56 protein-coding genes and 1 pseudogene (1 of these 57 running past the window's edge) are annotated in these 56,420 nt (G+C 68.6%); 40 read left to right on the top strand and 17 right to left on the bottom strand.

Annotation, left to right across the window (positions count from 1 at the left end; all coding sequences use genetic code 11):
• On the bottom strand, window positions 1-882 hold the 5' portion of the coding sequence (locus Q7W02_11750; GenBank protein ID MDO8476838.1) for a hypothetical protein. Its footprint begins 309 nt before the window's first position; the window shows 882 of its 1,191 coding nt (coding positions 1-882); it begins with the start codon at window positions 880-882; its stop codon lies off the left edge, out of view.
• A 396-nt stretch (window positions 883-1,278) separates the two neighbouring features.
• Here Q7W02_11750 and Q7W02_11745 point away from each other — a divergent pair, with 396 nt between their 5' ends.
• Complete coding sequence (locus tag Q7W02_11745; protein MDO8476837.1) at window positions 1,279-1,512, top strand: hypothetical protein; 234 nt, start codon at window positions 1,279-1,281, stop codon at window positions 1,510-1,512.
• A gap of 25 nt (window positions 1,513-1,537) precedes the next feature.
• Here the strand turns inward: Q7W02_11745 and Q7W02_11740 are convergent, their stop codons facing one another.
• The gene (locus Q7W02_11740) at window positions 1,538-1,786 is read right to left on the bottom strand and encodes a hypothetical protein (GenBank protein ID MDO8476836.1); all 249 of its coding nucleotides are present in this window, start codon (window positions 1,784-1,786) and stop codon (window positions 1,538-1,540) included.
• Between the two features lie 270 nt (window positions 1,787-2,056).
• On the opposite strand from Q7W02_11740, the pseudogene Q7W02_11735 reads away from it, so the two are divergent.
• The 5 genes and pseudogenes from Q7W02_11735 to Q7W02_11715 all read left to right on the top strand — a co-directional run bounded on the left by Q7W02_11735 (window position 2,057) and on the right by Q7W02_11715 (window position 4,939).
• Window positions 2,057-2,545: pseudogene (locus Q7W02_11735) on the top strand (tyrosine-type recombinase/integrase).
• A gap of 215 nt (window positions 2,546-2,760) precedes the next feature.
• Window positions 2,761-3,561 (top strand): hypothetical protein, encoded by an 801-nt coding sequence (locus tag Q7W02_11730; GenBank protein MDO8476835.1) that lies wholly within the window; start codon window positions 2,761-2,763, stop codon window positions 3,559-3,561.
• Window positions 3,562-3,650: 89 nt separating this feature from the next.
• A complete protein-coding gene (locus Q7W02_11725) occupies window positions 3,651-4,295 on the top strand; it encodes a hypothetical protein (protein MDO8476834.1) in 645 nt (214 codons plus the stop codon).
• A 151-nt stretch (window positions 4,296-4,446) separates the two neighbouring features.
• A complete protein-coding gene (locus Q7W02_11720) occupies window positions 4,447-4,680 on the top strand; it encodes a hypothetical protein (GenBank protein ID MDO8476833.1) in 234 nt (77 codons plus the stop codon).
• A complete protein-coding gene (locus Q7W02_11715) occupies window positions 4,670-4,939 on the top strand; it encodes a hypothetical protein (GenBank protein ID MDO8476832.1) in 270 nt (89 codons plus the stop codon). The genes Q7W02_11720 and Q7W02_11715 overlap by 11 nt, the downstream gene beginning before the upstream one ends.
• A gap of 62 nt (window positions 4,940-5,001) precedes the next feature.
• On the opposite strand, the gene Q7W02_11710 is transcribed toward Q7W02_11715, so the two are convergent.
• Entirely contained in the window at window positions 5,002-5,385 is a 384-nt protein-coding gene (locus Q7W02_11710; protein ID MDO8476831.1) for a hypothetical protein, read from the bottom strand.
• Between the two features lie 369 nt (window positions 5,386-5,754).
• On the bottom strand, window positions 5,755-7,014 hold the full coding sequence (locus tag Q7W02_11705; protein ID MDO8476830.1) for a glycosyltransferase: 1,260 nt from the start codon (window positions 7,012-7,014) through the stop codon (window positions 5,755-5,757).
• Window positions 7,015-7,129: 115 nt separating this feature from the next.
• Here Q7W02_11705 and Q7W02_11700 point away from each other — a divergent pair, with 115 nt between their 5' ends.
• On the top strand, window positions 7,130-7,768 hold the full coding sequence (locus Q7W02_11700) for a post-COAP-1 domain-containing protein (GenBank protein ID MDO8476829.1): 639 nt from the start codon (window positions 7,130-7,132) through the stop codon (window positions 7,766-7,768).
• 286 nt (window positions 7,769-8,054) lie between these two features.
• Window positions 8,055-8,237 (top strand): SDR family NAD(P)-dependent oxidoreductase, encoded by a 183-nt coding sequence (locus Q7W02_11695; protein ID MDO8476828.1) that lies wholly within the window; start codon window positions 8,055-8,057, stop codon window positions 8,235-8,237.
• Between the two features lie 141 nt (window positions 8,238-8,378).
• Here Q7W02_11695 and Q7W02_11690 read toward each other — a convergent pair whose 3' ends face one another.
• From Q7W02_11690 to phnD, 5 genes are read right to left on the bottom strand one after another with little or no spacing between them, the layout of a single operon-like run.
• Complete coding sequence (locus Q7W02_11690) at window positions 8,379-9,044, bottom strand: hypothetical protein (protein MDO8476827.1); 666 nt, start codon at window positions 9,042-9,044, stop codon at window positions 8,379-8,381.
• Entirely contained in the window at window positions 9,041-9,850 is an 810-nt protein-coding gene (gene phnE / locus Q7W02_11685; GenBank protein ID MDO8476826.1) for a phosphonate ABC transporter, permease protein PhnE, read from the bottom strand. Before phnE (Q7W02_11685) ends, Q7W02_11690 begins: the two co-directional genes overlap by 4 nt.
• Window positions 9,850-10,641: a phosphonate ABC transporter, permease protein PhnE gene (gene phnE / locus Q7W02_11680; protein MDO8476825.1), complete on the bottom strand. Its 792-nt coding sequence runs from the start codon at window positions 10,639-10,641 to the stop codon at window positions 9,850-9,852. The genes phnE (Q7W02_11685) and phnE (Q7W02_11680) overlap by 1 nt, the downstream gene beginning before the upstream one ends.
• Window positions 10,638-11,402, bottom strand: a complete 765-nt coding sequence (gene phnC / locus Q7W02_11675) for a phosphonate ABC transporter ATP-binding protein (GenBank protein ID MDO8476824.1) — start codon at window positions 11,400-11,402, stop codon at window positions 10,638-10,640. Before phnC ends, phnE (Q7W02_11680) begins: the two co-directional genes overlap by 4 nt.
• A 15-nt stretch (window positions 11,403-11,417) precedes the next feature.
• A complete protein-coding gene (gene phnD, locus Q7W02_11670) occupies window positions 11,418-12,443 on the bottom strand; it encodes a phosphate/phosphite/phosphonate ABC transporter substrate-binding protein (protein ID MDO8476823.1) in 1,026 nt (341 codons plus the stop codon).
• A gap of 132 nt (window positions 12,444-12,575) precedes the next feature.
• Between phnD and Q7W02_11665 the strand changes: the two genes are divergently transcribed.
• From Q7W02_11665 to Q7W02_11655, 3 genes are read left to right on the top strand one after another with little or no spacing between them, the layout of a single operon-like run.
• Window positions 12,576-14,099, top strand: a complete 1,524-nt coding sequence (locus Q7W02_11665) for a class I adenylate-forming enzyme family protein (GenBank protein MDO8476822.1) — start codon at window positions 12,576-12,578, stop codon at window positions 14,097-14,099.
• Window positions 14,096-15,106 (top strand): zinc-binding dehydrogenase, encoded by a 1,011-nt coding sequence (locus Q7W02_11660; protein ID MDO8476821.1) that lies wholly within the window; start codon window positions 14,096-14,098, stop codon window positions 15,104-15,106. Before Q7W02_11665 ends, Q7W02_11660 begins: the two co-directional genes overlap by 4 nt.
• Window positions 15,103-15,525, top strand: coding sequence for a PaaI family thioesterase (locus Q7W02_11655; protein MDO8476820.1), 423 nt, complete (start codon window positions 15,103-15,105; stop codon window positions 15,523-15,525). Before Q7W02_11660 ends, Q7W02_11655 begins: the two co-directional genes overlap by 4 nt.
• Window positions 15,526-15,548: 23 nt before the next feature.
• Here the strand turns inward: Q7W02_11655 and Q7W02_11650 are convergent, their stop codons facing one another.
• Genes Q7W02_11650 through Q7W02_11635 form a run of 4 tightly spaced genes read right to left on the bottom strand, consistent with a single transcriptional unit; the run spans window position 15,549 to window position 20,877 of the window.
• On the bottom strand, window positions 15,549-16,889 hold the full coding sequence (locus Q7W02_11650; GenBank protein MDO8476819.1) for an amidase: 1,341 nt from the start codon (window positions 16,887-16,889) through the stop codon (window positions 15,549-15,551).
• A gap of 33 nt (window positions 16,890-16,922) precedes the next feature.
• Window positions 16,923-18,965 (bottom strand): TRAP transporter large permease subunit, encoded by a 2,043-nt coding sequence (locus Q7W02_11645; protein MDO8476818.1) that lies wholly within the window; start codon window positions 18,963-18,965, stop codon window positions 16,923-16,925.
• Complete coding sequence (locus tag Q7W02_11640) at window positions 18,962-19,663, bottom strand: TRAP transporter small permease subunit (GenBank protein MDO8476817.1); 702 nt, start codon at window positions 19,661-19,663, stop codon at window positions 18,962-18,964. The genes Q7W02_11645 and Q7W02_11640 overlap by 4 nt, the downstream gene beginning before the upstream one ends.
• Before the next feature lie 47 nt (window positions 19,664-19,710).
• Window positions 19,711-20,877, bottom strand: a complete 1,167-nt coding sequence (locus Q7W02_11635; GenBank protein MDO8476816.1) for a C4-dicarboxylate ABC transporter — start codon at window positions 20,875-20,877, stop codon at window positions 19,711-19,713.
• 257 nt (window positions 20,878-21,134) lie between these two features.
• On the opposite strand from Q7W02_11635, the gene Q7W02_11630 reads away from it, so the two are divergent.
• Window positions 21,135-24,617, top strand: coding sequence for an indolepyruvate ferredoxin oxidoreductase family protein (locus Q7W02_11630; GenBank protein ID MDO8476815.1), 3,483 nt, complete (start codon window positions 21,135-21,137; stop codon window positions 24,615-24,617).
• Between the two features lie 90 nt (window positions 24,618-24,707).
• Entirely contained in the window at window positions 24,708-25,454 is a 747-nt protein-coding gene (locus tag Q7W02_11625; protein MDO8476814.1) for an NlpC/P60 family protein, read from the top strand.
• 238 nt (window positions 25,455-25,692) lie between these two features.
• On the opposite strand, the gene Q7W02_11620 is transcribed toward Q7W02_11625, so the two are convergent.
• Both Q7W02_11620 and Q7W02_11615 read right to left on the bottom strand, forming a co-directional pair.
• Window positions 25,693-27,159 (bottom strand): trypsin-like peptidase domain-containing protein, encoded by a 1,467-nt coding sequence (locus Q7W02_11620; GenBank protein MDO8476813.1) that lies wholly within the window; start codon window positions 27,157-27,159, stop codon window positions 25,693-25,695.
• A gap of 3 nt (window positions 27,160-27,162) precedes the next feature.
• Entirely contained in the window at window positions 27,163-28,536 is a 1,374-nt protein-coding gene (locus Q7W02_11615) for an alkyl sulfatase dimerization domain-containing protein (GenBank protein ID MDO8476812.1), read from the bottom strand.
• Window positions 28,537-28,656: 120 nt separating this feature from the next.
• On the opposite strand from Q7W02_11615, the gene Q7W02_11610 reads away from it, so the two are divergent.
• From Q7W02_11610 to Q7W02_11570, 9 genes are all read left to right on the top strand, one after another.
• The gene (locus Q7W02_11610) at window positions 28,657-30,210 is read left to right on the top strand and encodes an ABC transporter substrate-binding protein (protein MDO8476811.1); all 1,554 of its coding nucleotides are present in this window, start codon (window positions 28,657-28,659) and stop codon (window positions 30,208-30,210) included.
• A 9-nt stretch (window positions 30,211-30,219) separates the two neighbouring features.
• A complete protein-coding gene (locus Q7W02_11605; protein MDO8476810.1) occupies window positions 30,220-31,758 on the top strand; it encodes an ABC transporter substrate-binding protein in 1,539 nt (512 codons plus the stop codon).
• Window positions 31,755-32,675, top strand: a complete 921-nt coding sequence (locus Q7W02_11600; protein MDO8476809.1) for an ABC transporter permease — start codon at window positions 31,755-31,757, stop codon at window positions 32,673-32,675. Before Q7W02_11605 ends, Q7W02_11600 begins: the two co-directional genes overlap by 4 nt.
• A gap of 6 nt (window positions 32,676-32,681) precedes the next feature.
• A complete protein-coding gene (locus Q7W02_11595) occupies window positions 32,682-33,566 on the top strand; it encodes an ABC transporter permease (GenBank protein ID MDO8476808.1) in 885 nt (294 codons plus the stop codon).
• Window positions 33,563-34,558: an ABC transporter ATP-binding protein gene (locus Q7W02_11590; GenBank protein MDO8476807.1), complete on the top strand. Its 996-nt coding sequence runs from the start codon at window positions 33,563-33,565 to the stop codon at window positions 34,556-34,558. Before Q7W02_11595 ends, Q7W02_11590 begins: the two co-directional genes overlap by 4 nt.
• Window positions 34,555-35,517, top strand: a complete 963-nt coding sequence (locus Q7W02_11585; protein MDO8476806.1) for a dipeptide ABC transporter ATP-binding protein — start codon at window positions 34,555-34,557, stop codon at window positions 35,515-35,517. The genes Q7W02_11590 and Q7W02_11585 overlap by 4 nt, the downstream gene beginning before the upstream one ends.
• A gap of 76 nt (window positions 35,518-35,593) precedes the next feature.
• The gene (locus Q7W02_11580; GenBank protein MDO8476805.1) at window positions 35,594-36,280 is read left to right on the top strand and encodes an iron-containing redox enzyme family protein; all 687 of its coding nucleotides are present in this window, start codon (window positions 35,594-35,596) and stop codon (window positions 36,278-36,280) included.
• Window positions 36,281-36,321: 41 nt separating this feature from the next.
• Complete coding sequence (locus Q7W02_11575) at window positions 36,322-36,627, top strand: Rieske (2Fe-2S) protein (GenBank protein ID MDO8476804.1); 306 nt, start codon at window positions 36,322-36,324, stop codon at window positions 36,625-36,627.
• Window positions 36,628-36,652: 25 nt separating this feature from the next.
• Window positions 36,653-37,093, top strand: coding sequence for a heme-binding protein (locus tag Q7W02_11570; protein MDO8476803.1), 441 nt, complete (start codon window positions 36,653-36,655; stop codon window positions 37,091-37,093).
• Here Q7W02_11570 and Q7W02_11565 read toward each other — a convergent pair.
• Window positions 37,090-38,535: a type II CAAX endopeptidase family protein gene (locus Q7W02_11565; protein ID MDO8476802.1), complete on the bottom strand. Its 1,446-nt coding sequence runs from the start codon at window positions 38,533-38,535 to the stop codon at window positions 37,090-37,092. The genes Q7W02_11570 and Q7W02_11565 overlap by 4 nt on opposite strands.
• 37 nt (window positions 38,536-38,572) lie before the next feature.
• Window positions 38,573-38,926, bottom strand: a complete 354-nt coding sequence (locus Q7W02_11560; GenBank protein ID MDO8476801.1) for a hypothetical protein — start codon at window positions 38,924-38,926, stop codon at window positions 38,573-38,575.
• A 249-nt stretch (window positions 38,927-39,175) separates the two neighbouring features.
• Between Q7W02_11560 and Q7W02_11555 the strand changes: the two genes are divergently transcribed.
• From Q7W02_11555 to mraY, 18 genes are all read left to right on the top strand, one after another.
• Complete coding sequence (locus tag Q7W02_11555; protein MDO8476800.1) at window positions 39,176-39,727, top strand: hypothetical protein; 552 nt, start codon at window positions 39,176-39,178, stop codon at window positions 39,725-39,727.
• 75 nt (window positions 39,728-39,802) lie between these two features.
• Window positions 39,803-40,036, top strand: a complete 234-nt coding sequence (locus tag Q7W02_11550; GenBank protein ID MDO8476799.1) for a hypothetical protein — start codon at window positions 39,803-39,805, stop codon at window positions 40,034-40,036.
• Window positions 40,036-40,470 carry a MucR family transcriptional regulator gene (locus Q7W02_11545; protein ID MDO8476798.1) on the top strand — a complete coding sequence of 145 codons (435 nt, stop codon included), beginning with the start codon at window positions 40,036-40,038 and terminating at the stop codon, window positions 40,468-40,470. The genes Q7W02_11550 and Q7W02_11545 overlap by 1 nt, the downstream gene beginning before the upstream one ends.
• Entirely contained in the window at window positions 40,467-40,808 is a 342-nt protein-coding gene (locus Q7W02_11540; protein MDO8476797.1) for a hypothetical protein, read from the top strand. Before Q7W02_11545 ends, Q7W02_11540 begins: the two co-directional genes overlap by 4 nt.
• Before the next feature lie 201 nt (window positions 40,809-41,009).
• The gene (locus Q7W02_11535; protein MDO8476796.1) at window positions 41,010-42,620 is read left to right on the top strand and encodes an ABC transporter substrate-binding protein; all 1,611 of its coding nucleotides are present in this window, start codon (window positions 41,010-41,012) and stop codon (window positions 42,618-42,620) included.
• Between the two features lie 10 nt (window positions 42,621-42,630).
• A complete protein-coding gene (locus Q7W02_11530; protein ID MDO8476795.1) occupies window positions 42,631-43,584 on the top strand; it encodes an ABC transporter permease in 954 nt (317 codons plus the stop codon).
• A gap of 61 nt (window positions 43,585-43,645) precedes the next feature.
• Window positions 43,646-44,476 carry an ABC transporter permease gene (locus tag Q7W02_11525; protein ID MDO8476794.1) on the top strand — a complete coding sequence of 277 codons (831 nt, stop codon included), beginning with the start codon at window positions 43,646-43,648 and terminating at the stop codon, window positions 44,474-44,476.
• Between the two features lie 27 nt (window positions 44,477-44,503).
• The gene (locus tag Q7W02_11520; protein ID MDO8476793.1) at window positions 44,504-45,919 is read left to right on the top strand and encodes an amidase; all 1,416 of its coding nucleotides are present in this window, start codon (window positions 44,504-44,506) and stop codon (window positions 45,917-45,919) included.
• A 69-nt stretch (window positions 45,920-45,988) separates the two neighbouring features.
• Complete coding sequence (locus tag Q7W02_11515; GenBank protein ID MDO8476792.1) at window positions 45,989-46,882, top strand: 3-hydroxyacyl-CoA dehydrogenase family protein; 894 nt, start codon at window positions 45,989-45,991, stop codon at window positions 46,880-46,882.
• Between the two features lie 74 nt (window positions 46,883-46,956).
• Window positions 46,957-47,508, top strand: coding sequence for a hypothetical protein (locus Q7W02_11510; GenBank protein MDO8476791.1), 552 nt, complete (start codon window positions 46,957-46,959; stop codon window positions 47,506-47,508).
• 9 nt (window positions 47,509-47,517) lie between these two features.
• Window positions 47,518-48,306, top strand: coding sequence for a M48 family metallopeptidase (locus Q7W02_11505; GenBank protein MDO8476790.1), 789 nt, complete (start codon window positions 47,518-47,520; stop codon window positions 48,304-48,306).
• Window positions 48,307-48,518: 212 nt separating this feature from the next.
• Complete coding sequence (gene mraZ / locus Q7W02_11500; GenBank protein ID MDO8476789.1) at window positions 48,519-48,959, top strand: division/cell wall cluster transcriptional repressor MraZ; 441 nt, start codon at window positions 48,519-48,521, stop codon at window positions 48,957-48,959.
• A gap of 2 nt (window positions 48,960-48,961) precedes the next feature.
• Entirely contained in the window at window positions 48,962-49,867 is a 906-nt protein-coding gene (rsmH, locus tag Q7W02_11495; protein ID MDO8476788.1) for a 16S rRNA (cytosine(1402)-N(4))-methyltransferase RsmH, read from the top strand.
• Between the two features lie 157 nt (window positions 49,868-50,024).
• Window positions 50,025-50,483: a cell division protein FtsL gene (locus Q7W02_11490; GenBank protein MDO8476787.1), complete on the top strand. Its 459-nt coding sequence runs from the start codon at window positions 50,025-50,027 to the stop codon at window positions 50,481-50,483.
• Between the two features lie 30 nt (window positions 50,484-50,513).
• Window positions 50,514-52,535, top strand: a complete 2,022-nt coding sequence (locus tag Q7W02_11485) for a penicillin-binding transpeptidase domain-containing protein (GenBank protein ID MDO8476786.1) — start codon at window positions 50,514-50,516, stop codon at window positions 52,533-52,535.
• An 11-nt stretch (window positions 52,536-52,546) separates the two neighbouring features.
• On the top strand, window positions 52,547-54,058 hold the full coding sequence (locus Q7W02_11480) for a UDP-N-acetylmuramoyl-L-alanyl-D-glutamate--2,6-diaminopimelate ligase (protein MDO8476785.1): 1,512 nt from the start codon (window positions 52,547-52,549) through the stop codon (window positions 54,056-54,058).
• Window positions 54,059-54,066: 8 nt separating this feature from the next.
• The gene (gene murF, locus Q7W02_11475) at window positions 54,067-55,458 is read left to right on the top strand and encodes a UDP-N-acetylmuramoyl-tripeptide--D-alanyl-D-alanine ligase (protein ID MDO8476784.1); all 1,392 of its coding nucleotides are present in this window, start codon (window positions 54,067-54,069) and stop codon (window positions 55,456-55,458) included.
• Window positions 55,458-56,420: phospho-N-acetylmuramoyl-pentapeptide-transferase (gene mraY, locus Q7W02_11470; GenBank protein MDO8476783.1), on the top strand; the 963-nt coding region annotated here is incomplete at its 3' end. The genes murF and mraY, both read left to right, overlap by 1 nt.

Genomic DNA, 56,420 nt, shown 5'->3' with positions numbered 1-56,420 from the left:
CGTCGACAGCGCGGGATCCGAGTCGATCTGATAGACCGCCGTGCTGTTGTCCTGGACGTTGCCGGGTGCGACCCCGATGTTCCCTCCCGTGACACCGACCGTGAAGAGGAAGTTGCCCCACGCGGCGAACGAGGTCGCGAACGCGGGCCGGGGGCCGCCGGAGATGTTCTGCGTCACCCCGCGCAGCTTCTGGCCCTGGAGGTTGAGCACGAAGGGGTACGGGGAGCCGAGCGCGGTCTTGACGACCGGAACTACCGCCGTCTGATAGTTGGTGGGGAACGGGAACTGCGCCTGCACGCCCGCCAGCGCCTCGGCGACGAGGTTGAAGTCGAGGAAATAGTCGAACAGCTCATTGTCCCCCATCACGCCGCACATCGGGAGCGCTCCGACGTAGGCGTGGGGGTACTGCTCGATGGCGACCCCTGTGATATGCCCGCCCATCGAGTGCCCGGTGATGTACGCCCGCGCGGGGTTGCCGACCAGGCCGTTGAAGAGCTCACCGAGCGCGTGCGTGTCCTTCACGCCCTGCTTGACGTCGTAGCCGTTCTTGCTGTAGCTCGACGCCGCCCACGCATAGCCGTGCGTCACCAGCCACTGGCGAATGCGGGGGTTGTCGATGGTGAGCTCGAGCCCGGTCCCCCGGAAGCCGTGCCCGTACAGCACGAGTTCGCCGTTCCAGTTGGCCGGGACCTCGATGCGGTAGCCGGCGCCGCCGTGCACACCCCAGTAGCGCGCAGTGGTGGTGTTCGGGAGCGCGTCGAACGGCAGCTTCGACTGGTCCACGAAGTAGGCAGGAGGTGGTCCGGCCGCCGCGACCCCGCTGACCACCACGACTGCCACGAGCAGTGCTGTGATGCCTGCCACGAACCCCCGCTTGGTCATGGATTGCCTCCTCTTACCCTCGGCAGGACGCCGCGCCGCCAGGGGCGCCGGCCGCTGTCCGAGACTGGTGGAAAGGATGGGGTAGGACAACTTGCTTCCGCTCATTCCTGCGCATGCCGGCTTGCTTGAGCCTCTGCTGATGGTGGGCGCTGAGCTTCTTAGAGGTATTCCAAAGCATCAGGAATAGAGACCCTTCGCGCGCGCTGTGAGCTGCGCGGCGGCATGCGCCCCTGTCGAAAGTGCGCCCGTGGGCTTCATTGCCGATCCGAATACACCGCGGATGCAGACAGAGTCAAGCGCGAAGTTGGGGCCGCCCCGCGGGTCGGGGCAGGCCCGGACGGCGAGGTCGGGCACGCGCGCATCAGCGCCGCCCAAGTCCAGGCGCGCGGTGTACCGGTGGCGGAGATGGACGTGCCGCCCAACTACGGCGCGCGATACGCGGCGGATTTCCGCCGCCTCTACGCCGGCGTCGCGCGCACGCACAAGGCAGCGTTCATGCCCTTTCTCCTCGACGAGGTCGCCGGCAACCCTCGGCTCAACCAGCCTGACGGTATCCACCCGACGGCGGAAGGCTACCGCATCGTCGTGGACCACCTCTGGCCCCACCTCAAACCCATGCTCACGCGGTAGGGGAGGATCCCGCGGCGGGTGGGGCTCATGCGAGACGGCGCCGGATCCAGGCCGAGGCCACCTCGGACAGGGCGACGACGCCCAGGATCACCAATAAGATAAGGCTGACCCGCGCCCACTCGAGCCCCAGGATGGCTTCGTTCAGCACGAAGCCGATGCCGCCCGCCCCCACAATGCCGAGCACCGTCGACTCGCGGATATTGATGTCCCAGCGGAACACGCAGACGCCGGCGAACACCGGCCGGATCTGGGGCACGATGCCGTAGAGGAGCACGTGGAAGCGGCCGGCCCCGGTGGCCGAGCCCCGCCGGGCGCGATGTATCTGATTGCGCGCAATCCTCCCGTCCGCACGATGGTGGCTGGATTTCTCTTGTACGCTCCCCGGCGGTCGACTATCTTCGAAGCCCACGAATAAGAAGGAGTGGCGGGTATGAGCACGGTCGCCCTTCGGTCGAGCAGCGGGTGGTCCTACCCCGTCTTGTCGGCAGGTGCTCTCGCGGGGGCCCTCGCCGTCCACCGTCCGCCGAACCGGGGTAACTTCACGGGCCACAAGGACCGGGTGACGATGCTGCCGGCCGCGGTCAAGGCCGCCCTGACCACCCACCTGGAAGGCGCTCGCGAGCAACACCAGGCCGACCTCCGCCCCGGCGCCGGCTGGGTCGAACTGCCCGGCGCGCTCCTGCGCAAGTACCCGAACGCCGGCCGCGAATGGGGCTGGCAATGGGTCTTCCCGGCCAGGCGTCTCTACGTAGAGCCCGTGACCGGCCAGCGGCGCCGCCACCACCTCCACGAATCCGTGCTCCAGCGGGCGGTGAAGGATGCGGTCCGTGCCGCCAGGATCGCCAAGCCGGCGACGTGCCACACCTTCCGTCACTCGTTTGCCACCCACCTGCTGGAGGAGAGCCACGACATCCGCACCGTCCAGGAGCTTCTTGGCCACCAGGACGTGAGCACGACGATGATCTACACCCACGTCCTCAACCGGGGCCCGGCCGGGGTCCAGAGCCCCGCCGACCGGATGTTCCTGTGCTGAGCCTCGCTCTTCAGCAGCGATATCAGATATCCGAGCGGGATATCCTGCAGCGCCTCGCGGTCTATCAGGGGACGCGGGGCGGGGGGCCTACGCAAGGGGGCGGGAATTCACGCGTCCCCTTGCCGCGTCGGGCTCATCGGCCGTGATATACAGAACTACGCAGTCAGGTAACGCTGTTCAGGCGACTTCGCGTTAGCTTCAAAGGGAGCGCACGAGTGCCCGACAAAACATTCCTCGAGCAGTATCCGCTATACCGGAGGTTCCGCGTAGAAAGGATGCCGAACAACGCCGACGATCTGCCGAAGCCGGCGATCAACATGGCCTGTCCAAAATGCGCTTCCCACCAGACGTTCCTGATGACCAACGAGAGCCATGAACTGCTTCAGTACACGAATTTCCCCGTCGCAGGTATCACGTTCCGCGCGGTTTACGTGTTCACTCACTGCCAGGACTTCCAGCGCGTTTTCTACGTCAAGGTGGACGAGAAGAAACAGTGGTTCATGAAGGTCGGCCAGTTCCCATCGTGGGAGGCCGAGGGAGAACCTAACCTAGAGAAGCTGTTAGGGGAACATGCCGAATATTTCCGCAAGGGCTTGGTGTGCGAGTCTCAGGGATATGGCATTGGCGCGTTCGGCTACTACCGCAGAATCGTCGAGGAGGTAATCGACGGGCTTCTCGGCGAGATCTCGGGGTTGATGAGTGGTGACGATCTCAAGCAGTTCAGTGTAGCCCTAGAGAAGACCAAGAAGACGATCGTCACGCAAGAAAAGATTGAACTGGTCAAGGATTTATTGCCTCTAATCCTCCGACCGGATGGCATGAATCCGCTGTCCGTACTGCACACTGCACTGAGTGAGGGTTTGCACGCTGAGTCGGACGAGACCTGTCTAGAACACGCCGGCGTGGTCAGGGAGGTTCTAGTATTCCTAGTCAACCAAGTGGCGGCGAGCCAAGCTGCGTCGAAGAGCTTTAGTGACAGCATGCGTCGGCTCTTGGACAGGAAGCGGTCAAAATGAAGCTAACTTTTGGCTGGAGCGGGCGGGCGAAGCCCGCCGCTCAGCCATGGCGTTAGCTGGCAGAATGGGCATGTTGAGGAGCCACTGAGGTGTCGTTTCTGATCGTGCCGGGCGCTGGCGACTTTCGCGACCTCTTGCGCGAGCTTCGGCCGTCCCCAGGTTATTGCGTCTTCGGGGACATCGTCGGCTCCACTTCATTGAAAGAGCGTGGTCTGTCGGATTGGGTTCGCTTGATTTACAACGCTTTCGCAACCGTTCAGGGGTGGCTGGCGGAGATCGGCGCACCGCTGAAAGGACTCGGAGACTCTTTGATGTTCTTCGCGGAGCGAGATGACTTTCGGAATCGTGGAATGACGCCACTCGGTCTCTTTGCTCGCCTCGCGAGTATCGCCGCCGAGGGAACTGGAGAACCGATCCTGCCGGTGAGGATCGGCGCCTGCTATTGCGAGGAGTCCTACGATATCTCTTTCCTACCGAACGCGCGCGACGTCTACGGACGTGACATCGACCTTGCAGCGAGGCTGGTCGCGATTGCGGAGGAGGGTGAGGTAGTCATCAACGCGCCGTTCGCTCACCAGATTCAGGCAGACTATGGCAACGTCGGCAACCAAGACGACTTCACCGAAATTACCCGTCTCGTAGGCCCCTGGCCCGTTCGACCAAAGGGGTTCACCACGGCCGTGAGCGTTTACAAGCTTCCTGCCTCGACATCGGGGCGCGCGCGTGCCAGCTAACCTCACGTTCGACCGGACCGCTGGCTCGCATTTGCTCGCCGCGGCCGGTCAACGTGCGCGTTACGCGACAGCGGTGTTGCCGGGAAAGACGCGGACTCAAGAAAAGCTCAAGGGTGGCGCATGGCTGACGGACCAGCCATAATGGAGGCCGATGCCCTTCGAGATCGTTCGCGACATTTCACAGATCGAGACGATCGCGGTAGGGAGACGCATCCGGGACCTCCCGAGGCTGCGCAGGCTCTATGGCACGGGTCGGTGGCGGAAACTCAAGGGGGTGGCCCTGGTCCGATTGCGAAGCGGAACGGTACGCCGCGCGGAGGTGCACTGGTATGAGGCGCATGGTTTCGGCAGGAAGGAAGTCAAGCGGAAACGATATGTCGACTAGACCACGGAAGGCACGTCGTCGTCAGGCGGTTACGTTCGTGGTCTGCGTCGAGAACTCGGGGTACCCCGCGTCATTGGAACTACACAAGATCTACCGCGTCCTCCCCGATCAAGACGCGGCGCGGGAGGGCGACCTTCGCGTCGTTGACGAGAGCGGCGAGGACTATCTGTACCCGGCGGAATGGTTCGCGGCCGTAGAGGTTCCGCGTCGGGTCAGAGCCTCACTTCTTGGTCGGCCGGCTCGCCTGCAGTCCGCATAAGCCCGGCATGCAGCCGACGGCCTTCGGCCGCGGCTGATACTGGCGTTAGACAGCGCGAAGACTCAACGGTCTAGCACATGGCCACCAGGCTCGTTCACGAGGAGCGAGAAGTAGGACGCTCCACGACGCCGGCCGGCAAGGGCCGCGAAGCAGAGTGTCAGGATGCCCAGGAGGATCAGGAGCAGCTTGAGCGCGGCGCTGCCGAACTGCTGCAACAGGAGGTAGAAGATAACACCGGACAGCCACTCGTGATACACGACTGGATCGAGGGTCGGGACATAGGCGAAGGGGTCCTGAGTGGGTGGCCACCCCCGGAGCAGCGTCTCCCGCCCCATGGCAATTAAGCCCCACAGGTCGAGGTCCACGACAGTGTGCTGTGCGAAGGTGAGAACCGCCATGGCTCCCACTGCGAGCGTGCCGAGGACAATGAGCAGTTTCTTGATCATGGTCTTCGCTATCCTACGTCCTGGCGCGGGACGGCTAGCACCTTCCGGCGCACTCCCCGATAGCGGGCGGTACCTCACCGAGACGGGCGCCGACCCGCCGAACGCCCTCGCACGCTTCGAGCGACGCGGGGCTCGCCTGCCGCGCCTTGATGAATTCGCCGAAAGCGGCCTCGAAGCGCTTAGGCGCGTTGGCGACATAAAGGCCATTATCAGACCGGGCCGGGGCCGGCGGGCGCCGACGGCGGGGTGGGTGAGCCGTACCTATCCGTCTCCTGGCGTCCGGCAGACGGGAGCGTGGCGGGACCGGGCAGGCCCGCCTGCCGACGGGCAGGTCGTGTCTGCCGACAGGTTCTGACAGGGGCACAATGGCTACATAAACAGGCGGCCTCCCGGCCTCAATGAAGTAAAGTAGTCGACGTGCTGTTTACGCGACACTTGTTCACTGTAGCGCTCTTCGGCGATCTGACGCGCTCGGGTAGCCACGCGCTGATACAGAGTGGGATCGTCCCACAGCGCACAGACGGCGTCGAACCACGGCTGGACCTCCTCTTCGCTGGGGAGCCGAAAGGTCTTGAACGTCAGCCAGTCGGGGATGGGCAATACCCGTCCGCCCCCACCAGCGGAGAAATCCCCGCCGATAACCTGGGGCAAGGACCCGCGGTTGCTGACAATCGCGGGAATCGCGTTGATCATCGCTTCCGCCGCCACCCGACCGAACGGCTCCTCCCACACCGAGGGCACCAGGAGGATGCGGGTCAACGCGAAGAAGTCGGCCGGGGTAGGAACGGGCGGCGCGGCCATGATCTGCGGGTACTTGCTGAAGTCGATGCCGGGAATGGCGTTCAGCGAGCCGCCGCTTTGGCCGGATTGGATGACCAGGATGGGGATGTCCGGTCGCCTCGATCCCAGCATGTCGGCCAGGCGTGCGAACAGCAGCAACCCCTTGTGAGGCGCCGGGTGGACGAAGGTTACGAAGGCACGCGACTCCGTGGGCGCGATCACGTTCGACCACTCGATCGGCGGCTCGATGGGTGTGCTGATCAGCCCCACCTTCTCGCGGTAGAGATCGGTCAGGTATTGGCTGCACGTAAAGACGTGATCCGCGTGCTCGAAGTATCGCCGCTCGTAATAGCCGAAGCCCCGGACGGTAAAGACGGTTGTCACGCCACGTTTCCGGGCCATCGCCAAAGCCTGCTGGATCATCGGGTGCCCGTTGCAGGCGATCAACTGGTCCGGGGCAAACTCGTCCAGGAGCTGTTCGAGCAGTTCCTGGTACTGCGTGGCCTCCGCACGGTCGGGCCGCGATTCGTCGTTGTGGCGGGTCAGAAGCAAGGTGACAGGGACCCCGTCGACTGTGTAGTGAACGATGGGCCGGCCGGCCGCGCGGCGCTGTCTTTTGTTGGCCTGTTTCGCCATCCCGCGCTTCGCGGGGACGCGCGCCACCGGGACGCCAAGCTGGCTCAAGTGCTCCTCGATCGTGAAGGTGACGGGGCTCTCGAAGCGGGCCGTGGTGAGAACGTGGCAGGCATGGCCGGCCCCCGCCAGCCAGCGCATGATCGTGCGGAGGCTGTGCGTCAGGCCGGCGGTCGGGTCGCTGATGCAATGGTTATTGGCCAGGAGAAGCCGCACGGTAGTGAACATACGGACCGGGGAATGACGCGTCAACCTCAAAAACCGGGCTCCTTTTTCCGTGGGGGTCCCATCCAACAACGTTGAACGAGGAGTTCCTGAAAGGAGGACGAAGATGTCTCAGGACGTCCGTCACGCAGAGTTGCGGGAGAAGACGCAGCAGTTGTTGCAGGGGGCGCTCAAGCATGTTCGGGCGGCGGCGCTCGCCGCGGCGCTGGTGCCATTAGGCGCGGTGGCCGTGAGCCCGGCGGTGGCTCAGGACAGGTGCTGCGGCGGCTGCCCTCCCGCCGTGCCGTCGCCCTGCGACTTCGTCACCAGCGGTGGCTTCGTCGTTACAGACTCCAACGTGATGGCGAACTTCGGTGTCCACGGGGGATGTAAGAAGGGCAACTTCTGGGGCCACGTGAACTATGTCGATCACGGCACCGGCTATCACGTGGACAGCATCCAGATCACGGGATACGTGGACCCGTCCCCTCCATCGAACACCCGCGATATCTGCGGCGTGGCCACGACCAACGTGAGCGAACCCCCCGTTCGGTTCCGTGTGCGACTCATTGACAATGGCGAGCCTGGCACCAATGACGGGTTTGGCATCCGGCTCTCCAATGCGTACCACGTCGCCACGCGCCTGCTGGGCGGGGGCGGGCCGGGAGGCGGGAATATCGATCTGCACGACCCGAACCCGTCCACGGTGGGGCCGGATCCGGCGCCGGACGAGTTCACCATGTGCGGCCTAGTCGGCGCGCCCTAGTCGTTTTCGGAGCCGCAACTGGCCCCGTAACCACTCGCGATCCCGAGCCGGGTGTCGGGGGTGGCTGCCGGGAGAGCCGGACGTCAGGTCGCGAGGGCGTGAAATTGAAAAACTGGGGTCGGGCTTGAGTATTGACGTCTTTGCTCGGGCCATCGATCCCTTGAACGGCCTCACCCAATTCGGATACGATCCCAACGGTAATCTCCTCAGCGTGACCGATACTTGGGGCAGCGCGACGACCTACACCTACGACCGACGGACCAGCTGGTGAGCGAGGGAGGAAGATATGCGACTTAAAGGGAAGGTAGCGATCGTCACGGGAGGCGGTCACGGCATTGGCGCCGCGTACTGCGAAGGCCTGGCGGAAGAGGGCGCCGCAGTGGCGGTCGCCGAGTTGGATGCGGACGCCGCACAGGAAGTCGCCGAGAAGCTCAAGAAGAAAGGCTACGAGTGCGCGTTGGCGACATAAAGGCCATTATCAGACCGGGGAGCGTAGATAACATAAAACCCGTTCTCAGTCATGGCCCGCCTCGCCCGAGCGTCCTCCCTCGGGACCTGCCTTGTCAGTGATTTAGGACTCGAATACCTCACCCTGCAGATTTCCACTTGATCAGCGCACTGGGCCTCGCCTCACCGACGGGCGCTCCGCGCCCCGTTCTAAGGCCCCCGCCCTTCCCCGAGATTCATTCTCTCGTTCGCTCGCCTTCATAGCCCTTTCTTCCGCCACCTCGGTCCGCTCCGATCTGACGCGCCCTCGTGCGCTCTTAAGCTCTGATTTCGTATCCCTAACGTCTTGAGAGGTTCCAACACCGTCGAGTTGCAGCGCTGATCTGATCGGCTTGAGCGACCATGCGACAAACCGGTCGACACTCGTCAGCATGGGTGGCCGGACACCGGCATCAAAGAGTCTCTCTGCAACTTGTTCCGAGAAGGTCTTGAGGAACTTGCCAGCCACACCTTCAAGCTCCGCAGAGAGCCCTTCAAGGCCCGCAATGAAGAGTTTCTGAAGACCTTTCCACGGTTCATCTGAGCCTATTTGAGCTTCTTCACCACCACCCGTGCCCTCTGGGGGCAAAGAAGCGGGTGGCGCCACCCGCTGGGCGGCCTTCGAAGCGAGGCGCACGATTACTTCGGGCTGTTCCTGGTGTCTGATTTCCGAATGAACAGACTCAAACATATCGACATAGTACCGCCGCTCGCTAGTGGTGAGATCTCGAAGTGAATCTATGACCGCCTGGGCAACAAGAGCCCGCAACCTGCGGCGCGTGGGGCTCATGCGAGACGGCGCCGGATCCAGGCCGAGGCCACCTCGGACAGGGCGACGATGCCCAGGATCACCAATAAGATCAGGCTGACGCGCGCCCACTCGAGCCCCAGGATGGCTTCGTTCAGCACGAAGCCGATGCCGCCCGCCCCCACGATGCCGAGCACCGTCGACTCGCGGATATTGATATCCCAGCGGAACACGCAGACGCCGGCGAACACCGGCCGGATCTGGGGCACGATGCCGTAGAGGAGCACGTGGAAGCGGCCGGCCCCGGTGGCCGTGACCGCCTCGACCTGGCCGCGGTCGATCTCCTCGATGCCTTCCGCGAAGAGCTTGGCGACGAAACCCAGGGAGCGCACGCCCACGGCGAGCGCCCCGGCCAGAGAGCCCGGTCCCACGATGATGATGAAGATCAGCGCCCAGATGAGCGAGTCCACCGAGCGGCTGACCACGATGAGCAGGCGGGCGAGCAGATAGGTGCCCCGATTGAATGTGGTGTTGAGCGCCGCGAGAAAGGCGACGGGCAGGGCCAGGAGGACGGCCACGGCCGTGCCGAGGGTCGCGATGTTCACCGTTTGCAGGAGCGGGTTGATGAGCGCGCCGGCGAAGGCCCAGTCGGGCGGGACCATCCGGACGAAGAGATCGGCGAGCTGGGCCGGGGAGTCGGCGATCCACTCCCAGCGGACCCCCATGCCGCGGGCCGCCCACACGAGCACCAGCGCGACGCCCAGGCGCGCCGCGAGCCGCGCGACGTGCTGGCCGCGGCTCCGGCGGGTCCAGACGGGCGGAACCGGCGGCGCCGCCGGATGCGTCATCACTGGATCTTCCTGCGGGCCCAGGCGCTCACCCACTCGCCCGCCGCGACGATCGCGATGATGACCAGCAGGATAGCCAGGCTGAAGTCGTAGTCGTAGCGGGAGAAGGAGTTGTACAGCGTCGTGCCGATGCCGCCCGCCCCGACGATCCCGATGATCGTGGACTGGCGGAGGTGGATGTCCCACTGGTACACGGTGAGCCCGATGACGCGCGGCAGCACCTGGGGCAGCACTCCGAACAGCAGCACGGCCCCGCGGCCCGCGCCGGTCGCGCGCACGGCCTCCACCTGGCCGCGGTCGATCTGCTCGATCTGCTCCGCCAGCAGCTTGCTGAAGAAGCCCAGCGAGTTGACCGTGAGCGTGAGCGTGCCGGCGAGCGGGCCGAAGCCCACGGCCTTGACCATGATGATGGCCACGATGATCTCGTGGAAGGTGCGCCCGAGGGAGACGATGCCGCGACCCGCCGCGTACACCGGCAGCGGCACCACGTTGCGCGCGGCCAGCACCGCCACCGGGATGCCGAGCGCCGTGCCGAGCGCGGTGGAGAGCGTGGCCATCTGGATGCTCTCCACGATGCCGTCCAGCAGGAGCCGCCAGCGGTGGAAGTCGGGCGGGAAGGCCCTGCCGAACACCGTCCCTGCGCGGGCCAAGCCGCGCTGGATCCGCGCCGGGTCCAGCTCGAGGCTCGCCGCGTTCCAGACGAGAAAGGCGCAGAGCGCGAGCCAGCAGGCCGGGCCCATCCACCGGCTGGGGAAGGCCGAGGGCGGCCGCCACGCCTGGAGCCGGCTCACGAGAGCGCCCGAGCCAGTTCGCCGGGGGCGCCGCCGTAGATGCGGTCGAGTGCGGCGCCGTCGAGATCGCCCGGTCGGCCCTCGAAGACCACGCGTCCCGCGTTGAGGCCGACGATCCGCTGGGCGAACCGCCGCGCGAGCGGCACGTCGTGGATGTTCACCAGGGCCGGGATGCGGTCCTCGGTGGCGAGCTGGGTGATGAGCGCCATCACGGCCTCGGCCGTCTTGGGATCGAGGCTGGAGGTCGGCTCGTCCACGAGCAGGATCTTGGGCCGCTGGACCAGGGCCCGCGCGATGCCGACCCGCTGGCGCTGGCCTCCCGACAGCGCGTCGGCCCGCTTGTTCTCCATGCCCTCGAGCCCGACGCGCCGGAGCGTATCGAACGCCAGCGCCACGTCCCCGGCGGGGAAGCGGCGCCGCCAGGCCTGCCAGAGCGGGACGTAGCCCAGCCGCCCGGTGAGCACGTTCTCCATCACGGTGAGGCGCTCGACGAGGTTGAACTCCTGGAAGATCATGCCCATCTGCCGCCGCGCGAGCCTGAGCCCGGCCGGCGCGAGCGTCGTCAACTCGAGGCCGTCGAGCGTGACCGAGCCCGAGTCGGGCTCGACCAGCCGGTTGACGCAGCGGATGAGGGTGCTCTTGCCGGCGCCCGAGGGCCCGATGACGAAAACCACCTCGTGGGCGCCGACGGCGAGCGAAACCCCGCGAAGGGCCTCGTCTCCGGCGGGATAGCGCTTCGTGAGCCCGGAGACTTCGAGCACCTGCCGGGCGGGTCCCTACTCCCCGCCTTTTCTCGGCGGCGCGGAGAATTTCTTGTACTCGGCCGACTCGCGGGAGAAGACGACGCCGTTGGCGTCGAGCATGCCCGCGACGGCCTCCCAGTCCTTCCTGTAGTCGATGGGGACGAAGTGGGTGGCGTCGCGGAAGTCCTGGCCCAGGCTCGTGCCCTGGATCTTGAAGGTGTAGAAGGCCTCCTTGATCTTGGCGGCCAGCTTCGGATCAAGGGCGTAGTAGTAGGAGAAGCCCGCCGTGGGGAACACGGGCGAGGTGTAGACGACCTTGTAGTCCCCGCGCTTGACCACGCCGCGGTTCACCATGCGCTCGAGCACCGTGTCGGCCACCGGGGCGGCGTCGTAGTCGCCGTTCACCACGCCGAGGATGGAGTTGTCGTGCTTGCTCGAGAAGACGATCTCGTAATCCTTGCCCGGCACCACCCCGAGCCTGGTGAAGAAGAAGACGGGCGCCTGGTGGCCGGAGCTCGAGGTCTGGGAGACGTGGGCCACGCGCTTGCCCTTGAGGTCGGCCACCGAGTTGATCCTGGCGTCGTTGCCGCGGGCGATGACGACCATGTGGTAGCCGCGCGGTCCCTTGTCCGTGGCCATCTGGGCGAAGGGCACCGCGCCGGCCACGTTCACGGCCCAGACCACGCTGCCGGTGGAGTAGCCCGTGACGTGCAGCCGGCCCGAGCGCATGGCCTCGAGCTGGGCCGCGTAGTTCTGGGGGCCGAAGTACTGGACCTTCTTGCCGGTGACCTTCTCGATGTGGCGCAGCAGGTCGGCGAAGACGGGGCCGTAGACGGCCGGGTCCTCGACCGGGACGTAGGCGAAGACGAGCGGGTCGGGATTGAGGAGCTTGGCGGGGTCCTTGGGCGGGTCGGCGATGCCATCGCCGTTGTCGTCGCAGTAGATCGGGTCAAGCTTGCCGCGGGGGGCGCAGCCCTCGGCCGCCGCCGCGAGCGCCGCAAAGCCGGCGATCAGCACGATGAGCGCGGCCAGGGCGGTCAATCGCCGCCTCACTCTCATGGCTCCTCCCTGTTTGGATCGCATCTGGGCATCTCGAGGGCTTCCGGGGTCGGATACTACCACGCCCGCTCCGTCCGGGCGCGGCGGCCCTCGGAGCGGCCCCAGCCAAGTGGTGTATATTCAGCAGTCCAGATGACCCAACCCGTCAACCTGGGCGACTTGCTCGACCGGTCTCGACCGGCCGGCGCTACGGCGCTGATCGACTGCCTCGACTGGGAGCGGCCTCGCGAATACTCCCACGGCGAGATCCACCGCTTGGCCGATGCCTGCGCGCGGGGCCTGCGCGCGCGCGGCCTCACGCGGGGGGACGCGGTGGCGATCCTGGCCGGGAACCGCGCCGAGTTCCTCGTCGCCTACTTCGGGACGATGCGCGCGGGACTGGTTTCGGTCCCGGTGAACCACAAGTTCCCGCGTGAGACGATCGACTTCGTGATGCGGGATGCGGCCGTGAAGCTCGCGTTCTGCGACGGCGAGCGCCGCGCGCAGGTTCCTGCCGGGATCCCGCTGGTCGACTTCGATTCGACGGCGGGCGACGGCTTCGAGGCGCTCCTGGACCACGGGGACTTCGCCGCCGTGCGCCCCGCGGCCCGTGAGACGGCGATGGTGCTGTACACCTCAGGCTCGACCGGCCGGCCCAAGGGTGTGCCGCTCTCCCACGACGGCCACCTCTGGGCGGTGCGGTCGCGTGTCGCCGCGGGCACGGGCCTCGACCGGGAGCGCTTCATCGTGGCGGCGCCGCTCTTCCACATGAACGCGCTTGGCACGAGCAAGGTCGTGTTCGCCGCGCACGGCGGCATCGTTTTGCTCCCGCAGTTCGACGCCCGCCGGTACGTCGAGGCGATCGGCCGCTTCGGCGTCACGTTCCTCACCTCCGTGCCGACGATGCTGGCGCTGATCCTCCGCGAAACCGACACCCTCTCGCGCACGGATCTATCCTCGGTGCGCGTGGTGAGAATGGGCTCGGCGCCCACGACGCAGCAGCTCATCGACGCGGTCAAGAAGGCCTTCCCCGGCGCGGCGGTCTCCTACATCTACGGCACCACGGAAGCCGGCCCGGTCATGTTCGGCGCGGATCCGGATGGCCGACACCAGCCCGACCTGGCGCTGGGCTGGCCGCGGCTGGACGTGGAAGTCCGCCTCGTGGGCCCGGATGGCCGCGATGCCGACGAGGGCATGCTCTGGATCCGGACGCCCGCCAACATGACGGGCTATCTCAACCTTCCCGACAAGACGAAGGAAGTCCTCACGCCGGACGGCTGGTACCTCTCCGGCGACGTCTTGAGGCGCGACCCGACAGGCGCGTACTACTTCGTCGGACGCGCCGACGACATGTTCATCTGCGGCGGTGAGAACATCTATCCGGGCGAGGTCGAGGCCATGCTCGAGCGCCACCCCGACATCCTCCAGGCTTGCGTCGTGCCGATCCCCGACGAGATCAAGTACGAGAAGCCGTTCGCCTTCGTCGTGACCCGGGACGGCAGCCGCCTCCACGATGACGACGTCAAGCAGTACGCCCTCGCGCATGCGCCGGCCTACCAGCACCCGCGGCACGTGGTCTTCATGCCGGCGCTGCCGCTCGCCAGCACCGGCAAGGTGGATCGCGTGGCGCTCCGCCGGCTGGCGCTCGAGCACCGCCAGGTGGAGACGAAAGCATGAGAGCCGCGGTCATCTACGAGCACGGCGGGCCCGGGTCCATCAGGATCGAGCCGGCTTTTCCCGATCCGCTCCCGGGGCCCGAGGACGTCGTCATTAAGGTGCGCGCCACCACGCTCAATTACCACGACATCTTCACGCGCCGTGGCATGCAGGGCATCAAGGTGCCCATGCCCTGCATCATGGGCGTCGACTTCGCCGGCGAGATCGTCGAGACCGGCGGCGCCGTGACGGGGTGGAAGGCCGGCGACCGGGTCATGGTCGATCCGGTGGACAGGGTCGGGCCCGGCGGCCTCATGGGTGAGATGTGGCACGGCGGGCTCGCCGAGTACTGCCGCGTGCCGGCGCACCACCTGGTCGCGCTCCCGGAGGACGTATCGTACGAAGCCGCCGCGTGCCTGCCCGTGGCCTACGGCACGGCCGTGCGCATGATGCACACCATCGGCGAGGTGAAGCAGGGGGACAAGGTCCTCATCCTCGGCGCCTCGGGCGGCGTCGGCACCTGCTGCGTCCAGCTGGCGAGGCTCCGCGGCGCGGAAGTGATCGCCTGCGCCAGCAGTGACAGCAAGCTCGCGCGTCTGAAGGACCTGGGCGCCGCGCATGCCCTCGACTACACGAAGCACGACTTCGTGAAGTGGGTCTACGAGACCTTCGGCAAGCCGCACCGGCGGAAGTTCAGCGGCGGCGTGGACGTGGTGGTCAACTTCACCGGCGGCGAGACGTGGGTGCCGTCGTTGAAAGTCCTGCACCGCGGGGGCAAGGTGCTCACGTGCGGAGCCACGGCGGGCTTCGATCCCAAGGAGGACCTTCGCTTCATCTGGACGTTCGAGCTCAAGATCCTGGGGTCGAACGGCTGGACGCGGGAGGATCTGTCCACGCTCCTCGCGCTGATCCAGGAGGGGCGGCTGAAGCCGGTCATCGACTGCGAGCTGCCGCTCGCGGAGGTGAACGAGGCGTTCCGGCTCCTGGAAGACCGCGAAATCTTCGGCAAGGTCGTCGTGCGCCCGTGAGCGACGCCGGGCTCTCCGTCGAGCAGATCCAGGCCATCTTCGACGCCTCGCCCTTTCTCGGCTTCCTGCGCCTCCGGGTCGTCGCGCTCGACCACGACGCGGCCACGCTGACGGTGAGCATGCCGATGAGGCCTGAGTTTGAGCGGCGGCTGGGAACCGGGCAGTTCCACGGAGGACCGATCGCAGCCTTCATCGACGCAGTCGGCGACTTCGCGATCGGCATGGCGGTGGGCGGAGGGGTGCCCACGATCAACCTCCGGATCGATTACCTGCGGCAGGCGGTCGGCGGCGTCCTGACGGGCACCGCGCGGGTTCGCCGGGCCGGGCGCACCGTGGCCCTCGTGGACGTGGACGTCTACGACGAGCAGCGGGCCCTCGTCGCCGTCGGCCGAGGCACGTACTCGCCCCAGCTCAGCTGAGCGCGGCTCGGTCCTCCTGGAGTTCAGGCGGCCCCGGCCCGGGCCACGAGCCACCGCGCGGTGCGCAGCAGCCGCGCGTCGCCGTGCCGCGGACCGACCAGCTGTACGCCGAGCGGCAGGCCGTTCGCGCCCTGCATCAGCGGCACGCTCAACGCGGGCATGCCGCACAGCGTCCACAACGTGCAGAAGGCCGGATCTCCGGTCGAGCCGAGGCCGCGTGGCGCGGTGCCGGCCGCGGCCGGAGTCAGGATGGCGTCATAGCGCTGGGCGAACAGCTCCGCGAAGCTGTCATTGAGCGCCGGGATGCTGGCCAGCGCGCGCAGGTAGTCGACCGCGCGCACCTCTCGCCCTCGCTCAAGCTGCGCGTAGAGCGATGGGGATAGCCGGCTGCGCCCCTCCTCCCACTCCCTGCGGAAGCTCGCGGCCATGTCGGCTTCCATGATGACCCGGTGCCACTCGAACGCCTCCTCGGACGCAGCGGACAGCTCGAGCTCCTCCACGCGGTCGCCGAGGTGATCGGTCAGCTCGGCGAGGGCCTCCCTCGCGTCGCCGTCGACGCGGTCCCAGCGCGGTGTCTTCACGAACGCGAACATCGGCGAGATCGGCGGCTCCTCGGCCGCGACCTCAACGAGCGGCATGCGCGCGCGGGGCCGCGTGTCGGGGTCGCGCTCGTCGTAGCCCACGAGCTGCTCGGTGAGGAGCGCCACATCCTCGATGGTGCGGGCGAAGACGCCGACGTGGTCGAGCGCGCGGGACAGCGCGAGCGCTCCAGCGCGCGGGATCAGTCCGTGGGTGGGCTTGAAACCGTACACGCCGCAGAACGACGCCGGGCGGATGACCGAGCCGTTGGTCTGGCTGCCGATCGCGAGCGGCACCATGCCGGCGGCGACCGACGCGGCCGACCCGCTGGACGAGCCGCCCGGGGTGTGCTCGCTGTCGTGCGGGTTGCGCGTCTTGCCGGCGGTGTACGCGGCCAGCTCGGTCGTCACGGTCTTGCCCATGATCACCGCGCCCGCCCCGCGCAGCGCCGCGACGGCGGCCGCGTCAAGGGAGGGCGTGCGACCGGCGTGCAGGACGCACCCGTTCTCGGTCGGCATGTCGGCCGTATCGAAGATGTCCTTGACGCCGATCGGCACGCCATGCAGCGGCCCGATGGGCTGCCCGGAGAGCCGCCATTGGTCGGCGCGGCGAGCCTGGTCGAGCGCGTGGTCAGGATCGAGAAACGACCAGGCCTGGACCTGCGCGTCCCTCTCGCGCACACGCGCCAGGCACGCCTCGACCAGCTGCTCCGAGCTGATGGCGCCCTCGCGAATCAGGCGCGCCGCCTCCGAGGCCGAGAGCTGGTGAAGGCCCTTCAGATCCATCACACGTGCCCGTCCGTCCGGCCGCACCGCCGCTTACTTGCCGTAGAGGAACTCCGGCAGCCAGAGCGTCATACCGGGCCAGATGTACATGAACCCGAGGCAGATGCAGACGATGATCATGTACGGCATCATCCCCGCGAAGATCTGGTTGAGCGTGACGTGTTTCGGCGCCACGCCCTTGAGATAGAACGCCGACATCGCCACCGGCGGCGAGAGGAACGCCGCCTGGAGATTGACCGCCACCATCGTGCCGAAGAGGATCGGGTCGACCTGAAAGTGGGTCAGGAGCGGGATGAAGATCGGGCAGAAGATCACGATGATTTCCGTCCACTCGAGCGGCCAGCCCAGCACGAAGATGATGACCTGCGACAGGAACAGGAATCCGAGCGGCGAGAGGTTCATGCCGAGCACCCACCGCTCGATCAGCCCCTGGCCCCCGTGCAGCGCGAAGACGGCGGAGAAGAGCGCGGACCCGACGAAGAGCCAGCACACCATGGCGGTGGTCTTCGCGGTGAGGAAGGTCGATTCCTTCAAGGTCTGCCGGAGCTCCGGTGAGCTTCTGAGGTTCAGAAGCCCGGGTGCAACCGTCCCCATGAACGTCCCCCCGATCGAGGCCGATACGAGCAGCGACGCGAAGTCTTCGCCGTTCCACCACCCGAGCGCGACACCGACGATGGCGCCGGCGAGGCTCCACCAGCCGACCTGACGCGGGAACTTGGTCAACACGGCGAGATACAGCGCGCCGAGGGCGCCGATCGCCGCGGACTCGGTCGCGGTGCAGATCCCGAACAGGATCACCGCGAGCACCACCACGGTGAGCACGCCGAGCGGCACCACCGAGATGCACAGCTCCTTCAGGATCTCGAGCTGCTCGCCGTCCATGCGCCAGAAGTAGACCAGGAGCAGGAGGAGGGAGCCTGCGGCGAATCCCCAGAACCACGCGTAGAAGTGCTCGGGGATCTTCCCCGCCGTCGTGTCCGCAGGCGCCGCGAGCGACGTCATCTCCTCGGGCGGGCTGTCGGCCTTCTTCGGGGTCTGCGTTGCATCCGGCTCCTGCGCCGCCGATCCCAGCTCCTGGGGCTTCTCCGGCTCCGCGGGGGGTCGGGTCGCCGCCTTCGGCGCGTCGGGTGGCGTGGCCTGCGGGGTCGGAGCGGTCGCGACCACCGCGGCCGCCGGCGCGTTGTAGACGGCCACGTACCACCAGGTCGCGGCGAGGGTGCCGACCGTCAGCGCGACCGGCACCAGTATCGTTACCACGCTGTTGAGGATCGGGCGATAGCCCAGCGGCCCCCCGTCCGGTCTCGTGGCGTGGCGCACGAAGCCCGGGCGCACGGCGGCCGCGAGCACACCGAGCACGACGCTCCGCGAGCGGCCACGCTCGAGCCGCTGGAGCCACTCCGGCACCGGCACGCGGTACTGGTCCGGCGGCAGCTTGGGCGCGATCTTCGGGTTGATGATCGCCCAGCCGAGGATGTAGACGAGATACAGGAACGTGAGGAAGAAGCCCGGGAGCATGGCCGCCGCGTAGAGCTTGACGATGGACTGACCGGCCACCGCAGCGTAGACGATGAGCATGACCGACGGGGGGATCAGGATGCCGAGCGTACCGCCCGCCGTGATCGCCCCCGCGGCGAGCCTCACGTCGTAGCCGGCATTGAGCATCGGCCGCAGCGCGATCACGCCCATGAGGACGACGACGGCGCCGACGATGCCGGAGGCGATGCCCCAGAACGCGCATACGAGAAGGGTCGTGACGGCGAGCGAGGCGGGGACGCGGCGGAAGGCGAGCTGCACGCTGTGGAACATCCGGTCCACGAGCGCCGCCCGCTCCATGACGTATCCCATGAAGACGAACAGAGGCACCGACAGCAGGGTGTCGTTGGTCATGACGCCGTACGTCCGCTGCACGATCAGGTCGAAGGCCCGGTTGTCCCACCAGTGATGACCCGGAATCCAGAACGCGATGTAGCCGAACATCATCCCCAGCCCCATCAGCGTGAATGCGGTCGGGAAGCCCATCATGATCGCGATCACGATGAGGCCCAGCATCACCAGGCCGAGACTCGGGTCGCTCACGGGTCCTTCCGCTCGCTCTCGTCCACCACGGTCCGGTGGCGCGCGGCCTCGTCGATCGCGTGCGCCCCCTCCATGGCGACGCGGCGTGACTCTTCGTCCACGTACTCGCTGTGGGACAACTGGGTGTCGATCACGTCGATCTCTTCGACGTCCTCGAGCCGCGCGGGCCAGGCGCCGGTCCGGATGCAGACGACGCAGCGGATGATCTCGGCCAGCCCCTGGAGCATCACCAGCGCGCCCGCGATCGGGATGACCGACTTGAAGTGGTAGATGGGGGGGCCCTCTGCGGTCACGGTGGAGTGCTCCCCGATGCGCCAGGAGTCGCCGGCGTACCCGTAACCGGCGTACATGAGCCCCAGGATGCCCGGGATGAAGAACAGGAGATACAGGGCGAGGTCGAGCGCCGCCTGGGCGCGCGGACTCAGATAGATGTACACGAAGTCGGCGCGTACGTGTCCGGCCAGCGCCAGCGTGTAGGCCCCGCACATCATGAAGAGCGTGCCGTAGAGCATACTGTTGAAATCGAAGATCCAGGCCGTCGGCGCATTCAGGATGTACCGCTTGAAGACTTCGATGGAGACCACGAAGGTCAGAGCCACGATCAGCCACGCGAACGCCTTGCCCGACCAGTAGCTGGCCTGGTCGATGGCTCGGATCACGCGAAGGGCGTTCATCGGCGGAGAAAACCGGCCAGCCATCCGGCGCGCGCCGGATGGCTGGCCTGCCGTGCGGGCGTCACGGAGAGCTAGCTCTTCTTGTCAGCGGGCTTGGCAGCCGGCTTGGCGGCCGGCTTGGCGAAGTAGTGGTTGTAGGCCATGCGCCGGCTGACGTTGGTGTCGAGGTCCCACTTCACCGCCCGTTCGGCGAAGGCGCGCTGCGAGTCGGAGATCTCCTTGAACATCGGGTTGTCTGCCGACCTCTTCACCAAGACCTCGTCGAAGATCTGGAGCTGCTTTTGGAGGACCGCGTCCGGGGTCTTGTAGAACCTGACCTTGTCCTTGGTCTGCAGCTCGATGTAGTCCTTCGAGTAGCGGTCGATCGCCTTCCACGACATGTCGGACGAGGCGGCCTCCACCGCGTTCTCGATGATGGCCTTCATCTTGGCCGGCAGCGCGTCGAACTTGGTCTTGTTGAACGTGATCTCGAACTGCTCGGCGTTCTGGTGGTAGCTCTGCAGCATGCAGACCTTGGACACGTCGGCGAAGCCGAGGAGCCGGTCGGAGGACGCGTTGTTGAACTCGGCGGCATCGAGCAGCCCGCGGTCCATGGCCGGCACGATCTCGCCGCCGGGCAGCGCGTTCACCGCCGCCCCCAGCCCCGTGAACAGGTCGATCGAGATGCCCACCGTGCGGAACTTGAGGCCCTTGAAGTCGTCGGGCTTGGTGATCGGCTTCTTGAACCAGCCCAGCGGCTGCGTCGCCATCGGGCCGTAGGGGAACGACACGACGTTGGCGCCGATGGAGGCGTAGAGCTTGTTGAGCAGATCCTTGCCCCCGCCGTACTTGTGCCAGGACAGCAGCATGTTGGCGTCCATGCCGTAGGCGGGACTGGACCCCCACAGCGCCAGCGCCGTCTGCTTGCCGTAGTGGTACACGAGCACGCCGTGGCCACCGTCGAGCGTCCCCTTGGACACGGCGTCGAGCAGGCCGAAGGCCGGGACCACCGCGCCGGCGGGCAGCACGTCGATCTTGAGGTCGCCGCCGGTCATGTCGTTGACCTTCTTCGCGAAGTCGAGCGCGTACTCGTGGAAGATGTCCTTGGCCGGCCAGGTGCTCTGCCAGCGCATCGTGATGGGCCCCTGCGCCTTGACGACCGTCGGGAAGCCGAGCGCCGCCGCGCCCGCCGCCGCTACGGCCGCACCCTTCAGGAATTTCCGTCGCGGGGTGTCGGTGTTGGTCTGAGGATCGTTCATGGTGTGTCTCCTGTTCCTCGTTGAAGTGGAAGGTCGCAAGCCGGGCGTATTCTAGCCCCCGCCCGGCCCCCCGTAAAGCGCCTTCGGCGCCCGCAGAAACCGGGGAACTTCCAAGGGACTTGTGGGCCTTCGAGATCCCGCTCCCGGCCGGGCCGCCCCTGACGCGAGCGGGCCGCAGACAGTTGCCTCAAGCGGAGTTCCCGACTACCATGAGGGCCGTTGTCCAATCCGACACCGCCATCCCCTGAGGGGGGCTCATGACCAGCAAGGCCGACCAGTTCTCGCTGGACGCGAAGTACACGCAGGAGTCGGGGCGCATCTACCTCTCCGGCATCCAGGCGCTCGTCAGGCTCCCGCTGGATCAGCATCGCGCCGACAAGCGGCGGGGGCTCAACACGGCGACCTTTGTTTCCGGCTACCGCGGCTCGCCGCTGGGCGGCCTCGACCAGACCCTCGACCGTGAGAAGAAGCTGCTCGAAGCGCATCAGGTGGTCTTCTCGTCCGGCCTGAACGAAGATCTGGGAGCCACGGCGATCTTCGGCAGCCAGATGGTCGGCCTCTTCCCGCGCCCCAGGTACGACGGCGTCCTCGGCATGTGGTACGGCAAGGCGCCGGGCGTGGACCGGTCGGGCGACGCCTTCAAGCACGCCAACTACGCCGGCGTCGGCAAGAACGGCGGTGTGCTGGCCCTGGCGGGAGACGACCCGGTGTCCAAGTCCTCGACGCTGCCGAGCCACTCGGAAGTCGCGCTCTACGACGCGCTCATGCCGACCATCTTTCCCGGCAATGTCCAGGACATCCTCGACCTGGGCCTGCACGGCTTCATGCTCTCCCGAACTTCCGGGCTCTGGGTCGGCGTCAAGATCGTCACGAACGTCGCCGACGAGGCGGGCACGGCCGAGGTGTCGCCCGAGCGCGTCAGCCCCATCATTCCCACGATCGAGCTGGACGGCCGGCGCTTCGAGCACGCGATCAACGTCAACCTGATCCCGCCCTACGGGCTCGACATGGAGCGCACGCTCCACCACGCACGCCTCGAGCTGGCGCGGCTCTACGCGTACGAGAACAAGCTCAACCGCATCACCGTGCCGACGCCGGACGCATGGCTCGGGATCATGAGCGCGGGCAAGACGTACTACGACGTTCGCCAGGCGCTCCTGGAGCTCGGTCTCGATGACGAGGGGCTCCGCCGCCACGGCATCCGCCTGCTGAAGATGGGCATGCTCTTTCCGATGGAGCCTCGGATAGTCCGCGAGTTCGCGCGGGGGCTCGAGGAGATCCTGGTCGTCGAGGAGAAGCGGGCCTTCCTCGAGATGTTCTGCAAGGACATTCTCTACGGCCAGGCCGACAGGCCGCGGATCGTCGGCAAGCGCGACGAGGAAAACCGGCTGCTCGTCGAGGTCGTGGGCGAACTCGACCCGGATGTCATCGCCCGCGCCATCGCCAGGCGGATCGCCCGGAAGCTCAGGATCGATTCCGTCGAGGCGCGCATCCGCCACATCGACGAGCTCAAGCAGCGGCCCAAGCCGCTGTCGCTCGCGCGCACGGCCTACTTCTGCTCGGGCTGCCCCCACAACCGGTCCACCGTCGTGCCGGAAGGCAGCGTCGCCGCGGCGGGCATCGGTTGCCACGGCATGGCCATGGGCATGGACCGCGGCATCATCGGCGTCACGCACATGGGCGCCGAAGGCGCGCAGTGGGTCGGGATCTCGCCCTTCACCGAGACGCCGCACCTCTTTCAGAACATCGGCGACGGCACGCTCTTCCACTCGGGCAGCCTCGCGATCAACTACGCCATCGCTGCGGGCGTCAACATCACGTACAAGATCCTCTACAACTCGGCCGTCGCGATGACGGGCGGCCAGGACGCCGCGGGGGCGCTGCCCATCCCCGCGTTGACGAGGCGACTCGAAGCCGACGGCGTCAAGCGCATCATCATCACGACGGACCACCCGGAGATCTACAAGGGCGTCTCCCTCGCGGGCATCACGGAGGTCTGGCACCGCGACCGCCTCCTCGAGGCCCAGTCGGTGCTGGCGGCCGTCCTGGGCGTGACGGCGCTCATCCACGACCAGCAGTGCGCAGCCGAGAAGCGGCGGCTCAGGAAGCGCGGCAAGCAGGCCGATCCCCAGACGCGGATCTTCATCAACGAGGCCGTGTGCGAGGGGTGCGGCGACTGCGGCCGGAAGTCGAACTGTCTCTCCGTCCAACCTGTCCAGACCGAGTTCGGCAGGAAGACCCAGATCCACCAGTCCTCGTGCAACAAGGACTACTCGTGCCTCCTCGGCGACTGCCCGTCATTCCTGACCATCGAGCCGGTCGGCGAGCCGCGCACGCGCGAGCGGCGCCTGACGCCGCTGGACGCCGACCTGCCCGAGCCCGCGCTGCGCGTGCCCCGCGACGGCTTCGCGCTGCACATGATGGGCATCGGCGGCACCGGCGTCGTGACGGTGAACCAGATCCTGGGCACGGCCGCCATGCTCGACGGCCGCCACGTGCGCGGCCTCGATCAGACGGGGCTTTCGCAGAAGGGGGGCCCTGTGGTCTCGGACCTCAGGATCGACTCCCAGCCCATCGAGGGCTCCAACAAGGTCTCGGCCGGCGGCGCCGACCTCTACCTCGGCTTCGACCTTCTCGTCGCCACGGACCCGGTCAACCTCGACAAGGCCGAGTCGGGCCGCACCATCGCCGCCGTCTCGACGAGCCAGATCCCCACCGGCCGGATGGTCGTGGACACCACGCTCCAGTTCCCCGAACTCGGCAGCACGCTGATGAGCATCGACCGGGTGACGCGCAAGGACGCCAACGTCTACGTGGACGCCCAGGCCATGGCCGAGGCGCTCTTCAACGACCACATGGCGACCAACTTCATCATGGTGGGCGCCGCCTACCAGTGCGGCGCGCTCCCGATCAGCACCGCTTCTCTCGAGGCCGCCATCCGGCTCAACGGCGTCAGCGTGGACATGAACCTGTTGGCCTTCCGCTGGGGGCGCATGGCCGTGGTGGACGCCAAGCGCGTGGAGGCCGCGGTCGTCCAGGCCCAGGGCAAGGCCGAGACCTCGCGCGCCCTCTCGGCCGAGGCGCGGGCACTGGTGGACGCCGCGGGCTCGACGGGCGAGCTCCGCAGGCTGCTCGAGATCCGCGTGCCCGAGCTGATCGATTACCAGGACGCGGCCTATGCGCGGCGGTACGTCGAGTTCGTCACGCGTGTGGCCGGCGAGGAGTCGCGGAAGACGCCCGGCCGCACGGGGCTGTCCGAAGCCGTCGCGCGCCACCTCTTCAAGCTCATGGCGTACAAGGACGAGTACGAGGTGGCGCGCCTGCATCTCTCGGCCGCGCTCGAGGCGGAGCTCCACGCGCGCTTCGGCTCCGAGATCCGCTACTACTGGCACCTGCACCCGCCGCTCCTGCGGGCGCTCGGGCTCAAGAAGAAGATCCGGTTCGGCTCCTGGTTCAAGCCCGCCTTCTCGGCGCTCCACGCGATGAAGGGGCTGCGCGGCACGTCGCTCGACGTCTTCGGCTACGCCCGCGTGCGGCGCGAGGAGCGGGCGCTGATCGGCGAGTACCGCGCGCTGGTCGAGCGGGCGCTCGCGTCACTCTCGCCCGCCACCCACGACACGGCGGTGGCGCTCGGCGACCTGCCCGACATGATCCGCGGCTACGAGGACATCAAGCTCGACAACGTGAGACACTTCCGCGCCCGCGCGGCGGAGCTCGCAGCCAGGCTCGACGCAGTGTGAGGCGCAGCCGAAGGCGAGCCGAGCCAACCCTTAAGAGAGAGGGATTTCATCACCCGCAACGAGTCGACTCAACGGAGAGGTGACCGATCGATGAACGCATTCGACGACGACCTGCAGCCCATGGCGGACCTGACGGAGACACCGCGCAGTGGCGGTAGGGGGCTGACGCTGGCCCTGCTGATCGGCCTCGTGGTCTGCGCGCTCCTGGCGATCGGCGCGATCTTCTACGCCCAGAAGCAGATCGCCACGCTCACGCAGGCCCGCGACGCCGCGCAGCGCGACAGCCAGCGGCTGACGGCGACGAGCGCCGCGGCGGCGGCCAACGCGGCGAAGGCCGAGCAGTCGCTCGCCGCCGCCCGAGTCGAGCGCGGCGAGCTCGCGCTCCTCGTGGTCGCCCTCCGGCAGAACCCGAACACGGGCAAGGACATCAAGGACCCGGCGCTGCCGGCGTCGATCACCGGGAAGCGGCGCGACGCGCTCACGGCGGCCTTCGCGCTCAAGCAGGAGAAGGTGCCCTTCAAGTGGGCCGGCAAGAAGAAGGAAGACGGGCTCGACTCCGCCGCCTTCGCCGCCCTCATCCTGGCTCAGGCGGGCGTGATCGACAAGCCCGAGGCGGTGACGGCGAAGAGCCTCCAGGGCCAGCTCAAGGTCGGCACGGAGGGTGAGCCGCAGCCGGGCGATCTCCTATTCTTCGATGGCGGCAACGTCATGCTCTACCTGGGCGGCGACAACGCCGTCGGCATGCTGCCGGAGGGCGCCGTCACGAAGAACGGGGTCATCAAGGGCAAGGGGATCGGCTTCAGGTATCTCGGCTACGGCCCCATCAAATACGAGTAGCGAGCCGGCGCCTGAAAACTCGCAGGCGGCTCAAAAGGGTCCAGATGCGAGGCGGCGCCCCGCTATTCGAGTTGAGCGACGGCCCGGGCCGTCGCGAGACGAGGGCTGGGTTGATTCCGCACGCGAGGCGTACGATTGTCTCAGCCCTCGCCTCCGGGCTCCGCCCCTCAGCTCGAACGGCCACGAGCGTGCGGCCGAGGGCGCCAACGAAGCAGATGGGCCCTTTTCAGCCGCCTGCTTAGCGGTCGACTTCAATGCGGCACGTCGCGCCCCTCGCCCGCTCGAGCGCCTCGGTGCGGCTGCCGGCGGCCGGCCGCGCGGTGGGCTGCTCGAAGAGCGGCCGCGCGTAGTCGGCCTTGACCGCCCAATTGACGTTCTGGGGCGCGACGCCCGTCGCCATCAGGAAGGGCAGGGAGGCGATCGTGGACGACACGATGCCGATGATCTGCCCCTGACCGTTGACCACCGGGCCTTCCGAGTTGCCCGGCTGGACCGGCGCCGTGATCTGGATGAATGAAATCTCTCCGCCCGGTCCCGACATGGCGCTCACCGTACCCTCGGTCAGCTTGGCCTCGGTGCCCAGGAAGGTGCTGATGGGGAAGCCGATGGTGAAGAGCAGCTCGCCCATTCGCGCGCTCCGAGCGGGCGCCAGCGACAGGTAGGCCGTGTTGGTCAGTGCGGTCTTGATCACCGCCAGGTCGAGGTTGCGCGCAATTGACTCGGTTTTCGCCACCGCCTCCTTCCGCCCCGGGCAGTGGACCACGATGTACTTGCCCTTGTCCACGACGTGGGCGGCCGTGAGGAGCGTGCCGTCCGGCCGCGCGAGTACGCCCGTGCCCTGGACGTGGCCCGAGTCCTCGTCGGGGTCGACCTTGCTCCGCAGGGTCGCTTCCTTGAGCTGGAGCTCGAGGTCCTCGGCGAGGTTCTTCGCGTTCCACCCGCGGAGGACGTTGGCGCTCGAGAGCATGTCGCCCCGCACCCGGTCGAGGGCGCCGGGGTCGTACCGCGCCTCGAGGATCTGGGCGTGGCGCCAGTCGTACAGGCTCTGCGCGTCGTCGGGGCCGATCGGCCGCCCCTTGAGCCGGGCGTCGTAGTAGGAGCACAGGCCGCGCACCTCAACGTCGCCGGTCCGTCCCACTCCCCACTCCTGGATCACCTCGCGCATCCCGAGGAAGCAGTCGTTCCAGCGGCCGTCCTTCATTGCCTCGAGCGCCTTCTTCTTGGCCTCCCATCGCGCCTTGTCGCTCCGGCACTGGACGCGGAGCGGCACGTCCCGCCCCTCGCGGGCGAAGGTCGAGAGGCTGCGCTCGACCACGATGTTGACCGCCGTCGTGCCGGCCGGGACGCCGGTCAGGATGCGGGTGACGTCGTCGAGCGTGGCGACGGCCTCGGCGTTGATGCTCTTGAGACGGTCGCCGCGGCGCACGCCGTTCTGCTCGGCGTTGGTGCCGGCGGCGATGGCGTAGAGTCGCGGGCTCCACTCGACGAAGATCTGGCATGGATGCGGCTTGGGCTCGGCCTTGAGGAAGGTTTCGAGCCGTTTTGCGGCGTTGGCCTGCTCCCACTTGGCGTTCTCGCGGGCCTGGGCGAGCTCGCGGTCAGGCTGCGTCTGCTGGGCGTGGAGCGGGGGCGGGGCACACAGGATCACGCCCAGCGCCCAGAGCGCCGCCCCGGTCACGGTGCGCATCCGTCGGAGATCCGCCATGCTCTACCCTCGTTGGATTGGGGGCGTCTTGGGGGTCGGCGCCGGCCTGGCACCCTGTTCGGGACCGCGGCCGGCCTTCGTCGCCGACTCGCGTGCCGTAGCGGAGAAGATACCACGCGTCATGAGGGCGTTTGAAGCTTGGGCGCGCGCTTCGTAGATGTCGGCGCGCGCGGCGTGGACCCGCGCGTTGTCGGGCGCCGCGGCCGCAGCCCAGTCGGCCAGGTGGCATGCGAGAGCAAAGCTGCCGCTCTCGGCCAGGGCCCGGGCGCGGTCGGCGAGCGCCTCGGCGCCGCCCGCCAGCGCCGCGACCTCCCGTCCAATCTCCGATTCGCGGGCGGGCTTGAGATGCGCCGGCTGGCCGTCCCACCAGCCGCCGTAGAGCCGCCAGATATTGCGCACGACGTACTCCGGCTCGTCGTAGACGGCCTGGAGGTACGGGCGCTCGGCGAGATGCGCGGGCGGGCGTACCTCGGCGAGGATCTGGTCGAGGCCGAGCCCGGCGTTCATGCGCGCCACGGTCTCGTGCTCGAGGGTCTCGAGCCACTCCGCCGTGTCGCTGAGCGCCTGGCGCGCGCGCGCCGCGCCCACGATCGGGACACCGTGGCCCGGGATCAGGAGCTCGGCGCCGCGCTCCGCCATCGCGCGCAGGGCCCGCGCCCACTCGGCGGCGTAGCGCTGGACCTTCTGCGGGTTGCCGGCGTTGGGGGCGACCCAGAAGAAGAGGTCGCCGGTGAAGAGGATGCGCCGCTCGGGCCACCAGAGCCACGTGTGGTCGTCGGTCTCGCCGCGCGCGTGCGTCAGCTCGAGACGCGCGCCGCCCGCCTCGAGAGCGTACGCCGCGTCGTAGACGACGGTCGGGTAGTCGTAGTCCGTCGGCCACGTGGTGTTCACCGAGAACTGGCGCGAGTTGATGAGGCCGTTCCAGGGCGCGGTCATCCGGTACCGGTCGAAGCGGGCGGCGACGTTCCGGTGCCCGACGATCAACGGCGCGGGGCGACCCTTCTCACGCGCTTCCTCAAGGAAGGGCGGCAGTCCGCAGGCGTGGTCCGCGTGGCCGTGGGTGTAGACGGCGGCGTGGAGGGGATCACCGTCCACCGCGCGCACGGCGGCAAAGGTCTTGGCGCGCGCGGCGTAGTTGCCCGTGTCCACGAGGACGAGCCCCGCCTCGGTTCGGATGGCGGTGACATTCGCCCAGGTGTGGAAGAAGACGACACCCGGCGCCAGCTCCTCGCTCTTGTGTGTCGGCCGCCACAGGTCGCGCGGCGGGATCTGTCCCTGCCAGAACCGCTCGGCCAGGTCGAGGATGTCGCCCATGTCCGGCGGACGGTAGCACAGGGCGCAGCAGGCGGCAATCGCGGACCCCGGCCCCTCCAGCACCCGCGGCGCCTCCAGCGCCCGCGGCTCCTATTGACAGGGCAGGGGATTTGGGCATAATCGGGCAACCTCGCAGCCCGCGAGCGTTTCCGGTCCTTGTCGCAGTGCAGCGGAGGACAGACCATGACCCGCTCCCGAGCGTGCGCCGTTTCCCTCGTTGCCGCCTTGGCCATGTCTTCGCCGGCCGGCGCGGCAGGACCGGTCAGCGCCGCAGGCCCAAACGGCCAGATGACCTGGGCCGTCCACGTTTCGCTCGCGCCCACCTGGTTCGACCCGGCCGAGACCTCGGGCATCATCACGCCCTTCATGGTGCTGTACGCGCTGCACGACGCGCTCGTGAAGCCCATGCCCGGCAATGCCATGGCGCCCTCGCTGGCGGAGTCCTGGACGATGTCCAAGGACGGGCTCACCTACGAGTTCGCGCTTCGCAAGGGGGTCAAGTTCCACAACGGCGACGTCATGACGGCGGAGGACGTCAAGTTCTCCTTCGAGCGCTACCGCGGCGCGTCCTCCAAGCAGATGAAGGCGAGAGTGGCGCGCGTCGAAGTGGTGGATCCACACCGCGTACGCTTCGTCCTCAAGCAGCCCTGGCCCGACTTCATGACTTTCTACGCCACGCCCGCGACCGGGGCCGCGTGGATCGTGCCGAAGAAGTACGTGGAGCAGGTGGGGGAGGAGGGCTTCAAGAAAGCGCCGGTGGGCGCGGGCCCGTACAAATTCGTCTCCTTCAAGCCCGGCGTGGAGCTCACGCTGGAGGCCCACGAGCAGTACTGGCGCAAGACGCCCGCCGTCAAGACCCTCGTGCTCCGCGTCATCCCCGACGAGTCCACGCGCCTGGCGGCCCTCAAGCGCGGCGAGGTGGACATCGCCTACAGCATCACCGGGCCGCTCGCCGAGGAGGTCAAGCGCACGCCCGGGCTGACGCTCAAGCCGACCTATATCCTCTTCACGGTGTGGCTGCTCTTCACCGAGCAGTGGGACGCCAAGTCGCCGTGGGCGGACAAGCGGGTGCGCATGGCCGCCAACTACGCCATCGACCGTCAGGCCATCAACCAGGCCGTGTACCTGGGCTATGCCAGGCCCGCCGTCTCCTTCATCCCGCACGCCATGGACTACGCCTGGCAGCCGCCGGCCTATCCCTATGACCCCAAGAAGGCGAAGCAGCTGCTCGCCGAGGCGGGCTACCCCAACGGCTTCGACGCGGGCGAGCTTTCCGGCGACCAAATCTACGGCACGGCCATCGGCGAGCCCGTGGTCAATTACCTCACGGCCGTCGGCATCCGCCTGCAGCTCCGCCCGCTCGAGCGCGCGGCGTTCTTCAAGCAGTACGGCGAGAAGAAGCTCAAGTACGTCATCCAGAGCGGCAGCGCCGCCCCCGGCAACGCGGCCACGCGGCTCGAGGCCTACGCGGTGACGGGCGGCCAGTACGTCTACGGCTCCTATCCTGAGGTGGACGGCCTGTACTCCGAGCAGGCCAACGAGACCAATGCCCGCGCGCGGCGGCAGATCCTCGACAAGCTCCAGCAGCTGATCCACGAGCGCGTCATGTTCGCACCCGTGCTGGAGCCCGCCTTCCTCAACGGCGTGGGGCCGCGGGTCGAGGCGCACGGGCTCAACGCCATCACCAGCCATGCCTACTCGGCGCCCTACGAAGATCTCAAGCTCAAAGGGAAATAGGAGGGGCGAATGTTGAGAACGCGACTGTTCGGACTGCTTGGGTCCGCTCTGCTGATGTGCGCGATCGCGGCGCCCGCCGGCGCCGCGCCCGAGGGGACATTGACCTATGGTATCCACGTGACCTTGGTGTCCCGCTGGCTGGATCCGGCTGAGGCCGAGGGCCTGATCACCCCGTTCATGGTGTACTACGCCATTCACGACGCGCTGGTGAAGCCCATGCCGGCAGGGGCCAATACGCCGAGCCTCGCCGAGTCGTGGACCGCGTCCAAGGACGGGCTCATCTACGAGTTCGTCCTCCGCAAGGGCGTCAAGTTCCACAACGGCGATCCCGTCACGGCGGAGGACGTGAAGTTCTCCTTCGACCGCTACAAAGGCGTGGCCGCCAAGCTGCTCAAGGACCGGGTGCGCGAAGTCCAGATCGTCGACGGAACCCGTCTCCGCTTTCATCTCAAAGAGCCGTGGCCGGATTTCATGACCTTCTACGGCACCTCGGCCACCGGCGCGGCGTGGATCGTGCCGAAGAAGTACGTGGAAAGGGTGGGCGACGACGGTTTCAAGAAGGCCCCGATCGGCGCCGGCCCGTACAAGGTGGTGAGCTTCACCCCGGGCGTCGAGCTGGTCATGGAGGCCTTCGACGGCTACTGGCGGAAGACGCCGTCGGTCAAGCGGCTCGTCTTCCGCAGCATGCCCGAGGAGACGACGCGGGCCGCCGCGCTCAAAAAGGGCGATGTGGACATCGCCTATCTCCTGACCGGGCCCGTGGCCGACGACGTCCGGAAGACGCCGGGGCTCAAGCTCGTGGGCGCCAAGCCCCCCGGCGTGTTCTGGATCGACCTGCCTGACCAGTGGGACCCGAAGTCGCCCTGGCATGACCAGCGCGTGCGCCAGGCGGCCCGCCACGCCATCGACCGGAACGCCATCAACCAGGCCGAGACGCTCGGCTTCTCGCTGCCGACGGGCAGCATCATCCCCCGGAGCTTCGAGTTCGCCCTGGCCTTCGAGCCCCCGGCCTATGACCCCGGTAAGGCGAAGAAGCTCCTGGCCGAGGCCGGGTATCCGAACGGCTTCGACGCCGGCGACTTCTACCCGTTCCCGCCCTACGATTCCATGGGTGAGGCCCTGGCCGGCTATTTCCAGGCCGTGGGCATCCGGACGAGAATCCGGACCATGGAGCGCGCGTCGTTCCTCACCGCGTGGCGCGAGCGCAAGCTCAAGGGGCTGATCGTGGGCATCACCGGCGCGTCGGGCAATGCGGCGACGCGGCTCGAGGCCTACGTGAGCAAGGGGGGCATCTACACTACCGGCGTGCTCCCGGAGGTGGAGGACCTCTTCCAGCGTCAGGCCCGCGAGCTGGACCGCGCGAAGCGGGAGACCATGGTCCGCCAGATCCAGCAGATCCTCCACGATCGGGTGATGCAGATCCCGATCTACGAGCTGGCCTTCCTCTGGGGCTTGGGGCCCCGCGTGGAGGAGGCCGGCGTGGACCAGATCAAGGGCTTTGCGTACTCGGGGCCGTACGAGGACCTGAGGCTCAAGAGGCAGCCATGAAACGCTTCATCGTCAAGCGGCTGGGCTACGCCGTGCTCTCTTTGCTCCTGCTCTCTCTCACCATCTTCCTGCTGGTGCGCCTGACGGGCGACCCCTCGGTGCTGCTGGTGGAGCCGGGGGCGAGCAAGGATGACCTGGCCGCCGTCCGCCTCCAGCTCGGCCTCGACCGGCCGCTCTGGGTCCAGTACGGCCAGTTCATGTCGAGCCTCGCCCGAGGGGACCTCGGCCACTCCTTCTACTACCGCACGCCGGTGCTGGAGTTGTACCTCTCCCGGCTGCCGCACTCCCTTATGCTCGCCGTGGCGGCCATGGCATTCTCGCTCCTCGTCGGCATCCCGAGCGGCATCCTCGCCGCCGTCCGCGTGAACCAATGGTGGGACAGCGCGGGGAAGATCTTCGCGCTGCTCGGGCTGTCGCTCCCCTCCTTCTGGGTCGGCCTGGTCATGATCCTGTTCTTCTCCGTGTACCTCGGCTGGCTGCCGTCCTCCGGTTCCGGCACGGCGCTGCACGTCATCATGCCGGCGTTCGCGCTCGGCTGGTACTTCGCGGCGGCCCACATGAGGCTGACGCGCTCTGCCATGCTGGAGGTGCTGGGCTCGGAGTACGTCAAGCTCGCGCGCCTCAAGGGGCTGCCCGAGGCGCTCGTCATCGGCAAGCACGCCTTCAAGAACGCGCTCATCCCCGTGCTGACGCTGGCCGGCATCAACCTGGTCATCATGGTCAATGTCGCGGTGGTCGTCGAAACGGTCTTCGCGTGGCCCGGGGTCGGCCGGCTGCTCTACGAGGGCATCTCCTTCCGCGACTTCCCGGTGGTCCAGGCCACCGTCCTCATCGGCGGGGCCATGATCGTGATCGTCAACTTCTTCGTGGACGTCCTGTACGCGGTGATCGACCCGCGCATCCGCTATGAGAGGTAGGCGGCGATGAACGGCAGCCGAACGGCCTCACTCACGGTGGCCTGGCGCTTCGCCTGGCTCCGGATCGAGGGCTTTCCCTGGATCCCCGCGATCATCATCGCCATCATCGCGCTCGTGGCCGTCTTCGCCGAAGTGCTGGCGCCGTACAACCCTGAGATCGGCGTGCTCGGCGACCGCTTCCGCCCGCCCGCGTGGCAGGCCGGCGGCAGCGAGGCCTACCTGCTCGGCACCGACCACGTCGGGCGCGACGTGCTGTCGCGCCTCATCTTCGGCGCGCGCGTCTCCATGGTGGTGGGCTTCACCGCGGTCATCGTGGCCGGCCTCCTCGGCACGACGCTCGGCATCCTGTCCGGCTACCTCGGCGGCTGGGTGGACCAGGTGATCATGCGCGTCACGGACACGTGGCTGGCGCTGCCGGCGCTGACCTTCGCGATCTTTCTTGCGGCCGTGGTGGGCCCCAGCCAGTGGAACATCGTCATCATCCTGGCCGCCGTCTACTGGACGCGCTACGCCCGCGTCATCCGGGGCGAGGTCCTTTCGCTTCGCGAGCGCGACTACGTGCGCCTGGCCATCGTCGCGGGCTGCTCGAAGAAGACGATCATGCGCCGCCACATCCTGCCGAACGTGCTGAACTCCGCCATCGTGCTCGGCACCCTCATGCTGGGCATCGTCATCGTCACCGAAGCCGCGCTGTCCTTCCTCGGCGTCGGCGTGCCGCCGCCCAAGCCCGCCTGGGGGCTCATGCTGGCCGACGGGAAGAAGGGGCTCATGGCCGGCTACTGGTGGCTGACCGTGCTGCCGGGGCTCTGCATCATGTTCATGGTTCTCTCGGCCAACCTCCTCGGCGACTGGCTCCGCGTCAAGCTCGACCCGCAGCTCCGCGAGCTGTGACCGCGCTCCTCGAAGTCTCGGGGCTGTCGACCCAGTACGTCGGTGCGCGCGGAACCCGCGTGACGCGCGCGGTGGACGACGTCTCCTTCACGCTCGAAGCGGGGAAGACCCTCGGGATCGTCGGCGAGTCCGGTTCCGGCAAGACGACGCTGGCGCTGACGCTCATGCGGCTCCTGCCGCCGGGGGCGCGGATCGCGAGCGGGTCCATGCGCTTCGAGGGCGAGGACCTCCTCGACAAGTCCGATGCCGAGATGCGCGCCATCCGCGGCAAGCGCATGGCCATGATCCTCCAGGACCCGATGGCCTCGCTCAATCCGCTCTTCACGGTGGGCGACCAGATCGCCGAGACGCTGCGCGCGCACGAGGGCATGACGAGACGGGGCGCCTGGACGCGGGCCCGGGAGCTGCTGGCGGCTGTGAACATCGCGGCGCCGGAGCGGCGGGTGAGCGAGTACCCCCACGAGCTGTCGGGCGGGATGCGCCAGCGGGTGGTCGGCGCCATCGCGATCGCCTGCGGGCCGCGGCTGCTCATCGCCGACGAGCCGACCACGAGCCTGGACGTGACGATCCAGGCGCAGTACCTCAAGCTGCTGCGCGAGATCCAGCGCGAGCACGGGCTCGCCATGATCTTCATCACCCACAACCTCGGCATCGTGGCGCGGATGTGCGACCAGGTGGCAGTCATGTACGCGGGGCGCTTGGTCGAGGCGGGTCCGGTGCGGACGATCTTCGACGCCCCGGCCCATCCCTACACGCGGGCGCTCATCGAGTCCATTCCGCGCTTCGGCGACACCGCCGCGCGGCTGACGGCCATCGAGGGCCAGCCGCCCGACCCGGCCGCGCTGCCGCCGGGCTGCGCCTTCCACCCGCGCTGCCCGCTGGTGATCGAGCGCTGCCGCACCGAGGCGCCGCCCGAAACCCGCGTGGCCGCCCAGCACCGGGCGCGCTGCTGGCTGGCTGCCGAGGCGCCCGCCCGCCGTATTAAAGGATGACGCCGCTCCTCGAGGCGCGCGGCCTGACCAAGCACTTCCCGGTGGGCCGCGGGCTCCTGGGCGGCGGCGGGGGCGTGGTCCGGGCCGTGGACGACATCGCCTTCGCCATCGAGCCCGGCCGGACACTGGGCGTCGTGGGAGAGAGCGGCTGCGGCAAGACCACGACCGCCAAGCTCGTGCTGCGGCTCGAGAAGCCGACGGCGGGCCAGATCCTCTTCGAGGGCCAGGACGTCGCCGGGCTCGAAGGCGAGGGCCTGCAGAGCTACCGCAAGAGCGTCCAGGCGGTATTCCAGGACCCCTTCGCCTCGCTCAACCCGCGCATGCGAGTGGACGCCATCATCGCGGAGCCGCTGGTGACCCACGAGCGCCTCGACGCCGCGGCGGTCGCCGCCCGCGTCGCGGGGCTTCTGGACGTGGTGGGGCTGCCGGCGCGGTCGAAAGACCTCTTCCCCCACGAGTTCTCGGGCGGCCAGCGCCAGCGCATCGCCATCGCCCGTGCGCTCGCCCTGTCGCCGCGGCTGGTGGTCCTCGACGAGCCGGTCTCGGCCCTCGATGTCTCGATCCGCGCCCAGATCCTGAACCTGCTGCGCGACCTCCAAAAGGAACGGGGGCTCGCCTACCTCTTCATTGCCCACGACCTGGCGGCGGTCGCCCACATGAGCCACGTGATCGCCGTGATGTATCTGGGTCGCATCGTCGAAGTGGGGGCGGCGGCGCGCGTGGCGTCGGCGCCCCAGCATCCCTATACGCAGGCGCTCTTCGCCGCCGCGCTTCCCGCGCACCCGGACGAGCAGCGTGAGGAGATCGTGCTGGCCGGTGAAGTGCCGAGCCCGCTCAACCCGCCGGCCGGGTGCCGCTTCCACCCGCGCTGTCCCAAGGTCATGGCGCACTGCTCGCGGGAGGAGCCCCGGCTCAAGTCCTCTCATGGCCAAGAGGTCGCCTGCCACCTCTACGACTAGGCGGGGCTCGACGGCGTCCGGCCGAGTGCCTACTATAGGTCGTCTCGCGACAACCCTCACAGACAAGGAGCACGAGATGAGCGAGACGAAGAGCCCGTTCCGCCAGCGCCTCGAGGCTGCGGTCGCGGCCAAGCACAGCCGCATGAATCCCTTCACGGAGACGTGGGTCAAGGGGGAGCTGACGCGGGCGCAGTTCGGCTCGTGGGCGTCGCAGCACTACCAGTACGTGTCCCAGTTCGCCCGCTGGTGCGCGGCCGTGTACGCCGAGTGCCCAGACTCGGACGCCCGGGACTTCCTGCTCGAGAACATCATCGAAGAAGAATCGGGCGTCAAGCACGTCGACCTGCTGATCCGCTTCGCCGAGGCCTGCGGAGTCAGCCGCAGGGAAGTCGAGACCGCGCAGCAGCTTCCGACGACCCGGGCGCTCACGGCGTGGTGCTACGAGACCTCCCAGCGCCCCTTCCACATCGCCGCGGCGGGGCTCCTCGTCGGCCTGGAGTCGCAGGTGCCAGGCATCTACCAGCGCAGCCTGCCGCCGCTCAAGACCCACTACGGCTTCACCGACCACGAGGTGGAGTTCTTCGCCATCCACATCGAGGCGGACGAGGTCCACGGCGAGCGCGGATACCAGATCGTCGAGGGGCACTCGACCACGCCCGAGAAGCAGGCCGAGGCCGCCGAGCAGGTGCGGCAGGCGACCGAGATGCGCTGGCAGTACATGACCGGCCTCCACCGCGCCTTCGTCCTGAAGGAAGACATGTGACCGCGCGGGGAGAGGCGCAGCGGAACGCGGGCTGAGCGAACATGGAGTACCGCGTGGCCTCCCTCGAGGAGGTCCCGTCGGGCGGCTGCAAGCTGGCGGAGGTCAACGGGACGCGCGTGGTGCCGGCCCGCGTCGGGGAGCGCGTCTACGCCTGCGCCGACACGTGCTCGCACCGCGGCGGCCCGCTCAGCGAGGGCAAGCTCGCCGGGGCCAGGCTGACCTGTCCCTGGCACGGGTGGCTCTACGACGTGCGGACCGGGCAGTGTCTCCTGCCTACCCGGGGCGCGGCGATCGCGACCTACGCCGTGCGGATCGAGGGCGGGGACATATGGGTGGAGGTGCTGTGAACCGGTGTCGCGGGGGGCAGCGCGGATGATCACGGTCAAGCGGCTCACGCTGGAGGACGCGCGCATCATCCTGGAGGCGGCCGAGGCCAAGGCCAAGGAGATCAGCGTCGCCGAGACCGTTTGCGTCTGCGACGACGGCGGGCACCCCATCGCCCTCCATCGGATGACGGGGGCGCGCCTCACCGGGGTCGAGATCGCCATCGCCAAGGCCTTCACCGCGGCCGGCCACCGGCGCGCCACCCACAAATTCAACGCGCCGCCCGGCGGTCCCGCGCTGCCGGGCAACGAGGCCTTCGGCATCCACGCCATGCACCCGGGCAAGTTCGCGATTTTTGTCGGCGGCTTCCCCATCGAGGTGGAGGGCGAGGTGGTCGGCGGCATCGGCGTGAGCGGCGGCACCGGCGAGCAGGACACGCAGGTCGGCGAGGCGGGCATCGCCGCCCTCCTGCGTTCGTTGAAGCGCTAGCTCCTCAGGAGAGTGACGACGCCGACCGTCGCCGCCAGGTTGCCGGCAGCGTGCGCGACGATGCAGGGCCAGAGGGTCCCGGTCCGCTCGTAGGCCAGCGCCCAGAGGATGCCGCTCCAGAAGACCGCGGCGAAGCCAAGCACTCCGTAGCCGTGCGCGACCGCGAAGACGGCCGCAGAGAGCGCCGCTGCCGGCGCGACGCCGAAGTGCCTACGGAGCGCAGGGTAGAGGACGCCGCGGAAGGCCACCTCTTCGCCGAGCGGCGCCCAGAGCGCGCTGCCGATCGTCTCGCGGGCTACGAGCCCCCACGAGCCCCATATGAGGTTTTCCTGGAGCCCGTCGGCCCAGTGCGAGCTGAGGCGCAGGGCGTCGAGCGCCGTTCCGATCAGGCTCTCGCCTGCCAGCTGGAGCCCGACGAGAGCGAGGGAGACCCAGGCGACGGTGACGAGACGATCCCGGCCGGGCAAGAGCCCGAAGGCCGCGGTGAAGGACAGGCCGCGTGAGCGCAGGTACCAGGCGGCGTAGAGAAGGACGGGCGCCACGGACGCCGGGCCCGTGAGGGCGTCGAGCGCGCTGTCGTCGGGAATCATCAGGCCCAAGCCGGCGCCCAGGACGAGAAAGCCGAGCACGCCCCGGATGAACAGCGCGTAGCCCTCCGCGAGCGAGAAGCCGTCCGGCACGCGGGCGTCTGCCACCTTCAGATCTGCATGGGTCAGGAGCATGACGGCCACGGTCGCGAGGCCCGCCACGGCCAGCAGCAGTCCCGCGGCCTCGAGCGCGCGCCAGCGGCGGAGCAGGACCGAACCGCGCGCCGCGATGGCGGACTCGGCCTGCTGGCGCGCGATGGCGTCGCCCGAGCGGCGCGCGAGGCGCGCGACGAGCGCGTCGGCGAACCAGCCCGCGGGAAGCTCGTCGCGCACCTCGGTGATGAGCGCTCGCCCGGTGGCGCGGCTGAGAGACGGTTCGAGGTAGGCGGCCTCGATCCAGTCCCTCCTGCGCGTCGCCGCCGCGTCGTCGTCCTCCCGGTCGTCCAGGGCCGACCGCAGGGCCTCCGTCTGGCGCGTCTCGCCGAGCAGGATCAACCGGGAGAGCTCCACGTCGGGCGACGTCGAGACCTCGGCCAGCTCCTCGTGCCAGCGGATCCAGTCGTCGATGCCCTCGTCCCCTCCGGAGAGCAGGGCGTAGAGGCGGCGCTCCCACGGGGTTGCATGGCGGAGCGCCGCGCGCACGTCCATCTCGCGCTCCGTCAGCCGCTCGAGCGAGTCCTCCGGCCGGTGGAGACGATCGAGCGGCCCGCCGGGCGTCAGCATGAAGAGATAGCCGATGAGTCCTGTCACGAGGGCCGTCGAGAGCCAGGTCGCCCACGGGCGGAAGAAGGGCCGCGGCGGGGCCGCGGAAGGATCGGGAGCGGGCGGGGCGCCGTCGAATTCGGGGCCGGACATGCGGCGGCAGTATAGCACCGCCCCCGCGGGGCCGGAGCTAGAGCACGCGCTTGCGGATGGCGGTGACTGCGACTTCGGCGAAGAGGACGACCGCGAAGACGGCGACGAGACAGAGCTTGGCGCCATAGCGCACGAGCGGGCTGGCGACGATGTTGCGCGCCGCGAGCACGCCGAGCGGGAAAGCGAGAGCGAGGCTCTTCCACTTCGACTTGTTGTTGGGCGCGTCGGCCGTGAGATTCCCGTCCGCATCACGGTAGAGCGGGTCGAGTGTGCGGCGGTTGGCGCAGGGGTCGTCCGTGGCCCACGCCGCGCCCGGAAGCAGGAAGCCGAGCGCGGCGAGCAGCGAGGTCAGTGAGCGAATTCCATTCTCCTTTGCGCACGCTGGTGGCACGGGCCGACTGACGGGTCAACCTGGCGCGGCGCCGGGCCCACCGTCTGCCCTCTCGTCCGCTGCTCAACCTACTGATCAAGTTTTTACCACTCCTTACCACTGACCAGCCTGATCGATCACCACAAGATGTTGATTTGTTTGACGTCTCCCCCTGGCATCGCGCTTGCGAACTGTAGGGGCATGCGAAGCGGCCAAGCTCCGGCAGCATCGGTCATGAGCGGGACGTTCAGGTCCCAGGAGGAGAACGCCATGGGTACCAAAAGATCACAGCGGCTCTTCATCTACGTCGTTCTGGCAGCCGCGACGCTCGCGGCCGCGCTGGAGGTGACAACGGCACGCGGAGGCGATCCGGCGCCGAAGCCGGAGACGCCGTGGTTGGCGCCACTAGAAAACATGGACCAGGCCATCGAGCGGGGCGATCTCACGTCGGCCGAGACGGCGCGGCACGAGGCGTACCGGGCCGCGATCGCGAGCCGGAGGTGGGAGGGATTTCTGGCCGCCGGCGATGCGATCCTCCGTCTCGGCGAGGCGACACAGAACCGCGGGACCGCCGAGCCCGAGGCGCGCCGGCTCTATCTCTCCGCGCTCTTCCGCGCCCGCGGCCAGCAGTCGCTCGACGGCGTTCTCCTCGCCACGGAGGCATTCGCCCGTCTCGGAGACCGCGACGTGGTGGAGAAGGGGCTCCGCATGGCGCGAGACCTGGCAGGCTCGGACCCGGAGGCGCAGGCGCGCGTGCGCCTCGTCGAGGATCCGTCGTCCCGTAGCGCGGCGGCCGGCGGGGACGGCAGGCAGGGGCTCTGAGATGCGCTTCGCCCCGTGGCTCATCACGCTTGGAGCGCAGCCGTGAACCCTCACCACACCGGAAAGGACACCGTCATGATGATGACTCGAGGCCGGATGGTCGTGCTGGGCGGTCTGTCGCTCTACCTCCTCGCGCTGGGCTTCGGCGCCGGCATGGCCTCGGAGCGCATCGGCTTCGATCGGGAGCGGACGGCCGTGCTCCATCGGTACGACGACGCCGTGCGGCAGTGGCACGGGTTCCTCATGGCGGCCGAGCGGCGTGCGGAAGCCCCTGCCGCCGACGGCGCGCAGGCAAAGGTGGTGCGGTGATGGACCGCGCCGAGTGGAGCCCCGTGTCCGCCATGTTCGAGCCTTCCGCCGCGCCGCGGAGCCGGTCGGGCGACTGGCTCGCCATCCTCCGCCGTGACCCGCGCCGAGCGGTGGAGGAGGAGCAGATCGTGTGCCTCATCTGCGGCGCGCGCTTCCGCCAGCTGACCAACACGCACCTGCGCGGACACGCGCTGTCGGCGCTCGAATACAAGGGGCGCTTCGGCTACAACCGCGGGCGGCCGCTCATGTGCCGCGCGCTCTGCCGGCTGTACGCCGAGCGCGCCGTGCGGAGCGGCCTCGCGTCGCGCATCCGCAGCCGGCCCATCGTGGCCGACCCCGAGCTGCGCCGGCGTGGGGGCATGCGGCCCGTGACCCTCGAGGAGCTCCTCACGCGCCGCGACGCGCGTCGTGGGGCCGGGCGAGGCGGGCCATGAACGGCCGCGTGTTGCTCGCGGGGTGGCCCTTCGCCGGACTTCTGGCTCTTGACGCGGGCCACGCCGAGGTCTCGGGCACGGCGCCGGTCCGCGGTCTCATTGTCGAGACCGACAGCCAGGGCGGCATCTTCGTCCTCGACTCGGAGGACGTGACCTGCCCGCTCACGACCGACGCCGCGACGCGTTGTTACGGCGTGGACGGCTATCCCATCGCGCGGGGGGACATCCACGTCGGGGACATTGTCGAGGCGATCCAGGAGAAACACGGAGAGGAGTGGGTCATGACGAAAGTCCGCGTCCTGCGGCTGGCGTCGTCCCCAAGCCTCGGCGCGTGCTAGCCGCGCCCCCCCCGGTCGCCCCTCCGTGCCCTCGCGCGCCTGACGCATCGCGTAACGCAGGCGCAGAAGGGTTGAGCGCGCGCGCCCCTTCGCGGATATTCGCGTGTGGCGCGGGGTCTTCCCGCGACAGACCGAGGAATTCCCGCCCTAAGGACATGAGCCGGCAGGTCGCGGCCGACCGGGGTAAAGGGGAGGAAGACAATGACCCGTTTCCGTGTTGCCGCCGCCGTGTGGCTGGCCTTCGGGGCCGCCGCGCTCGTGACCTCCACGCCCGCCCAGGCCCAGACGCCAAGGCCCGGAGGGCATCTCAACATCATGCTGCGCGAGGACCTGCCCCAGGGCTTCGCCGTCCACGAGACGTCGACGATATCGGTGAGCTTCCCGTCGCTGCCCTGCTTCAGCAACCTCGTCTTCTTCGACCAGCACAAGCGCACGGAAAGCGTAGACACCCTCGTGGGCGAGCTGGCCGAGAAGTGGTCCTGGCAGGACAACTTTAGAAACCTCGTGTTCTTTCTCCGCAAGGACGTCAAGTGGCACGACGGCAAGCCCTTCACCTCGAAGGACGTCAAGTTCACCTTCGACATGGTGCGCGAGGCGCCGGAGGCGCAGGCCAAGCTCCGCATCAACCCGCGCAAGGATTGGTACGCCAACATCGAGGCCATCGAGGCGCCCGATCCTCACACGGTGGTCTTCCGCCTCAAGCGCCCCCAGCCCTCGCTCCTGATCATGTTTGCCTCGGGCTACACGCCCATCTACGCCGCCCACGTGCCGCCCGCGAGCTACCGCACGGGCTGCATCGGCACCGGGCCCTTCAAGGTCAAGGAGTGGCGCAAGGGCGAGTTCGTCGACTACGTCAAGAACACGGACTACTTCGTCAAGGACCGGCCGTACCTCGACAGCCTGCGCTACGTCGTCATCGAGAACCGCGGCACGCGGGTCTCCGCGCTCCAGGCCGGCAAGCTCGACGTCTCGTTCCCCGGGGAGATGACCAAGACCTCCGCGGAGCAGGTCAAGAAGGCCGTGCCGCAGTTGGTCGTCACCACCGTGGGGCAGACGGTCAACGACAACATCATCATGAACGTCAAGAAGCCGCCCTTCGACAACATCAAGGTGCGCCTGGCCGTGAGCTACGCGATCGACCGCCGGGGCCTCATTCAGGCCGTCCACCAGGGCGGCGCCGTCGTGGGCGCGTCGCTGCCGCCCAAGCCGTGGGGCATCTGGGGCATCGCTGAGCAGGGATTGCTGGCGCTCCCGGGCTACGGCAAGCCGGCCGACGAGAAGGTCAAGGCCAGGAAGATCATGGCCGAGCTCGGCTACACGCCCGAGAAGCCGCTCAAAGTCGAGATGGCGACGCGGGCCATCGCCATCTACGTGGACATGGCCTCCTTCGTCATCAACGAGCTCAAGCAGATCGGCATCGACGCGACGCTCAAGCAAATCGAGACGGCGCAGTGGCACGCGACGGCCACGCGCGGCGACTACCAGATCGGCGCCAACCTGACGGGCCTCGGCATCGACGATCCCGACGCCAACTTCTACGAGAACTACGCCTGCGGCTCGCCGCGCAACTACAGCCATTACTGCAGCGAGCAGGTGGGGAGGATGATCGACCAGCAGTCGCAGGAGGTCAACCCGCAGAAGCGGCTCGGGATGGTCGTGGCGCTGCAGAAGAAGCTCGAGGAGGACGCGCCGCGGCCGCTCCTCGACTGGCGGCTCGACTACTTCTCGCACTGGCCGTACGTGCACAACATGATCCCGCACAACGACATCTACAACTTCGGCCGTATGCAGGACGTGTGGCGGGACAAGTAGCGCGCCTGGGGTGAAGAACTATCTCCTCCAGCGCCTGGGCATCGCGGGACTGACGCTCTTCGGGATGTCGGTGGTGATCTTCGTTCTCCTGCGCTTGGCGCCGGGGGACATCGTGGACATCCTCTTCTCGACCGGCGGCTACGTGAATCCTTCGGAGCGTGCCGCCATCGAGAAGGAGCTCGGGCTCGACAAGCCCGTCTGGGCCCAATACCTCGAGTGGATCGGCCACATGGCCACCGGCGACCTCGGCAAGTCCTACCGCTACGACCTGCCGGCCTGGGAGATCATCCGGCCGCTGATCCCCGTCACGATCGAGCTGGCGACGCTGTCCATGATCGTCGCGGTGCTCCTCGGTGTCCCGACGGGCGTCATCAGCGCCGTGCGCCAGGACACGACGCTCGACTACGTGCTGCGCGTGGTGAGCCTGGCGGGGCTCAGCATGCCGTCCTTCTGGCTCGGCATGGTCATCATCCTGACGCTGGTGGCCTGGATCGGGTGGATCCCGCCGATGACCTACGTCCCCCCCACCGAGAACTTCAAGCTCCACGCGATCCAGTTCGCGTTGCCCGCCATGGCGGTCGGCTACCGCTCGTCGGCGCTCATCATGCGCATCACGCGCTCGGCCCTGCTGGAAGTGATGCGAGAAGATTACATCAGGACGGCGCGCGCCAAGGGGCAGGGGGAACGGGTTGTGATCTGGAGCCACGCGCTCAAGAACGCGATCCTGCCCGTCGTGACCATCATCGGCATCGAATTCGCGTTCCTGATCGGCGGGCTCGTGGTCACCGAGACCGTCTTCAACCTGCCGGGCATCGCGCGCTTCCTCGTGCAGGCCATCCTGTGGCGCGACTACCCGATCGTGCAGACCCTCGTCATGTTCATCGCCATGGTCGTGATCTTCTCGAACCTCGCCGTGGACATGCTCTACGGCGTGCTCGACCCGCGGGTGCGCTATGGCAGCTAGCGGGGCGGCCGTGGCCGTCGCCGCGCCCGCAGCGCGACCCTCCCGCGACGGGATGTGGGTGATGCTCCTGCGCTTCTGCCGCAAGAAGCCTCTCGGCGCGGCCGGCGGCGTCATCATGCTGCTGATCGCGTTCGCCGCGATCTTCGCCAACGTGCTGCAGACCCACGATCCCATCGCCACCGACGCCGCCGTCACGCTGGCGCCGCCGAGCGCGGCGCACTGGCTCGGCACCGACCACCTGGGCCGTGACATCTACTCCCGCATCCTCCATGGGGCGCGCGTGTCTCTTTTGGTGGGCCTGGGCTCGACCCTCGTCGCCTCGGTGCTGGGCGGCGTCATCGGGCTCCTGTCGGGCTACGTCGGCGGCAAGACCGACCTCGTGGTCCAGCGCGTCATGGACATCCTCCAGGGGCTGCCGCTCCTCGTCCTGGCGCTCGTCATGGCTGCGGCGCTCGGGCCGTCCATCCCGAACGTGATCCTCGCGATCTCGATCCCGATCATGCCGCGCGCCGCCCGCGTCATCCGGTCGAGCGTGCTCTCGATCCGCGAGTTCCAATACGTGGAAGCCGCGCGCGCGCTGGGCCTCACCCATCTGCGCATCGCCTTCCGGCACATCATGCCCAACACCGTGGGGCCCTTCATCGTGCTGGGCACGGCCCAGCTCGGGAGCGCCATCCTGGTCGAGGCGGCCCTGTCCTTCCTGGGGCTCGGCGTCCCCGAGCCGTACCCCTCGTGGGGGCGGATGCTCTCCGTCTCGGCCGCCGAGTACGCCCAGAAGGCGCCGCACCTCGTGCTGTTCCCGGGCATCGCCATCAGCCTTGCGGTGTTCGGCGCGAATCTCCTGGGTGATGCCCTCCGCGACACCCTGGACCCGCGCCTTCGCGGCGCCTGACCCACGTCTTCGCTGAAGGAGGGAGACATGGCTTCGGATGAGCTGTGCTGGATGCCGGCCTCGGAGATGGCCGCCGCCATCCGGCGGAAGAAGGTCTCGCCGGTGGAGGTGATGAAAGCCGTGCTCGGGCGCATCGAGCGCCTGAACCCGACGCTCAACGCCTTCGTGACGCTGACAGCCGAGCAGGCGATGCGGGCCGCCCGCGCTGCCGAGCGCGCGCTCACGAAGCGGGGCGCCAGGCTCGGGCCGCTGCATGGTGTCCCATTCTCCACCAAGGACCTTGTCGTCACCAAGGGTATCCGGACGACCTTCGGCACGCGGCTCTACGCCGACAACGTGCCGACCGAGACGGCCCCGATGGTGGAGCGGCTGGCGGCGGCAGGCGCGATCCAGCTCGGCAAGACGAACACGCCCACGATGGGCTGGATCGGCGCCACGCACAATCTCCTCTTCGGCGCGACGCGCAACCCGTGGAACCTCGATCGCACCCCGGGCGGCTCGAGCGGGGGCGCCAGCGCCGCCGTCGCGGCCGGCATGGGGCCGCTCGCCATCGGCACGGACGGTGGAGGCTCCATCCGCATTCCGGCGTCGTTCGCCGGCATCTTCGGCCACAAGGCCTCCTTCGGCCGCATCCCCGTCTATCCCGCCAGCGGGGGCTGGAGCCTCTCGCACATCGGGCCGATGACCCGCACGGTGACGGATGCCGCGCTCATGATGAACGTCTGCGCGGGACCCGACCCGCGTGACCAGTTCTCGCTGCCCGCTGCGCCAGTCGACTACGTCAAGGCGCTCAAGGGCGGGATCAAGGGGCTCCGCGTGGCGTGGGTGCCCGACCCGGGCTACGCAAAGCTGGTGGATCCCGAAGTAGCGGCCGTCTGCGCGCGCGCGGCCAAGCGCTTCCGCGAGATGGGCTGCCGCGTCGAGGAGGTCGACCCCCGCTGGCCGTCGCCGCTCCCCGCGTGGAAGGCGATCTTCTGCGGCGGCGTCGCCGCGCGCCTGGCGCCCTACCTGCCTCAACGTCGCGCCGACATCGACCAGGGACTGGCGGCGCTCATCGACGAGACCCTCTCCTGGGGCCCCACGACCTACGTCCAGGCCTGGTTCGACCGGATGGCGTGGTGGGAGCACCCGCGCCGCCTCTTCGAGACCTACGACATCATGCTCACGCCCACGGTGGCCTGCCCCCCCTTCAAGATCGGCCTCGATAATCCAAGCGAGATCGCGGGGCGTCCGGCGGAGCCCTACGAGTGGATTCCGTTCACCTATCCCTTCAACATGACCGGCCAGCCCGCGTGCTCGGTGCCCGCCGGCTTCACCGCCGACAAGCTCCCGGTGGGACTCCAGATCGTCGGCCGTCGCTTCGACGACGCCACCGTCCTTCGAGCCGCGGCGGCCTTCGAAAAGGCGCAGCCCTGGCACCATCTCAAACCCCCAATCGACTGACTCCAAAGACCGACTGACTCCAAAGACCGACTGACTCCGAAGATCAGGAGACTCCGAGGGGGAGACGACATGACCGCTGACGACGTCAAACGCATCCTGGTGGTGGGAGCCGGGCAGATGGGCGCCCAGATCGCGATGCAGTCCGCGCTGCACGGCTACCAGATCACGCTCAACGACCTCAACATGGAGCTCCTGCAGAAGGGCATGGCCGGGAACCGCAAGCAGCTCGAGCGCCGCGTCCAGAAGGGGCAGATGACCAAGGACAAGATGGAAGAGGCCGTCGCCCGCGTCACGCTCGAGCCTGACCTCGAGAAGGCCGCCCGCGACGCGGATTTCGCCATCGAGGCCATCGTGGAGCGGCTCGAGCCCAAGAAGGACTGCTTCGCCAAACTCGACCGTCTCTGCCCGCCCCACACGATCCTCGCGACCAACTCGTCCACGCTCATGAACTCCCAAATCGCGCCCTCGACCAAGCGGCCCGAGAAGTGCGTTAACATGCACTACTTCTACCCGCCGCTGGTCATGAAGCTCGTCGAGGTGGTCAAGGGGCAGTGGACCAGCGAAGAGACCGTGGAGATCACGGCCGAGGTGACCCGGCGGAGCGGCCGGGAGCCGGTGATCCTGCGAAAAGAGCTGCCGGGCTTCCTCGTCAACCGCATTCTCCGCGCCCTGGTGCGCGAGGCCTACTACTGCCTCGAGCAGGGGGTGGCCAGCCACGCCGACATCGACAGAGCGGTAGAGCTCGGTCTCAACCACCCGCTCGGGCCCTTCAAGCTCGGCGACCTCTCGGGGCTCGACATCGGCTACAACGCCCGTCTCGAGACCTTTGCTGTGACCAAGAATGAAGCCGACCGGCCGCCCAAGGAGCTGGAGAAGCGCGTCAAGCGCGGCGACCTCGGGCGCAAGACCGGGCGCGGCTTCTACGACTACTCGACGGACCCGCCCAAGCCGATCCTGGACTGATACGCGTATCGCGCGGAAGACGTCCCCGAACCTGGACATTGACGTCTTGCGGGGTGTGAGACAGCCTGCGCGCCATGCGGGGGCGGCGCGCGCAGACGGGGCATTCGCTGGTCGACGTGCTGGTCGCGACGGCCATCATGGGTCTCGTCATGTCGGCCACTCTGGGCATGCTCCAGTCCGGCCTCGCCGCCTGGGGCTGGGGCGCAGGAAGGGTCGAGGCGCAGCAGGCCATACGCGCGGCCCTCGAGCGCATGGCTCACGAGCTCCGCGAGGCGGGCTATGACCCGACCGGTGCGGGGATCGAGGCCGTCCTCGTGGCCGAGCCCGCCCGGATCGTGTTTCAGCGCGACCTCAACGGCAACGGCCGGATCGACCCCACGCGCGAGCGCGTCACCTACCTGCTGCGCTCGGGAGAAACGACGCTCCGGCGGGACGCGGGAGGAGGCGCCCAGCCCCTGGCCGAGAGCGTGCGGCGCTTCACGCTCTCCTTCCTCGATAAGGACGGCGCGCCCACGGCTGATCCGGCGCGGATCGCTTCGGTCGGGATAGAGATCGAGGCGGGGCGTGCCGGGCCCGAGGCGACCATGGCGACGCTCGTCACCCTGAGAAACGGGCCGATCTGGTAGAGTTCGCCCATGCAGAGCTTCCGGTGGCACCCAGCGCTCGCGATGGCGCTCGTGGCGGCGGGCGTCGTGACGGCCTGCGAGACCGTGCCCTATACGGGCCGCTCGCAGCTCCAGTTCATGTCGCCCCAGCAGGAGAGCGAGTTGAGCGCCCAAGCCTACCAGCAGACCTTGGCCAAGACGAAGCTGTCCTCAGACGCCGCGGCGAGCGAGATGGTAACGCGGGTCGGCAGTCGCATCGCCGCGGTCACGGGCCACCCTGAATACAAGTGGGAATATCGGCTCATCCAGGACGACAAGCAGGTGAATGCCTTCGCCCTGCCCGGGGGCAAGGTGGCCGTCTACACCGGTATCCTGCCCATCACCCGCGACGAGAACGGCCTGGCAGCCGTCCTGGGCCACGAGATCGGCCACGTCATCGCGCGTCATGGCGGAGAGCGGGTCAGCCGGCAGATGCTGGTCAACGTCGGCCTCGAGACGACCATGGCGGCTCTCTCCCGGGGCAATCCCGCCACCGTCCAGGCCGTGGCTTCCCTCCTCGGTGCCGGGGCCACAGTCGGGGTTCTTCTCCCCTGGAACCGGGCCCAGGAGTCGGAAGCCGACCACCTGGGACTCATCCTGATGGCCAAGGCCGGCTATGACCCCCACGCCGCCATGGACCTCTGGGTCCGCATGGCCGCGGCCTCCCCGAAGTCCGGAAAGCCCCCTGAATTCCTCTCCACCCACCCCTCGGAGCCCACACGGATCCAGCAAATCGAGGTCTGGATGCCGGAGGCCATGCAGTACTACCACCCCCGCTGAGGCCCCACTTCTCCAAGATGCGGTAGCCCCGTCAGGGCCGGGCACCACCCGTCGCCCTGCGCTGATGACCCGGATATATCAAAGAAATCGGAGTTTTTTCTTGACACCCCCAAGCCCAGGATTTAGATTAGGCCGCTAAGTGGGATGAAATCCCATGAAGTGGTTTCACTGCTCGGCCCGGGGAGATTCTTTCCCCAACGAGAGGGGAGACGGTGTTTCGGGGACAGTTCAGTCACACGGTAGACCCGAAGGGGCGGCTCAGCATCCCGGCTGATTTCCGGGAAGTGCTGGCCGACGGCTTCGGTGACAAGTTGATGATTGCCCCGAACGGCAATGCGCTCGACGTCTACCCCGAACGGACGTGGAAGGAGCTCGAGAGCAAGGTCAGCGAGCTGCCGCTCCTCGATCCCGACCGGCGCAAGTTCCAGTACCTCTATCTCTCCGGCGGCAAGGCCGTGATGCTCGACCCGCAAGGGCGCATCCAGATCCCGCAGAACTATCGCGAGCGGGCCGGCCTGGTGAAGGACGTCGAGATCGTCAGCATGATGACGTACTTTGAGATCTGGGACAAAGAGCGGTGGGCGCACTTCCAGCGCGACAACGCCGGGCCGCTCGACGATCTCCGCGAGAGACTGGCGTCGAAGGGCGTCTAGGGATGGAGCGGGAGGCGGCCGCGCACCTCCCGGTGCTGGTGGACGAAGTGACGTTCCTCTTGCGCCCCCGACGCGGGGGCTGGGTGGTGGACGGGACGATCGGCATGGGCGGACACGCTGAACGGTTGTTGGAAGCCGGCGGAGAGAGCACCCGGGTGCTCGGGATCGACCGCGACCCCGAAGCGCTCGAGCGCGCGCGCCGCAGGCTCGCGCGCTTTGGCGACCGGGTGCGGCTCCGCCACGGGAGCTTTCGTGACGTGGGCGCGCACGCGGGCAAGGCCGGCGTCAGCCGGGCCGCGGCGATCCTGCTCGACCTCGGCCTGTCCTCCTACCAACTCGACGCCTCGGGGCGGGGATTCAGCTTCCAGAAGGACGAGCCGCTCGACATGCGCTTCGACCCCACTCGCGGCCGCACGGCGGCGGACCTGCTGGCGGACGCAACGGAGGTCGAGTTGGCCCGCATCCTCTTCGAGTACGGCGAGGAGCGCCACGCGCGGCGCATCGCGAAACGAATCGTCGAGCGGCGGCGGCGCTCCCCGCTGACGATCACCGCGGACCTGGTCGAGGCGGTCAAGGCCGGAGTGCCCCGCGCGGCCTGGTCGCGCCGCACGCATGTCGCCACCCGCACCTTCCAGGCGCTCCGCATGGCCGTGAACGAGGAGCCCGAGGCGCTCCTCCAGGCGCTGGACGAGGCGCCGGCTTTGCTCGAGCGGGGCGGCAGGCTGGGCGTCATCTCGTTCCACTCGGGCGAGGACCGCGCGGTCAAGCGCGCCTTCCGAGCGCTCGAAAAGGCGGGCTTCATCGAGCTCGAGCCGTCGCCGGTTACCGCGTCGGACGACGAGATCAGCGGCAACCCGCGGGCCCGGAGCGCCAAGCTCCGTGTGCTCGAGAGGCTGGAGGCGGCCTGATGTTCGAGCCGAGACGCTGCCCGCAGTTCGAGCTGAGCGGTGGCCATGGCCGCCGCGAGGCGAGAGCTGGGTTGATCCCGCAGGCGTGGCGGTTCGAGCCGAAGGGCGAAGCCGTGAGGCGAGGGCTGGGTGAGTCAGCGGGGAGGCGAGGGCTGAGATGAACACGGGTGGCCACGCGATGCCGATCCAGATGTCGCTGGGGCTCAGGGGAGCGTCTACGGCCGACCAGCAGGTGGCGCACTTCCACCGCGACAGCGACCGCCGGCGCCTGCGCGCCATGCTGGCGGGCGTCGCGGCCGCCGGCGTCGTTGTGGCGCTGGTGCTGGGGCTGGTCGGGCTCCGCATGCAGCAGGTGCGCCTGTCCTACCGGCTCGACACCCTGCGCACGACCAAGGCCGGCGCCGAGGAGTTGAACCGCCGGCTGCGCGTCGAGAAGGCGAGCCTCCAATCGCTGGCGCGCATCGAGCTCGAGGCGCGCTCACGGCTCGGCATGGTCGCTCCCACCCGGCAGCAGGTCCAATTGGCGCGCGAGTTTGCGGGCGCCGGCACGGCATCGACGGCGCTCGGAGAGCGCACCGCGGCGGCCGCTGTGCCGGTGCCTGAGAGGGTCCGCTAGCATGAAGCGAGGCGAGGCCGCTCCGCCCCCATGACGGTCCCCCGGAACCCGGGTCTGAGGAGCCGGACGCTGATCGTCGCAGCGTGCGTCGCCTGCGCCTTCCTCGGGATCCTCGGCCGGCTGACGTATCTCCAGGTCGTCAAGCACGACGAATACTCCCGGCTGGCCGAGAGCCAGCACGCCAAGACGGTTGCGCTCCGGCCCAAGCGCGGGCCGATCGTCGACCGCGGGGGCCAGGTGCTGGCGGAGTCCTCCAACGCCGAGTCGCTCTTCGCGCTGCCCCACCGTATCGACGACGCTCAGCGCTTAGCAGGCGAGCTCTCGCCCATCCTGGGCGATCCCGCGGCCGACATCGCCCGCCGCCTCGATCCGGCCAAGCGCTTCGTCTGGGTCAAGCGCAAGCTGTCTCCGCCCGTGGCGCAGGCCGTGCGCGACCTGAACGAGCCGGGGCTGGGATTCCTCCAAGAGAGCCTGCGCCTGTACCCGAGCCGCGAGCTGGGCGCCCACGTCATCGGCTTCGAGGGGCTCGACGGCAAGGGCCTGGGCGGTGTCGAGCAGGCATGGGACGCCCACCTGGCAGGGGCCGAAGGCCGTGCGCTCGTCGAGCGCGACGCCCTCGGCCGCGACGTCAGCGGCGCCCCCGTCATCCTCAAGGCGTCCGTGCCGGGGCAGGGCATCGCGCTCACCATCGACGCCACGCTCCAGTACCTGGCCGAGAAGGAGGTCGAGGCCGCCTGGCGCCGCACGCGCTCCAAGGTGGCGATGGCCGTCATGATGGATCCGCGCACGGGCGAGATCCTGGCTCTCGCGATCCGGCCCACGTTCAATCCGAACGCGTTCGGCGCGGCAACGGACGAGCAGCGGCGCAACCGCGCCCTCACCGACCCGTTCGAGCCGGGCTCGACCTTCAAGGTCATCATGGCCGCGGCCGCGCTCGAGGAAGGCGTCGTGCGCCCGACCGACCGCTTCTACGGCGAGAACGGCAAGATCAAGGTCGCCAGCGCGGTCATCTCCGACTGGAAGCCCTTCGGCTGGCTCACCTTCGCCGAGGTCCTGCAGAACTCCTCCAACGTGGGCTCGATCAAGGCGGGCATGCAGCTCGGCAAGGAGCGCTACTACAAGTACATCACCGGCTTCGGCTTCGGCCAGCCCGCGGGCCTCGGGCTGCCCGGCGAGAGCCGCGGCCAGCTGCGCCCGCCCCCGCAGTGGTCGGCGCTGTCGCTGGCGACGATGTCCATCGGCCAGGAGATCTCGGTGACGGCGGTGCAGATGGTCGCGGCTTTCGCCGCCATCGCCAACGGCGGGCGCCTCATGCAGCCGCAGATCGTGCGCGCGGTGCTCGACGGCCAGGGGCGCGAGGTGCGGGGCTTCGAGCCGAAGGCCGTCCGCCAGGTGATCTCGCCCGAGACCGCCCGCGAGCTCACGACCATCATGACGGCCGCCGTCCGCGAGGGCACGGGACACAACGCCGCCATCCCGGGCTACGAGGTCGCCGGCAAGACCGGCACGGCGCAGAAGATGGACCCGGCGACGCGCCGCTACTCTCACGCGCCGGGCGTGCTGTCCTTCGTGGGCTTCGCCCCGGCCGACGACCCGCGCCTGGCCATGATCGTGCTGCTCGACGAGCCCAAGAACGAGAAGTGGGGCAGCGAGGCCGCGGCGCCAATCTTCGCCGCCATCGGCCTCCAGGCGCTACGCCATATGAACGTCCCGCCGCGGGGCACCAGCCCTGTGCCGATCATGCGCGGCGATGTAGCGGGCGGCGGCGAAACGACGGCTGCGGCGGCACCCCTCAGGTTCGCGAGCCTCGACGACGGGTCGGGCGCCGCTCGTGTTATGCCCGCGCTAGAGGGCCGCTCGCTTCGCGGCGCCATGGCCGCGCTGGCCCCATACGATGTGGCGCTCGAGGTCGAGGGTCGCGGCGTCGTCGTCGCCCAATCTCCCGCGCCGGGGACGCCGATGACGGCCGGCATGACGTGCCGCCTGACATTGACCGGGCCGGCGGGGACCGGGCCGGCGGGGCCGCCGGGGCCGCCGGCCGCGAGTCGATGAGCGGAGACCCTGTGCCCGCCGCGACCCTGCTCGACGCCCTGGCTGACAAGACGGTGCTGGGACCGATCCCCGCCACGGTCAGCGGCGTCGCGTACGACTCGCGCACGGTGAAGCCCGGCGAGCTGTTCGTCGCCGTCCCTGGCCTCAGGCAGAACGGCCGACGCTATGTCGAGGACGCGCTCGCGCGCGGCGCGGCCGCCGTGGTCCTCGAAGGGCCGGACCTGCTCGAGGGCAGGGCGATCGGTCGCGTGCTGGTACCCTGCTCGCGCGAAGCGCTCGCCCGCCTGGCCGACGCCTACTTCGACCATCCCTCGGGCGCGCTGACCGTGATCGGCATCACGGGCACCAATGGCAAGACGACCACGTCCTATCTCGTCGATGCGCTCCTGACCGCCCGCGGGCAGCGGACCGGGCTCATCGGGACCGTCCAGTACCGGGTCGGGGCGGAGGTCATTTCGGCGGGCCTGACGACGCCGGAGGCCGTCGAGCTTCAGTCGCTGCTGCGCCGGATGGTCAACGCGGGAGTCACGGCCGTCGCCATGGAAGTCTCCTCCCATGCGCTCGCGCTCTCGCGCGTGGACGGCATCGACTTCGACATCGCGGTCTTCACCAACCTGACGCAGGACCACCTCGACTTCCACGCGACCATGGACGCGTACCGGGAAGCCAAGCGGCGCCTCTTCGCCCTGCTGGCCGCCGGGCTCAAGTCCGGACGCACCGCCGTGGTGAACGCCGACGACCCCTCGGGGGTCAGCATGGTCGCCGGCCTCCCGCTCCCGACGATCACCTACGGGATACGCGGGCGTGCCGACGTGCGCCCGGCGCGCTGGACCTCCGGCGCCGAGGGCATCCGCATGAGCGTGCGGACGCCGGCCGGCCACCTGGATATCGCCTCGCCGCTCGTGGGCGAGCACAACGTGATGAACCTGCTCGCGGCGGCCGGCGTCGGCGTGGCTCTCGGCATCGCGCCGGACGCCATCGGCCGCGCGCTGGGCTCCGTCGAGTCCGTTCCGGGCCGCTTCGAGCGCGTCGAGGCGGGACAGCCCTTCCTCGTCATCGTGGACTACGCCCACACGCCCGATGCCCTCGAGAGGACGCTCGAGACGGCCCAGAGGCTCCGCGGCCCCGGCGGGCGGCTCGCGGTGGTCTTCGGCTGCGGCGGCGATCGCGACCGCGGCAAGCGACCGCTCATGGGCGCCATCGCCTCGCGCCTCGCCGACCGCGTCTGGATCACCTCCGACAACCCGCGGAGCGAGCGGCCCGAGGCGATCATCGCCGACATCGTCGCGGGCATCCCTGCCACGAGCTCCACCAAGAGCTCCGGCGGTGCGGCGCTCGACCGGCATGAGACAATTCCGGACAGGAAGGCTGCCATCCAGAGCGCGCTTGCCTGGGCCCGCGCCGGCGACGTCGTCGTCATCGCTGGCAAGGGCCACGAGATCTACCAGGTTGTCGGTTCCGAGGTGCTCCCCTTCGACGATCGCGCCCAGGCGCGGGCCGCCCTCGCGGGGAGAACGACATAGGACCGCGCATGCCGGCATTCACCATCGAAGACATCGTCCGCGGCACCCGCGGCGCCCTCCTCGGAGGCGACCTCGGCATCGCCGTGGCCGGCATCTCCATCGACAGCCGGAGCCTGCGCGTCGGTGAGGTGTTCTTCGCCGTCCGCGGCGAGCGTCAGGACGGCCACGCCTTCCTGCGCGACGCCGTCGGGCGTGGCGCCGCCTGCCTCGTGATCCACTCGGTGCCCGACGATCTGCCGCCGGGCGTGCCCGTCGTGCTGGTGGACGAGACGACGAAGGCCCTCGGGCGGCTGGGCGCATGGCACCGCCAGCGGTTCACGATTCCGGTCGCGGCGGTGACGGGCTCGAACGGCAAGACCACGACCAAGGAGATGATGGCGGCGGTGCTGGTCTCGCTCGGGCCCGTGCTCAAGCCCGAGTCGAGCTTCAACAACCAGTGGGGACTGCCGCTCACGCTCGTCAAGCTCACTGCCGAGCACCGCGCGGCCGCGCTCGAGCTCGGCACGAACCGGCCGGGCGAGATCGCCGCGCTCGCCGAGATCGCGCGGCCCACCATCGCCGCCGTCACCACGGTGTCGTCCGCGCACACCGAGTTCCTCGGATCCCTCGACGACGTGCAGCGGGAGAAGAGCGCCCTGGTCCGGGCCATTCCCGCCGACGGCGCCGTTGTGCTGAACGCCGACGATCCCCGCGTCCTTGCCATGGCCGCGGTGAGTCCGGCGCGGGTCTGGACCTTCAGCGCGCGGGACGCGGCGGACATCCGCGCGGCGGGGGAGATCAGCGAGACCCCGGACGGCGTCGGCTTCACCCTCGAGACGTCCGAGGGGCGCCGGGCCGTGCGGCTGCGTTTCGCCGGACGGCACAACGTCACGAACGCGCTCGCGGCGGCCGGCGTGGGCGCCGCGCTCGGCCTGCCGCTCGAGCGGATCGCCCAGGGCCTCGAGGCGGCGCGCCCGGCCAAGGGGCGCTGCGTGTGGCGGCGCTGCGGCGCGCTGCGCATCCTCGACGATACCTACAACGCCAATCCGGTGTCGGTGCGCGCCGCGCTCGACACCCTCGGGGCATCCGGCGGCGGCGCGCGCCGGGTCGTGGTGCTGGGCGACATGCTCGAGCTCGGTCCCATCGCGGAGGCGGAGCACAGGGCGATGGGTCGCGCCGTCGCCGCGTCGGGAGCGGCGGAGTTCGTCGGGCTGGGCCGCGCCGCCAGGCTGGCCGTCGAGGCGGCGCGTGAGGCGGGGCTGGCCGAGAGCCACCACGCCGAGACCTTCGAGGACACCGTGGCGCATCTCCTCAAGCGCCTGGCCCCCGGGGACGCCGTGCTGGTCAAGGGTTCGCGCGGCATGCGCATGGAGCGCGTCGTGGACGCGCTCATCGCCCGCTTCGGGGGGGAGGATGGCTGATGCTCTACGACCTCCTCGTGCCGCTGGCCAGGGACAGCATCGTCTTCAACGTCTTCCGGTACATCACGTTCCGGGCCGCGATGGCGACGGTGACGGCGATCGTGATCTCCTTCGTGCTGGGCCCCTGGCTGATCGGGCGGCTGCGGGCGCTGCAAGACGGCGGCGAGACGATCCGCGAGGACACGCCGGAGCGCCACCGCGAGAAGGCCGGGACGCCCTCGATGGGCGGCTTCATCATCCTGGCGGCGCTGCTCATGTCGACGCTCCTGTGGACCAATCTCCACAACCGCTACGTCTGGGTGCTGATCCTGGCGACATCGGGCTTCGCCCTCATCGGCTTCCTCGACGACTGGAGAAAGCTCCGCACCAGGAAGGGCATCTCCGCCAAGGAGAAGTTCGGCGCGCAGATCCTGCTGGCCGGGTCGCTCATGGCGTGGCTCTATCTGTGGCCGCCCGACGGCTTTTCCACGGCGCTCTCCATCCCCTTCTTCAAGGGGTGGCTGGTGACCCTCGGCTGGCTCTGGGTGCCCTTCGCGCTGCTGGTGATCGTAGGCGCCTCGAACGCGGTCAACCTGACGGACGGCCTCGACGGCTTGGCGATCGGGCCCATCGTGATGGCGGGCGGCGCCTTCGCGATCATCGCGTATCTCTCCGGCAACTTCAGGCTGGCGGAGTACCTGCGGATCCTGAACGTCAAGGGCATCGGCGAGCTGACCATCTTCTGCGCGGCGCTGGTGGGCGCGGCGCTGGGCTTCCTCTGGTTCAACACCTACCCGGCCCAGGTCTTCATGGGAGACGTGGGCTCGTTGGCGCTGGGCGGAGCGATCGGGACGCTCGCCGTGCTGACGAAGTCGGAGCTCCTGCTGCCGCTCATCGGCGGGATCTACGTGGTCGAGGCCGTGTCCGTCATCATCCAGGTCGGCTACTTCAAGGCGACGGGCAAGCGCTTCTTCCGCATGGCG

The organism is Candidatus Rokuibacteriota bacterium, assembly GCA_030647435.1.
Classification (GTDB): domain Bacteria; phylum Methylomirabilota; class Methylomirabilia; order Rokubacteriales; family CSP1-6; genus AR37.
The sequence above is the reverse complement of the archived record's forward strand: the minus strand, read 5'-3'. Positions and strand labels throughout refer to the sequence as shown.

Coding starts and splice junctions, on each gene's coding strand:
- Q7W02_11720 (MDO8476833.1), top strand. CDS start 4,447: ATGCCCTTCGAGATCGTTCGCGACATTTCACAGATCGAGACGATCGCG.
- Q7W02_11715 (MDO8476832.1), top strand. CDS start 4,670: ATGTCGACTAGACCACGGAAGGCACGTCGTCGTCAGGCGGTTACGTTC.
- Q7W02_11710 (MDO8476831.1), bottom strand. CDS start 5,385: ATGATCAAGAAACTGCTCATTGTCCTCGGCACGCTCGCAGTGGGAGCC.
- Q7W02_11700 (MDO8476829.1), top strand. CDS start 7,130: ATGTCTCAGGACGTCCGTCACGCAGAGTTGCGGGAGAAGACGCAGCAG.
- Q7W02_11695 (MDO8476828.1), top strand. CDS start 8,055: ATGCGACTTAAAGGGAAGGTAGCGATCGTCACGGGAGGCGGTCACGGC.
- Q7W02_11690 (MDO8476827.1), bottom strand. CDS start 9,044: ATGAGCCCCACGCGCCGCAGGTTGCGGGCTCTTGTTGCCCAGGCGGTC.
- phnE (MDO8476826.1), bottom strand. CDS start 9,850: ATGACGCATCCGGCGGCGCCGCCGGTTCCGCCCGTCTGGACCCGCCGG.
- phnD (MDO8476823.1), bottom strand. CDS start 12,443: ATGAGAGTGAGGCGGCGATTGACCGCCCTGGCCGCGCTCATCGTGCTG.
- Q7W02_11665 (MDO8476822.1), top strand. CDS start 12,576: ATGACCCAACCCGTCAACCTGGGCGACTTGCTCGACCGGTCTCGACCG.
- Q7W02_11660 (MDO8476821.1), top strand. CDS start 14,096: ATGAGAGCCGCGGTCATCTACGAGCACGGCGGGCCCGGGTCCATCAGG.
- Q7W02_11650 (MDO8476819.1), bottom strand. CDS start 16,889: ATGGATCTGAAGGGCCTTCACCAGCTCTCGGCCTCGGAGGCGGCGCGC.
- Q7W02_11640 (MDO8476817.1), bottom strand. CDS start 19,663: ATGGCTGGCCGGTTTTCTCCGCCGATGAACGCCCTTCGCGTGATCCGA.
- Q7W02_11635 (MDO8476816.1), bottom strand. CDS start 20,877: ATGAACGATCCTCAGACCAACACCGACACCCCGCGACGGAAATTCCTG.
- Q7W02_11630 (MDO8476815.1), top strand. CDS start 21,135: ATGACCAGCAAGGCCGACCAGTTCTCGCTGGACGCGAAGTACACGCAG.
- Q7W02_11625 (MDO8476814.1), top strand. CDS start 24,708: ATGAACGCATTCGACGACGACCTGCAGCCCATGGCGGACCTGACGGAG.
- Q7W02_11620 (MDO8476813.1), bottom strand. CDS start 27,159: ATGGCGGATCTCCGACGGATGCGCACCGTGACCGGGGCGGCGCTCTGG.
- Q7W02_11610 (MDO8476811.1), top strand. CDS start 28,657: ATGACCCGCTCCCGAGCGTGCGCCGTTTCCCTCGTTGCCGCCTTGGCC.
- Q7W02_11605 (MDO8476810.1), top strand. CDS start 30,220: ATGTTGAGAACGCGACTGTTCGGACTGCTTGGGTCCGCTCTGCTGATG.
- Q7W02_11600 (MDO8476809.1), top strand. CDS start 31,755: ATGAAACGCTTCATCGTCAAGCGGCTGGGCTACGCCGTGCTCTCTTTG.
- Q7W02_11595 (MDO8476808.1), top strand. CDS start 32,682: ATGAACGGCAGCCGAACGGCCTCACTCACGGTGGCCTGGCGCTTCGCC.
- Q7W02_11585 (MDO8476806.1), top strand. CDS start 34,555: ATGACGCCGCTCCTCGAGGCGCGCGGCCTGACCAAGCACTTCCCGGTG.
- Q7W02_11580 (MDO8476805.1), top strand. CDS start 35,594: ATGAGCGAGACGAAGAGCCCGTTCCGCCAGCGCCTCGAGGCTGCGGTC.
- Q7W02_11575 (MDO8476804.1), top strand. CDS start 36,322: ATGGAGTACCGCGTGGCCTCCCTCGAGGAGGTCCCGTCGGGCGGCTGC.
- Q7W02_11570 (MDO8476803.1), top strand. CDS start 36,653: ATGATCACGGTCAAGCGGCTCACGCTGGAGGACGCGCGCATCATCCTG.
- Q7W02_11565 (MDO8476802.1), bottom strand. CDS start 38,535: ATGTCCGGCCCCGAATTCGACGGCGCCCCGCCCGCTCCCGATCCTTCC.
- Q7W02_11555 (MDO8476800.1), top strand. CDS start 39,176: ATGGGTACCAAAAGATCACAGCGGCTCTTCATCTACGTCGTTCTGGCA.
- Q7W02_11550 (MDO8476799.1), top strand. CDS start 39,803: ATGATGATGACTCGAGGCCGGATGGTCGTGCTGGGCGGTCTGTCGCTC.
- Q7W02_11545 (MDO8476798.1), top strand. CDS start 40,036: ATGGACCGCGCCGAGTGGAGCCCCGTGTCCGCCATGTTCGAGCCTTCC.
- Q7W02_11540 (MDO8476797.1), top strand. CDS start 40,467: ATGAACGGCCGCGTGTTGCTCGCGGGGTGGCCCTTCGCCGGACTTCTG.
- Q7W02_11535 (MDO8476796.1), top strand. CDS start 41,010: ATGACCCGTTTCCGTGTTGCCGCCGCCGTGTGGCTGGCCTTCGGGGCC.
- Q7W02_11525 (MDO8476794.1), top strand. CDS start 43,646: ATGCTCCTGCGCTTCTGCCGCAAGAAGCCTCTCGGCGCGGCCGGCGGC.
- Q7W02_11520 (MDO8476793.1), top strand. CDS start 44,504: ATGGCTTCGGATGAGCTGTGCTGGATGCCGGCCTCGGAGATGGCCGCC.
- Q7W02_11515 (MDO8476792.1), top strand. CDS start 45,989: ATGACCGCTGACGACGTCAAACGCATCCTGGTGGTGGGAGCCGGGCAG.
- Q7W02_11510 (MDO8476791.1), top strand. CDS start 46,957: ATGCGGGGGCGGCGCGCGCAGACGGGGCATTCGCTGGTCGACGTGCTG.
- Q7W02_11505 (MDO8476790.1), top strand. CDS start 47,518: ATGCAGAGCTTCCGGTGGCACCCAGCGCTCGCGATGGCGCTCGTGGCG.
- rsmH (MDO8476788.1), top strand. CDS start 48,962: ATGGAGCGGGAGGCGGCCGCGCACCTCCCGGTGCTGGTGGACGAAGTG.
- Q7W02_11490 (MDO8476787.1), top strand. CDS start 50,025: ATGAACACGGGTGGCCACGCGATGCCGATCCAGATGTCGCTGGGGCTC.
- Q7W02_11485 (MDO8476786.1), top strand. CDS start 50,514: ATGACGGTCCCCCGGAACCCGGGTCTGAGGAGCCGGACGCTGATCGTC.
- murF (MDO8476784.1), top strand. CDS start 54,067: ATGCCGGCATTCACCATCGAAGACATCGTCCGCGGCACCCGCGGCGCC.